Source organism: Lactobacillus bombicola (assembly GCF_900112665.1).
GTDB classification, from domain to species: Bacteria; Bacillota; Bacilli; order Lactobacillales; family Lactobacillaceae; genus Lactobacillus; species Lactobacillus bombicola.
Genome location: NZ_FOMN01000002.1, coordinates 1 through 57,671, shown reverse-complemented (window position 1 = coordinate 57,671; position 57,671 = coordinate 1). Strand labels below are relative to the sequence as shown.

The window sequence follows — 57,671 nt, the reverse complement described above, 5'->3', positions numbered from 1 at the left end:
TTACGGTGTTCCTCGAATTGTTTTCATTAACAAGATGGACAAGATTGGTGCAGACTTTGATAAGTCTGTAAAATCTTTACATGAACGTTTAAACGCCAATGCTTTAGCTGTCCAGATGCCGATTGGCTCTGCTGAAACATTTGAAGGCGTCATTGATTTAATCAATATGGTAGCTGATGTTTATGATGAAGATAAGCTTGGGGCTAAATGGGAAACAATTCCAGTTCCAGATGAATACAAAGAAGAAGCAGAAAAGCGTCGTGCTGAATTAATTGAACAAGTAGCTGATGTTGATGACGACATCATGGATAAATACCTTAATGGTGAAGAAATTTCCATTGAAGAATTAAAAGCTGCTATTCGTAAGGCAACTCTAGATTTGAAAGCTTTCCCAGTATTTGCTGGTTCAGCATTTAAGAACAAGGGTGTACAAATGATGCTTGATGGTGTTGTTGATTACTTGCCATCACCACTAGATGTAAAACCTTATGTTGCTCATGATCCTAAATCTGGCGAAGAAGTCGAATTAATTGCTGGTGACGACAAGCCGTTTTCAGCATTAGCTTTCAAGATTGCAACTGATCCATTTGTTGGTCGTTTAACTTATATTCGTGTCTATACTGGTTCACTTGAATCTGGATCTTATGTTTTAAATGCTTCTAAGAACGGTCGCGAGCGTGTTGGTCGTTTATTACAAATGCATGCTAATTCAAGAAGTGAAATTTCTGAAGTCTTCTCTGGAGATATTGCGGGAGCAATTGGTTTAAAGAATACTACTACCGGTGATTCTCTGACTGATCCAGATCACCCATTGATTTTGGAAAGTCTAGAAGTTCCAGATCCAGTTATTCAAGTTTCAATCGAACCAGAATCAAAAGCAGACCGTGATAAGCTTGACGTTGCTTTGCAGAAGTTAACTGAAGAGGATCCAACCTTTAGAGCAGAAACTAATGCAGAAACTGGACAAACTTTAATTTCTGGGATGGGTGAATTGCACCTTCAAATTATGGTAGAACGAATGAAACGTGAATTTCACGTTGAAGCCAAAATTGGTGAGCCACAAGTTGCTTATCGCGAAACCTTTACTAAGGAAGCACAAGCACAAGGTAAATTTGTTCGTCAATCTGGTGGTAAAGGTCAATATGGTGACGTTTGGATTGAATTTACACCAAATGAAAGAGGTAAAGGATATGAGTTTGAAGATGCCATTGTCGGTGGTGTTGTTCCTCGTGAATTTATCCCTTCAGTTGATGCCGGGTTACAAGAATCAATGAAGAATGGTATTTTAGCAGGATATCCATTAATTGATGTCAAGGCTAAACTTTATGATGGTAGTTACCATGAAGTTGACTCTTCAGAAGCAGCCTTCAAAGTTGCCGCTTCAATTGCTTTGAAGAATGCAGCACCTAAGGCTGGTGCGGTAATTCTTGAGCCAATTATGAAAGTTCAAGTGATTACACCCGAAGAATACTTAGGAGATGTAATGGGTTCGATTACTGCTCGTCGTGGTACAATGGATAATATGGTAGACCGCTCGGGTGCTAAAGTATTGAATTCAATGGTTCCACTTGCTGAAATGTTTGGCTACGCAACTACTTTGCGGTCATCAACTCAAGGCCGTGGTACTTTCACAATGGTCTTTGATCACTATGCAGCTACTCCTAAGTCAATCCAGGAAGAAATTATTAAAAATCGTGGCGGTAACGCTGAATAGTAATTTTGTCCTAATATAAAGATCGAGTTGTTGATAAATTTAATAATTCTTTATTTTAATTAGGCTTAAAAGCATCAAACTACATGAGTAGTTTGATGCTTTTGCTTTGAACCCAATAAAATTCAATCAGCTTAAAAATTGATTTTTACTTTTATTAATAGATTTTTATAATAATAGCTATTTTTTATCAAATAAATTTCGTCTAAATTAATGCTTTAATTTAAATAAAACTAACCCTAACCCTTGATATTTAAGCGTAAAGTAGGTACAATAGTCTTTGTGCATTTAGGGCTTATTCTGCTTTAAAGCATATCTTTGTTGTAGAGCGTTGATGCAAAAGGTTGCGGCACACCAGGCTGCATTGCCACAGAAGTGTGCTGGGAATTTTTGCGGAAGCTAGTCATCTTTTAAAGAGGACGTTAAGGAGGTAATTTAATGGCAAGTCAATCAATTCGTATTCGACTAAAGTCATACGAACATGGTATTCTCGATGAATCAGCTGCTAAAATCGTAGCTACTGCAAAGAGAACTGGCGCTGAAATTTCAGGTCCAGTTCCTTTGCCAACAGAAAGGGTTTTATTCACAGTTTTACGTTCACCGCATAAGAACAAAGATTCTCGTGAACAGTTTGAAATGCGGACGCATAAACGTTTAATTGATATTTTAAATCCAACACCTAAAACTGTTGATTCTTTAATGAAGCTTGATTTACCAAGCGGTGTTGACATCGAAATCAAACTATAAATTTTAAAAAGAAAGAGGTGTAAACATGACCAAAGGAATCTTAGGAAGAAAAGTTGGTATGACTCAAATATTCACTAAAGATGGTATCCTTGTTCCTGTAACTGTTGTTGAAGCAACACCTAATGTTGTTATGCAAGTTAAGACTGTTGAATCAGACGGTTACGAAGCAGTTCAATTGGGCTATCAAGATAAGCGTGAAGTTTTGAGCAACAAACCAGAAAAAGGTCATGCTGCAAAAGCAAAGACGTCGCCTAAGCGCTTCATTCGTGAAATCCGCGGAGTAGAGCTTAAGGACTACGAAGTCGGCTCAGAAATTACTGTGGACACATTTAAGGAAGGCGACGTTGTTGACGTTACCGGAATTACAAGAGGTCATGGATACCAAGGTAACATTAAACGTTGGGGTCAATCACGTGGACCTGAAACTCATGGTTCAAGATACCATCGAATTCCTGGTTCAATGGGTTCCATCATTAACCGTGTACCTAAAGGCAAGCGCTTGCCAGGTCACATGGGTGTGAAAAAAGTTACCATTGAAAACCTAGTAATTGAAAAAGTTGTGGCAGATAAGAATGTTTTATTAATTAAAGGCAACGTGCCTGGTGCTAAAAATTCATTAATTACTGTCAAATCTGCTGTTAAAAATAACGATTAGGAAGGAGGACTAGAATGGCTAATTTAAAAGTTATCGATCAAAAAGGTAAAGATGCTGGTGAAGTTTCTTTAAAAGATGAAGTTTTTGGTATTGAACCAAATGAAAGCGTAGTTTTTGATGCAATCATCAGACAAAGAGCTGGCAAGCGTCAAGGCACTTCAAAAGTGAAGAATAGATCTGCTGTTCGTGGTGGTGGTAAGAAGCCATGGAAGCAAAAGGGTACTGGTCGTGCTCGTCAAGGTTCTATTAGATCACCTCAATGGCGTGGTGGTGGTGTAGTCTTTGGACCTACTCCACGTTCTTATGCATATTCAATGCCAAGAAAGCAACGTCGTTTGGCTATTAAGTCAGTTCTTTCCCAAAAATTAATTGATAATAATTTGATTGTTTTAGATCAGTTGACTATGTCAGCACCTAAGACAAAAGAATTCAAAGCAATACTGGACAGCTTAAATGTTGCAGGTAAAGTGTTGATTGTTTCAGAAGATAGAAACGTGCAACTTTCAGCTAAGAATTTGCCAAACGTTAAGGTAATCACTATTAATGGTGTTAATGTTGAAGATGTTGTCAATTATGACAAATTAATTTTGACTAAGGATGCTATTGAGAAGATTGAAAAGAATGTTGAGGGGGCTGCAAAAGAATGAGTGCACACGATATCATTTTAAGACCTGTCATTACTGAAAAGTCTACGAATTTAATGGATGATAAGAAGTACACTTTCAATGTGCTTTTAACTGCAACCAAGACTCAAGTTCGTAACGCTGTTGAAGAAATTTTTGACGTTAAAGTTAAAAAAGTTAACATTATGAATGTTCGTGGTAAGGATAAACGAGTTGGGCGCTATACTGGTAAAACTGCTCGCACACGTAAAGCAATTGTTACTTTAACTAACGATTCAAACGACATCAAAATTTTTAAAGACGAAAATACAGAAGAGAATAAGTAATAGGAGGTCAGTCAATTGGCTATTAAGATTTATAAGCCAACCACAAATGGTCGCCGTAATATGACTTCTTCCGACTTCGCTGAGATTACTACAAGCAAGCCAGAGCGTACTTTGCTTGAGTCACAATCACATACTGCGGGTCGTAACTCATATGGTCATATTACTAGTAGACACCGTGGCGGTGGACATAAACAAAAGTATCGTATCATTGATTTCAAACGTAACAAGGACAACACAAAGGCCGTTGTTAAAACTATTGAATATGATCCAAATAGAACTGCTAATATCGCACTTCTTCACTATACTGATGGTATTAAAACTTACATTTTAGCACCTAAAGGATTAAAAGTTGGTGATATAGTTGAATCAGGTTCTAATGCAGACATTAAGCCAGGTAACGCATTACCATTAAAAGATATCCCTACTGGTACTTCAATTCATAACATTGAGTTGAGACCTGGTAGAGGTGGTCAATTAGTAAGAAGTGCGGGTACTAGTGCTCAAGTTTTGGGTAGTGACGGTAAATATACGTTAGTTAGATTACAAAGTGGCGAAGTTCGTAAGATTTTGTCAGCTTGTCGTGCAACTATTGGTGTTGTTGGCAATGAACAACATTCATTAATTCAAATAGGTAAAGCTGGTCGTAGCCGTTGGCTAGGCAGACGTCCACAATCCCGTGGTTCTGTAATGAACCCTAACGATCACCCACATGGTGGTGGTGAAGGTAAGGCCCCAGTTGGTCGTCCACAACCTATGACTCCTTGGGGTAAGAAAGCTCGTGGTATTAAGACTAGAAATAGTAAGAGAGCCAGCGAGAAGTTAATTATTCGTCACCGTAAAGGTAGCAAGTAATAGAAGGAGGGTTAATTAATGAGCCGTAGTATTAAAAAAGGGCCTTTTGCAGATGCATCGTTGTTAAAGAAAGTTGATGCACAAGCTGATTCAGAAAAAAAACAGGTTATTAAGACTTGGTCACGTCGTTCAACTATTTTCCCTTCCTTTGTTGGGTTGACTATAGCTGTTTACGATGGTAGAAAACATGTTCCAGTTTATATTACTGAAGACATGGTTGGCCACAAATTAGGTGAATTTGTTCCAACGAGAACGTTCCATGGACACAAAGCATCTGACGACAAGGCTACAAGATAAAGAAAGGAGAAACACTTAAATGGCAGAACAAATTAGTTCAGCTAGGGCTGAAGCAAGAACTGTTCGGATTACTGCAAGAAAAGCACGTTTAGTCGTTGATTTGATTCGCGGTAAAGATGTTGCTGAAGCATTGGCAATCTTGCAATTTACGCCTAGAGCTGCTTCCCCAATCGTTGAAAAAGTTTTACGTTCAGCAATTGCAAACGCAGAACACAATTACGATCTCGAAAGTGCAAATTTATATGTATCAGAAGCATACGTTAATGAAGGAGCAACTTTAAAGAGATTTAGACCACGTGCCAAAGGTATGGCTTCTCCTATTAACAAGAGAACTAGTCATGTAGTTGTAGTAGTTTCAGAAAAGAACGATTAAGGGAGGTATATTAATGGGTCAAAAGATTAACCCAAATGGTTTTCGTCTCGGCGTGATTCGTGATTGGGAATCTAAATGGTATGCTGACAGAGGATACAAGGAAACCTTAAATGAAGACCTGCGCATCAGACAATTCATTTCTAAGAAATTAAAAGATGCCTCTGTTTCTACTATTGAAATTGAACGTGCAGCAAATAGAATCAATGTATCGATTAATACTGCTAAGCCAGGAATGGTAATCGGTAAAGGTGGTTCTGAAGTTGAAGCTTTAAGAAAAGAGTTAAATGCTTTAACTAAGAAGCAAGTTCAAGTAAATATTGTTGAAATTAAGAAGCCAGATTTAGATGCTAAATTAGTAGCTGAAAGTATCGCTAGTCAATTAGAAGCACGTATAGCATTTAGACGTGCAATGCGCCAAGCTACTCAAAGATCTATGCGTGCAGGAGCCAAAGGAATCAGAGTTCAAACTTCTGGTCGTTTAAATGGTGCTGACATGGCAAGAAGAGAGTGGCATACTGAAGGTCGTGTTCCATTACAGACATTGAGAGCTGACATTGACTATGCTTGGGTAAACGCATTTACCACTTATGGTGAAATTGGTGTTCAAGTATGGATTAACCGTGGTGAAATCTTACCTTCAAAGAGTAAGACACCTCGAAAAGCTGTGAAAGGAGGAAACAAATAATGCCTCTAGTACCAAAGCGAGTAAAACACCGTCGTGAATTCCGTGGAAAAATGCGCGGTGCTGCTAAAGGTGGAAAAACCATTGCTTTTGGTGAGTATGGTTTGGAAGCCCTTGAATCACATTGGATTACTAATCAACAAATCGAAGCTGCTCGTGTTGCGATGACTCGTTACATGAAGCGTGGTGGTAAAGTTTGGATTAGAATTTTCCCTCAAAAGTCATACACTGCTAAAGGTGTTGGTGTACGTATGGGTTCTGGTAAAGGTGCACCTGCTGGTTGGGTAGCTGTTGTTAAGAGAGAAAAAATAATGTTTGAAATTGGTGGTGTTAGTGAAGCAACCGCTCGTGAAGCTTTAAGACTTGCAGCAACTAAATTACCAATTAAGTGTAAATTTGTGACTAAAAGTTCGGAAGTAGGTGGCAATTCTAATGAAGGCTAAGGATATCAGAGCACTAACCAATGATCAGATGTTAGATAAGGAAAAGCAATATAAAGAAGAACTTTTTAATTTGCGTTTTCAACAAGCAACGGGTCAATTAGAAAATACCGCTCGCCTAAGTAAAGTCCGCAAAAATATCGCTAGAATTAAAACTATTCTTAGCGAAGAAGCATTAAAAAACGATTAGTGGAAGGGAGTTATTAACTTGAGCGAATCAATCGAAAGAAATCGTCGTCACGTATATCAAGGTCGAGTAATTTCTGATAAGAATGATAAAACTATTACTGTAGTAGTTGATACTTACAAGAATCACCCTGTATACAAAAAGCGTACAAGATATTCAAAGAAATATTACGCACAAGATGAAAATAATGAAGCTAAAGTTGGCGATACTGTTCGTATCATGGAAACTCGTCCATTATCTCGTACAAAACGCTTTCGTTTAGTTGAAATTGTTAAGAAATCTGTTTAACTTGCGGATTTAGTGAGGGGAGGATTATATAGTGATTCAAAATGAATCCCGTTTGAAGGTTGCTGATAACTCAGGTGCCAGAGAACTTTTAGTTATTAGAGTCTTAGGTGGTTCAAAGCGTAAGACTGGTAACATTGGCGATATCGTGGTAGCAACAGTTAAACAAGCAACACCAGGTGGCGTTGTCAAAAAAGGCGACGTTGTTAAAGCTGTTATTGTTAGAACAAAATCAGGCGCACGTCGTGAAGATGGTTCATACATCAAGTTTGATGAAAATGCCGGCGTTGTAATTAATGCAGATAAGAGCCCACGTGGTACTCGTATCTTTGGGCCTGTTGCACGTGAGTTACGTGAGCACGACTTTATGAAGATCGTCTCTCTTGCTCCAGAAGTCTTATAATTAAGTGAGGTGCACTGATGTTTGTTAAAACTGGTGACAAAGTAAAAGTTATTGCCGGAAAAGATAAGGGTAAAGAAGGTATTGTTCTTTCAGTTAACGTTAAAAAGAACCGTGTAGTTGTTAAGGGCGTTAATACAATAAAGAAACACCAAAAGCCTTCGCAAACCAATGCAAATGGTGGTGTAGTTGAATCAGAAGGTTCAATTCATGCATCTAATGTTAAGGTTATTGCTAAATCTGAAAGCAAAAAAGAAACTAAAAAGTAGAAGGGAGGACACAAATGGCAAATTATTTAGCTAAAGAATATAAAGAAAAGATTGTTCCTGCATTGCAAGAAAAGTTTGATTACAGTTCAGTTATGCAAGTACCTAAGATTGAAAAAATCGTTTTAAACATGGGTGTTGGTGATGCTGTTTCCAATGCTAAAACTTTGGATGAGGCTGTTGATGAGTTAACTTTGATTTCTGGTCAAAAACCATTAGTTACCAAAGCTAAGAAATCAATTGCGAACTTCCGCTTGCGTGAAGGTATGTCTATTGGTGCTAAGGTAACACTTAGAGGAGATAGAATGTATGACTTCTTATACAAGTTGATTAGTGTTTCACTTCCTCGTGTTCGTGACTTCCGCGGTGTTTCAAGTCGTTCATTTGATGGTCGAGGCAACTATACTTTAGGTATTAAGGAACAATTGATTTTCCCAGAAATTGACTTTGATAAAGTTAATCGGACTAGGGGTTTGGATGTTGTTATCGTAACTACTGCCAACACTGATGAAGAAGCGCGTGAGCTTTTAAGTCAATTTGGTATGCCGTTTGCAAAATAATGGAGGACACTAATGGCTAAAACGTCACAAAAAATTAGAAATCATCGTCCTGCTAAGTTTTCTTCACGTGAATATACTCGTTGCGAGAGATGTGGTCGCCCACACTCTGTGTATCGTAAATTTGGCTTATGCCGTATTTGCTTGAAGGATTTAGCTCACAAGGGTCAGATCCCAGGTCTTAAAAAGGCTAGTTGGTAATACGGTTAGGAGGATAGCATAAATGGTCATGACAGATCCGATCGCAGATTACTTGACAAGAATTAGAAATGCTAATATGGCAAAGCATAGTTCTGTTGAAATTCCTGCATCAAACATAAAAAAATCTATTTCAGAAATTTTGAAACGCGAAGGCTTCATCCGTGATTACGAAGTTACTGATGACAATAAGCAAGGTATTATCAAGATTTTCTTGAAATATGGTCCAGACGGTGAACGTGTCATTTCAGGCTTAAAGCGTATTTCTAAGCCAGGTCTTAGAAACTATGTTAGTGCTGAAAATTTACCTAAGGTTCTTAATGGATTAGGTATCGCCATCGTTTCAACTTCTGCTGGTGTAATTACCGATAAAGAAGCAAGACAAAAAGATGTTGGTGGCGAAGTTATCGCTTACGTTTGGTAATTCTGACAGAAAGGAGAACAATCAATGAGCCGGATAGGTTTAAAAATAATTGAAGTCCCAGATAGTGTCACTGTTACCAAAGAAGGTGACAATATCACTGTCAAAGGTCCTAAGGGTGAATTAACTAGATATTTTGATCCAAAAATTACCTTTAACCAAGAAGATGGCAAAATCACTTTTTCACGTTCAAGTGAAAGTGATAAGGCACTTCATGGTACTGAAAGAGCTAACTTAGCTTCAATGGTTGAAGGTGTAGTTAATGGTTACAAGAAGACTTTGAAGTTAATCGGTGTTGGTTATCGAGCAACTACTCAAGGTGATAAATTAACTTTAAACGTTGGTTATTCACACCCAGTTGAAATGACTGCACCAGAAGGTGTTTCTGTAAAAGCTACTTCAGCAACTGAAATTGAAGTAGAAGGAATTTCAAAGCAAAATGTTGGACAATTTGCGGCTGAAATTCGTGATGTACGTCCACCAGAGCCTTATAAGGGTAAAGGTATTCGTTATGTTGATGAATATGTACGTCGCAAAGAAGGTAAAACAGGTAAATAATAGATAAATTTTGAGGTGAAATTGTGATTTCTAAACCAGATAAGAATAAATTGCGCTTAAAGCGTCATAAACGTATTCGTAGCAAGATTTCTGGTACTGCTGAGCGCCCACGCTTAAGTGTTTTCCGTTCAAACAAAAACATCTACGCTCAATTAATTGATGACGTAGCGGGTGTCACGCTAGCAAGTGCCTCAACTTTAGATGCTTCCATTGCCAAGGATTCAACTAAAGTAGAACAGGCTCAAGCTGTTGGTAAAGCAATTGCTGAAGCAGCTAAAAGTAAAAATATTTCAAATATTGTATTTGATAGAAGTGGTTACTTATACCACGGCCGTATTTCTGCTTTGGCAGATGCCGCTCGTGAAAATGGATTAGATTTCTAAGGAAGGAGAATAATACATGGCAAACCGCAACGATTCTCGTAATAATCGCAGAAATAAAGACGACATCGAAGATCAGTTAGTAGCAATTAATCGTGTTACCAAGGTTGTCAAAGGTGGACAACGAATGAGATTTGCCGCCTTGGTAATCGTTGGCGACAAAAAAGGTCGTGTCGGCTTTGGTACTGGTAAGGCTCAAGAAGTCCCAGAAGCAATCCGTAAGGCCGTTGAAGCTGGTAAGAAGAATATGATTACTGTTCCAACAGTTGGAACAACTATTCCCCATGAAGTAATTGGCCACTATGGCTCAGGAAGCATTTTATTTAAACCTGCTCCGGCCGGATCTGGAGTTGCTGCTGGTGGTGCTGTTCGTATCGTTATGGATATGGCTGGTATTGCAGACGTTACTTCTAAGTCATTAGGTTCAAATACTCCAATTAATGTTGTGCGTGCAGCAATTGATGGATTAAAGAAACTTAGAACTAGTGAAGATGTTGAAAAGCTTCGTCACGCAGATTTAGATTAGGGAGACTTATAAATGACTGAATTAAAAGTTACTTTAATTAGAAGTGCTGCGCACCGTCTACCTGACCAAAGAAAAATCGTTAAAGCTCTTGGTTTGGGTAGAATCAATAGTACAGTAACTTTACCAGATAACGCTACTACACGTGGTGCGTTAATGAAAATTGCTCATTTGATCTCTGTTGAAGAGACAACTAAATAATTAAATAAGGAGGTGCCGAATTAATGAAGCTTCATGAATTACATGCTGCTGAAGGTTCACGTAATACTAGAAAACGTGTTGGACGTGGTACTTCAAGTGGTTACGGAAAAACTTCTGGCCGTGGACAAAAGGGACAATTATCCCGTCAAGGTGGTCATACACGTTTAGGTTTTGAAGGTGGGCAAATGCCACTTTTCAGAACCATGCCTAAACGTGGTTTTAAGAATGTTAACCGTAAAGAATACGCAATTATTAATTTAGACGACTTAAACAAATTTAAAGATAATAGTGAAGTAACTGTTGCTAGTCTTAAAGAAGTTGGCTTGGTAAAGAAAGAATTATCAGGTGTCAAGTTACTTGCTAAAGGTGAGTTAAAAGTCAAGTTAAATGTAAAGGTTAATAAAGTTTCCGCAGCTGCGAAAAAGGCAGTTGAAGCTGCCGGCGGATCTGTTGAGGTGATCTAATGTTTTCGACTTTGAAGAACGCCTTTAAGGATAAAGAAATAAGGAATAAAATTTATTTTACACTCTTTATTCTTTTGCTATATCGCATTGGAGCTAACATTACTGTTCCAGGTGTTAATGCAAAAGCGATCACTCAGGTTGCACAAACTGGCCTAGTTCCAATGCTAGATACTGTTTCAGGTGGTGGATTAGATACTTACTCTATTTTTTCTCTAGGAGTTTCCCCGTATATTACAGCACAAATTGTTATTCAATTATTACAAATGGATATTATTCCAACTTTAGTTGAATGGGGAAAACAAGGTGAAGTTGGACGGCGTAAGACTAATCAAGTCACTCGATGGCTTTCATTATTTGTGGCATTCGTTCAAAGTGTTGGAATTACTCTTGGCTTTAACGCTTTGACACAAATGGGGCTTGTCAAGTCACAAACGCCACAAACTTATGCTGAAATTGCAATAATCATGACAGCAGGAACAATGCTGTTAACTTGGCTTGGTGATGAAATTACTGATAAAGGTCTGGGAAATGGTGTTTCAGTTATAATTTTTGCTGGTATTATAGCTCGACTTCCACGTGGTCTTTGGCAGTTATATAAAGATGAAATTATCAATAATAGTGCAGCTGATCGTTGGCAAGGTGTTGTGTTCTTCATTGCGATTATCATTGCAGTACTTGTCGTAACACAAATAGTTACGTGGGTTGAACAAGCAGATCGTCGTATTCCAATACAATACACTAAACGTGCGACTGTAAGTGGCTCTGAAAGTTTCTTGCCATTAAAAGTTAATGTTTCAGGTGTTATCCCTGTAATTTTTGCTAGTTCATTCATCATCACTCCAGCAACAATTTTAATGGCCTTTCAAAGATCTCAAGGTGACCAGCAATGGTACAAAATAATGACTAATATTTTTAGTATGCAAACTACGACTGGCGTAATAATTTATACACTCTTAATAGTATTGTTTACATTCTTCTATGCTTTTGTTCAGGTTAATCCTGAAAAGCTATCAAAGAATTTACAAAAACAAGGAGCTTATATCCCAAGTGTTTGGCCAGGTAAAGATACACAGGATTATGTTTCTAAACTTTTAATAAAGTTGTCAACAGTTGGTTCTGTTTTCTTGGGCTTAGTTGCCTTACTACCCCAGCTTGCTACTAACTTTTGGGACTTACCAAGTTCAATAGGTCTAGGAGGTACTAGTCTTTTAATTGTAATTGGGGTTGTTTTGGAATTATCTCGCCAAATTAACGGATTGTTAATGAAGAGAGAGTACGTTGGATTCATTAGATAGGAACAAATAAATGATTAACTTATTTCTTTTAGGATTACCAGGTGCTGGCAAGGGTACAGTATCAGAACAAATTGTCGATAAATATCATCTAACTCATATTTCAACTGGGGATATGTTTAGAGAAGCAATGGCTAATGAGACCAAAGTTGGTCTTGAAGCTAAAAGTTATATTGATAAAGGTGATCTAGTACCTGATGAAGTTACTGCTAGGTTAGTAGAGGAACGTTTAAATCAGCCTGACATCAAAGAAGGCTATATTTTAGATGGTTTCCCAAGGACAATTGTTCAGGCAGAAGCTTTAGAAGGCATAACTAAGCGACTTAACAAGCCTTTGACTAAAGTTATTTCATTAGAAGTTAAAGAAGAAACCTTGGTTAGTCGGTTATCAGCACGCTTTATGTGTAAAAAATGTGGCGCAACTTATAATAAAATTACTAAGATGCCTAAAGTTGAAGGTAGTTGTGATCGTTGTGGTAGCCATGAATTTTATCAACGTGAAGATGATAAGCCTGAAGTAGTAAAGAATCGTTTACAAGTTAATGAAAAAATGAATACACCTTTGAAAGACTATTATCAAAAGAATGGTTTGCTGACTATTGTTAATGGTGAACAAACTCCAGAAAAAGTCTTTGAACAAGTTGACACGGTATTAAGTAAAAAGGAATAATTTGTATATTTATTTATCCGTGTTATAATTTCAAAGAATGACTGTTTAAATGCGGAGGAACAGCTTTGGCAAAAGATGATGTCATTGAAGTAAAGGGTAAAGTGGTTGATACTTTACCTAATGCTATGTTTAAAGTTGAATTGGAAAATGGGGCTGAAATTTTAGCACACGTTTCCGGTAAGATTAGAATGCATTATATTCGTATCTTACCAGGAGATCGTGTGACTGTAGAACTTTCTCCTTACGATTTAACAAAAGGTAGAATTACTTATCGGTTTATAAAATAATAACGGAGGGAAACATGAAGGTTAGACCATCTGTTAAACCAATGTGTGAACATTGTAAGATTATTAAAAGACATGGTCGTGTAATGGTTATTTGCCCTGCAAATCCAAAACACAAGCAGCGTCAAGGTTAAAAATAAAATAGGAGGTGCAATTTATGGCACGTATTGCTGGTGTTGACTTACCAAGAGATAAAAGAATAGTTGTTGCATTAACATATATTTATGGTATTGGTGAACCAACAGCTCAGAAAATTTGTGCGGATGCTGGTGTTTCTGAAGACATACGTTCAAAAGATTTGACTCCAGATGATCAAGAAAAGCTTCGCGCAGAAGTTGATAAATACCGTGTTGAAGGTGACTTACGTAGAGAAGTCAGTATGAATATCAAACGGTTAATTGATATCGGTTCTTACCGTGGTATGCGTCACCGCCGTGGACTCCCAGTTCGTGGTCAAAATACCAAGAATAACGCACGTACTCGTAAGGGTAGTAAGAAGAATAAATAAAATAAGGAGGTTTATTGATGCCTAAAACAGCACGTAAGCGTCGTGTGAAGAAGCACGTTGAAAAAGGCGTTGCTCACATTCATTCTACGTTTAATAATACTTTAGTCATGATTACCGATGTTCAAGGTAATGCAATTGCTTGGTCATCAGCCGGAGCTTTGGGCTTTAAAGGTAGTCGTAAGTCTACACCATTTGCAGCACAAATGGCTGGCGAAGCAGCTGCTAAGAGTGCCATGGATCAAGGTATGAAGCATGTAGAAGTTTCAGTTAAAGGTCCTGGTGCTGGTCGTGAATCTGCTATTAGATCACTGCAAGCTGCTGGGTTGGAGATTACTGCAATTCGTGATGTTACCCCAGTTCCTCACAATGGTTCTAGACCACCAAAACGTCGTCGTGTTTAATTTTTTTCTTAATAAAAGACGTTGCGTTTTGAAAGGGGTCTAGTAATGATTGAATTTGAAAAGCCAAATATTACCGTCGTGGACCAAGAGAAGTCTTATGGTAAATTTGTTATTGAACCACTTGAACGAGGCTTTGGTACTACTTTAGGTAACTCATTACGTAGAGTTTTACTAACATCTATTCCAGGTACAGGATTAGTATATGTTCAAATTGATGATGTCCTGCACGAATTTTCAACCGTTCCTGGTGTAAAAGAAGACGTTACCAAAATAATTCTGAACCTGAAGAAGCTTGAATTAAAGTCTTTTTCAGATGAACAAAAAATTATTGAAATTGACGTTGAAGGTCCAGCAGTTGTAACTGCTGATGACTTTAAGATTGACGCTGATATTCAAATATTAAATCCTGGCCAATATATCTGTACCATTGCAGACGGCGGACATTTACATATGCAAGTTGCCGTTAAGAATGGTCGTGGTTATGTTGCAGCAAGCGACAATAAGAGTGAAGACATGCCAATTGGTGTTATTCCGGTTGATTCTCTTTTTTCACCAATCGAAAAAGTTAATTACCAAGTTGAATCAACTCGTGTTGGTAAGAGAGACGATTTTGACAAGCTCACTTTAGAGATTTGGACTGATGGTTCAATCAAGCCTAATGACGCCCTAAGTTTTGCTGCCAAAATTTTGGCAGAGCACTTTAAAGTGTTTGAAAATGCTGATACAAGTACTAAATTTAACGATGTAATGGTTGAAAAAGAAGACGATACAGCAGAGAAAAAGCTTGAAATGACGATTGAAGAGCTTGATCTTTCTGTTCGTTCTTATAACTGTCTTAAGCGAGCAGGCATTAATACTCTGCAAGAATTAACCGACAAAACAGAAGCAGACATGATGCGTGTACGTAACTTAGGTCGAAAATCATTAGAAGAAGTTAAAAATAAATTAGTTGACCTAGGACTTTCACTTCGTCAAGAAGATTAACTGAAAAATAAAAGGAGGTAAACTGAATGGCATACCGTAAATTAGGTTGGGATAGTGCACATAGAAAAGCAATGCTTAGAGAGATGACCACCCAATTAATTATGAATGAACGCATTGTTACTACTGAAACTCGTGCTAAAGAAGTACGCAGAACTGCCGAAAAGATGATTACTTTAGGTAAGCGTGGTGACTTAGCAGCTAGAAGAAAAGCTGCTGCCTTTGTTCGTAATGAAGTTGCTGACATCCATGAAGAAAAAGATGCAGTTGTTGTTAAATCAGCTTTGCAAAAACTTTTCAGTGATATCGCACCTCGTTACAAAGATCGTAATGGTGGTTATACCAGAATTATGAAGTTAGCCACTGCTCGTAAGGGTGATGGTGCTCCAATGGTTATTTTGGAATTAGTTTAATTTGAGAGTAACCAAAACTTAATAGCTATTAAGAATTATCCATGAGAGTGAGAATAAGCGTTAGGATGATGACGAAAGTTTAGTCTAGCTTAGATAATGCATATTATCCCTCCTCATGGGTGATTTTTTTTGCCTTTTTTTGGTACAATTAACTCATACCTTAGGAGGCCAAAAGCATGACGATAGATAATATTATTAAAATTAGAAATGTGAGTTTTACTTATCCTGATGCGAAAGAGCCCGCAATTAATAATGTGACTTTTGATATTGAAAGAGGTTCATGGACTTCTATAATTGGACATAATGGAAGTGGTAAGTCGACTATTATTCGTTTAATAAATGGGTTACTTGATGCGGGCGAAAATGCTAATTCTAAAATTGAAGTTGATGGAATCAGGCTCACCCAAAAAACTGTTTGGGATATACGGGACCGTGTTGGGGTTGTTTTTCAAAATCCTGATAATCAATTCGTTGGCGCTACAGTAGCAGATGATGTGGCTTTTGGATTAGAAAATCGAGGAGTTTCTCGCCTAGAAATGATGAAAATTGTTCCTAAAGCAATTGCAGCTGTTGGAATGAGTGAATATGCAGATTCAGAACCAGGTTCTCTTTCCGGCGGGCAAAAGCAAAGAGTGGCGATTGCAGGTATTATTGCTATTAAGCCTAAAATTATTATTTTAGATGAGGCCACATCTATGTTAGATCCCGATGGAAGAAGTCAGGTGTTGCAAATTGTACAGCAAATGAAAGACAAATATGGACTAACTGTGATTGCAATTACACATGATATTGATGAAACAGCTTTAGCCGATCAAGTACTGGTAATGAATGATGGTCAGATAGTAACTCAGGGAAAACCTGAGTCTGTTTTTAAAAAAACTAAGTTATTAAATGAACTAGGACTGACTGTACCATTTGTTCAACAAGTAAAGAAAGATTTGCAGAGTAATGCGATAAATATACCGGATACTATAAATTCAGAAAAAGAGTTGATTAATTACTTATGTCAATTAAATTCCAAAAAGTGAGTTATGTTTATTCACAAGGTTCTCCACTTGAAAAAAAAGGACTAGATAATGTTAGTTTTGAGTTAAAAGATAATTCTTTTACAGCAATTATTGGTCATACTGGCAGTGGTAAGTCGACTTTAATGCAACATTTCAATGCACTATTAAAGCCCACTAGTGGACAAATCAAAATTGCGGGTAGTCTTATAACACCAGAAACTACTGATAAGCATTTAAAAAAATTACGGCGGCATGTCAGTTTAGTTTTTCAATTTCCAGAAACACAGTTATTTGAAAATACAGTTCTTGATGATATTGCTTTTGGACCCAAAAACTTTGGCTATGATTCAGAAAAAGCAAAAGCTAGTGCGCAAATGTGGTTAGACCGAGTTGGATTACCAAAAGATATTGCTAATAGGTCACCCTTTGAATTATCAGGTGGGCAAATGAGACGGGTAGCAATTGCAGGAGTATTGGCCTATGAACCAGAAATTCTTTGCTTGGATGAACCAGGGGTTGGTCTTGATCCACGTGCCAGAGCAAAAATGATGCAACTTTTCTTTGAATATCAAAAAGCTGGCCATACTATTATTTTAGTTACGCACAATATGGATGATGTTGCAGAGTATGCCGATGATGTCCTAGTGATGGAAAAGGGACGCTTGATTAAGCATGATGTACCGCAGAAAATATTTAACGATCGTAGCTGGTTAAAAAAGCATTACTTGGATGAACCCAGGGCATCATTGTTTGCTTCGCAACTAACGAATTACACATTTACTGATTTACCGCTAACAAAAAAAGAATTGATAGCCGGAATCAAGTATAATTTAAGGAAGTGAGCTTGTGAATAAAATTTTGATTGGCCGCTATATTGCTGGTGACTCGATAGTTTACAAAATGGATCCGCGCGGAAAGTTAGTTGCGACTATTCTTTTTATTTTTGTGATTTTTTTAGCTAATAATCCAGCTACTTATGCAATCCTGACAATTTTTAGTTTAGTAGCAGTTGCTGCTACAAAATTAAAAGGTAAAGTATTTTGGGATGGAGTAAAACCAATCATTTGGCTAATCCTCTTCACGTCATTGTTACAATTATTCTTTACCGTAGGTGGCAAAGTATATTGGCAATGGATGATGCTAGCAGTTTCAAGTTATGGTATTATCAATGCAATTTATATTTTTATCCGTTTTACGCTTATTGTCTTAATTTCAACAGTTATGACGGTGACAACTATGCCCTTAGAAATTGCTGATGCGATTGAATGGCTCTTAACACCGCTGAAATTGTTTAAGGTTCCAGTTGATAAAATTGCTTTGGTAATGTCAATTGCCTTAAGATTCGTGCCAACTTTATTTGACCAAACTTTTAAAATTATGAATGCCCAACGTGCACGGGGTGCAGATTTTAATAATGGCGGTTTGATAACTCGGGCTAAGGCAATTACGCCTCTTTTGGTTCCTCTTTTTATTAGTTCTCTTGAAACGGCAATTGATTTAGCAACTGCAATGGAATCGCGCGGCTATCGCGGTGATCAAGGGCGCACTAGATATCGAATATTGCAGTGGTCATTATATGATTTAATTAATTTGGTTTATTTTATAATTTTAGTTATTTTATTATTAATATTTAGGACACATTAATGAAAACAAGATATAAGATGACTTTAGCCTATGATGGGCATTTATTTCATGGCTTTCAATCCCAGCCACACCAGCGCACTATTCAAAAGACAATTGAAGCAGCGCTTATTAAAATGACTAAGGGAGAAATAGTTCCAATTGAAGGATCTGGTAGAACTGATGCTGGCGTCCATGCTTATGACCAAGTTATTCATTTTGATTATCCTGGCAATAAAATTGCAACCGAGCGAATGATTTATGCCCTCAATTCAATGATGCCATTAGACATTATTTTTAAAAAATGTGAAATTGTTGATCCAAGTTTTCACGTTCGCTATAGCGCTAAAGGTAAGTGGTATCGCTATCGAATGAGTTTAGATCGCTTTGTTGATCCATTTAAGCGCTTTTATACGGGTCACTATCCTTACCCCATTGACGTAGAAAAAATAAAAATTGCTGCTCAAGATTTAGTTGGGACACATGATTTTACGAGTTTTACTGCTAGTGGTGGTCAAATTAAGAATAAAGTTCGTACAATGTATTATACTGATGTTAATTTTGACCAGGAGGCCAATGAGTTAATATTTGATTTTATTTGTTCTGGATTTTTATATAATATGGTTCGGATTTTAGTAGCAACGTTATTAGAAATAGGTAATGGCAAACGACCAGTTAATGATATACCGCGGATAATAAAAGCTAAAGATCGTAATCAGGTTCGAGAAACGGCACAAGCAAATGGTCTCTATCTATACCACGTTTTCTATGAGGATGTTCCAATAAAATATCGGCAAGACAGTAAATAATATTGACTTTTTTTATAAAAGGACGTATTCTAATATGGTATGTTTGTCCACGATAGGCCCCGGAATCTTATTGTTTTCAAACAACGTATAAACGGAGGAAATTAAATTGCGTACTACACAATTAGCAAAACCTAATGAAATTGAACGTAAGTGGTATGTTATTGACGCAACAGATGTCTCTCTAGGACGTCTGTCTACAGCAGTAGCAACTATTTTGAGAGGCAAAAATAAGCCTCAATATACACCTAATGTTGACACTGGTGATAACGTTATTATTATTAACGCTGCCAAGATTAAGTTGACAGGTAAGAAAGCTACTGACAAAATTTACTACCACCACTCTGGTTATCTTGGTGGCATTAAGGCCACTCCAGCTGGTGAATTACTTGCTAATAACCCAGTTAGATTAGTTGAATTGTCAGTTAAGGGGATGCTTCCAAAGAATACTCTTGGTCATCAAGAATTTATGAAGATGCATGTTTATGCTGATGCTGAACACAAGCATGAAGCACAAAAACCTGAAGCATTAGACATTAACAAGTTAATCTAGGAGGTTACATAAATGGCACAACAAGTTGCATATGCAGGTACTGGTCGCCGTAAAAATTCAGTTGCGCGTGTACGCTTAGTACCAGGCACTGGTAAGATCACTGTTAATAATAAAGATATTGATCAATATATTCCATTCCCTAACTTAGTTAAGGATTTGAAGCAACCATTGACTTTGACTGAAACTGAAAATCAATATGATGTTAAAGTTAACGTTAATGGTGGGGGTTTTTCAGGTCAAGCTGGTGCAATTCGTTTGGGAATTGCACGTGCTTTACTTGAAGTTGATCCAGATTTCCGTAGCCCATTAAAGAAGGCTGGCTTCTTAACTCGTGATCCGAGAATGGTTGAAAGAAAGAAACCAGGCTTGAAGAAAGCCCGTAAAGCTTCACAATTTAGTAAGCGTTAATTCTTTATTGAATTTATACTGGTTAATTACTAGTAATTTTAAAAGCATCAATCAGAGATTGATGCTTTTTTATACGAGGAAATATAAATTGATCAATGTTCAGATAGAGCTCACAAGATTTAGAATAAAAAAGGGTAAAGAAAAAAAAGCACAAGAGTGGATGGATTTTCTTAATCAGCATCATAAAGATACCGTTGCAACTATGGCTGGGGAAAAAATGTACATTGAAACTGTATTTAAAGAAGATAATCAAGATGGCTATACATATTTCTACTGGTATTCAATTCAAGGTATTGGGGGGAATGCAGTGGAAGAGTCTGGGAGCTATATTGATAAAAAACATTTAGAATACTGGGATGAATGTATTGATGAAAAATATCATCCAGTTGACATGATATTAGAACAAAGCCTATTAGCTCCTAGACTTGAGCAAATAATAAAAAAAGCAGAAAACTAAAAAGTAAAAAAAAAAACGAAAGTTTACTTTCGTCTTTTTTTTATTCATATCTTAAAGCGGTAATCGGATCGAGCTTAGCTGCTCGTCTAGCTGGCAGTGTTCCCGCTAAAAATGTAATTAAGCAAATAATTCCAATAATTAGTAAACTATTAGGCCAATTAAATTGAATTAGGGTAAAGCCATCGATTCCCTTTAAGAAAGTCTTCCTGGCAACTGAATTTAAGGCCTGACCTATCCCCATAGCTCCAAGTAACCCTAGAAGTGATCCAAATAAACCAATTAAAATTGCTTCACAACTAAAAATAGAAAAAACTTTGCCTTGGCTTAATCCTAAAGCCTTCATTAGACCAATTTCCCGTGTTCGATCACGAACTGACATGTAAAGAGTATTAACAACCCCAAAGCTGGCGGCTACAAGAGCGATTGCTCCAAAAATAATCAATACACCTGTTGCAATATTAAAGGTTTGAAAGAGTTGCTTAACCGCATCCTTTAAAGTTTGGGCAGTGTAACCTTTTTTAGCTAATTTCTTTTCGATTGTTACGATTTTGTCAGGATTTTTACTGGTTGGTGTTGCTACAATTTCAACATAGCGATCTTTAAGTGCCGTAGGCATGCCATCTTGATTGGCCTTAATTATTTTTTGACTTAAGCCATGACTGTAGACGTTTTGTCCGCTACTGACCATACTATCGTTACGAACACCTACAATTGTTGCTGAGATCTTCTCCTTCTTTTTGGTAACGGGTGAATTAGTCACAAGTGTGATTGATTTTCCTAAAGCTTGCTGAGCATTGTGATAACCAAAGGCTTTCATCATTTGTTTAGTTAAAAGAATTTCTGATGAATTACCTGAAATTGCAACTTGTCGCCCGGCTTTTAAGTCATAAGCAATTCCCAAGGTTGGCTGAGCATCGATAACATATTTGACTTTATTAAGTCCTTGGACATAAGTAACGTTGCTATCCTTTAATGCTTTAATATCTTTTATACCTTTAACTGTTTTGATTTTCTTGAGGTCATTTTTAGTCAACATTCCGTCCGCATTATTGCTGCTTTTATTAGCATTGTATCTTTCTGGTGCACCATTACTATTGCTACTGGAAAAACTAGGAGCGATAATCATTTGCTCAGTATTACCAACGTTTCCAATTTGTTTGGTTAAGTAATTATTGACACCAGAATTAATCCCCATTGTAATGCTCAGGGTTAAAGCCCCGATTAGCACAGCGATAATTGTTAAAAATGTTCGCCCTTTGTTGTGCCATAAATTACTGGCAGCCGAGTTTAAAATATCGCGATACTTCATTATGCTCCTCCTTCAACTACTAGACCATCTTTAATTTGAATTTGTCTTTGACATTTTTGAGCCAGATCAGGATCGTGAGTAACGATGATTAAGGTAATTCCTTTTTCACGATGTAACTTAAACAAAATATTTTCTACCATTTCTCCGGTAGTTGAGTCTAAGTTACCAGTTGGCTCATCAGCAAAAATAATTTGTGGCTCATTAACTAGTGCGCGAGCAATACAGACACGCTGCTTTTGACCACCAGAAAGGTTATTTGCTTTATTTTGAGCTTTACTTTCAAGATCAACTGCTTTGATTGCAGTTAAAGCCAATTCACGGCGCCTTTTTCCCGTTACACCAGCAATTTTTAATGGCAACATTACATTTTCAAGAACGGTATCTTGAGCATTTAAGAAAAATTGTTGAAAAACAAAACCAAAAGTTTGATTACGTAATTTATTTAAAGCTCGCCCTTTAATTTTGTTGGTTGGTTGGTTATCTAATAAAATACTCCCGGAAGTTGGTTGATCAAGAAGCGCCATAATATGCATTAAAGTTGATTTTCCAGATCCACTTTTACCAATAATGGCAACTGATTCACCTTTATCTATTGCTAAACTAACTCCGCGTAATGCATCAAACTTGGTTGTGCCTTTACCATAAGTTCTGACCACATTACGAGTTTCTAATAAGCTCATTTTTTCTCTCCTTTAGTGTGATATATAAATAATACACCAAAATTAGTTAAATTCAAGCTTTTTATTAAATATATATAAAAAATATATGCCAAATGATAGAATATTTTGCTTTATTCATATTATTTGCCAGTTTGCAAAGAGAAAAATACTTGCTAACATGCGCTGAACCATTTCAGGGACGGAAGCAATGCTACTATAAAATAACAAAGGTAGGTAAAGTGGAATTACAAGTTATTAAAAATGAATAGAATTAGTTTAAAATTAAGGTGGTTCAGATATATAGAAAAAAAGGCTAATTATTAAAAAGGTAGCAATTTTAAAAAGCGTTATTCAATGTTTTGGATAACGCTTTTAAGTTAAGAAAAATATGGTTCTAAAATTTTTAAAGAAGACTGATCAAGGTTAATTTGCGCAAGAGCGCCGTAAGGAAGCGCGGTGTGGGGATAGGCATGACCAATATTAACGTTTGCCAAAATGGGTGTTTGATATTTTGCAGTGGTTGCTAAAAGCTTGGTCTGATATTCGTTAACATAGCAATTGTTCTGCGGCTTTCCCATTAAGATTCCTCGAACAGATTTTAAAAGACCTGCTTGATCTAGTTGATCAAGCATTTGGGCATATAAATCTGGAGAGGGACATTCTTCACTAGTTTCAATGAATAAAATGATGTTTTGAGCTTCTTGGGGAGATAAAATTAATCGGTAATGCCGAATAATTTCGGCTTGATCAGGATAACGATATTGGGTCAAGTCATCATAGAGACTGTCTAAGCAGCCACCCCAAAGTCGCCCTTGAATAATTCCATTTCCTCGAAGCACTTGATAACCAGTATCGCGATGGCTAATTCGAGGATGATTGATTGCTTTAGGCGAAAAATCGGTTCGTTCTTCATACCAAGTTTGACTTGCAGGAATATTAGTTGTAGGTGGGTTAATAAAGAAATGATTCCAAGTGTTTAGGGTGTATTCTAGCATACTAACATCTAATTCTGCGAGATCATTTAAAAAATTAGGTCCATAAAAGCTCTGCATCCCTAATCGATAAAACATTAGGTGATTATTTGTCGTGTCCGAAAATCCTGTAAATAGTTTGGGGCTTGTTTGTACTGCTTTAATAAAATCTGAATCTTCCATTAAATATGGTAACAAGCGATAAGTATCATCACCGCCAATGGCCGCGATAATTGCTTTAATTTCAGGATTCATAAAAGCTTCTTTTAAATCATTAGCCCGTTCATTGGGATGCTTTTTTAGGTAAGTAGTTCCTTTTAAAGAATTAGGCATATAAATAAATTTAAGACCTAGTTCTTTTAAGCGCTTTTCCCCTAATTTTCGTTCATGAAGAACCTGCTTTTCGCCTAAGACACCACTAGACAAACTAATTAGTGCTACTTGATCACCTTTTTGTAATTGATGTGGTTTTACTAACAAAATTTAACCTCCTTTTTATTATAAAATAATTAAACATCAGTATATCATAGGTTAAGTAAATACAATAGATGTTGAAAAATCAAAAACAATTTAATAATTTCTGTTTTCTTGACCTAAAATAGTAATAATAATAAAGTAAATATAAAAGAATTAGGTGTCCATGAATGGAATAAGATAAGGAGGAAACTAATAATGAGTCATAGATCTTTTTCTGACTTAGCCCAAGATGACTATTTTACTTCAGGAAATTGGCATTTAAAGATAAGGCAAACAATAATTGCCGTAATTGGCTGGCTGGGTGTTATTTCACCGTTTATTGGCGTTTATATAATTTTACATTTTCCGCAAATTGCTCAAAAAGCGCATATTAAATATTATTCGGATATTATTTTACCTATGAAATTTTTAATTGAATTTTTTATAATTATCTTCATTATCATTATAATAACCTATTTATTTTTGACTGTTCATAATAACCGTCATTTTGCTTTTGTTTGGACCAAGCATAGAGTAGTTGATCAAAAGCGCCGTATGAGACATGAAAAATTAATTGAGCAAGGTTGGACCGAAAAATTTGGTAATTTAAAACAGCGCCAGCAATATAATTTCTATAGTGTTAAACCAGAACAAAATCTTGAAAATGATTTTGCGCAACGTTTGTTTAAGAAATGAGGTTAATTGATGGATATAACTTGGTCAACAATTAAACCGTTACTAAATGGATTATTCTTAATCTTAATTTCTTATCCTATTCTAGGTGGATTGGGTTGGTTTGTCGGAGGATTATGTTATAGATATGTATTTCGCAATAAGAAGAAATTTTTTACTACTATTGCTGAAAATAAGGCGCCCTTTATTACGATTATGATTCCAGCCCATAATGAACAAGCAAGTTTAAAAGAAACTGTTACTTATTTACTTAATGAATTAAATTATAATAATTATGAAGTTTTAGTAATTGATGATTGTTCCACAGATCGAACACCACAAATTTTACAATCCCTTCAAAAACATTATTCCAATTTGCGTGTTATTCGAGTTGAAAAAAATAAGGGTAAAGCCCATGCTTTTAACGTCGGGGTAGCTTTTGCTAAGGGAGAACTTGTACTTAGCAACGATGCTGACACCATCCCAGAACCGGATGCGTTAAACCGATATGTTAATTACTTTAATAGTCCAGAAGGACAAAATATTGCAGCCGTAACTTCTAATGTTGAGGTTAGGAATCGGACTAAACTGATTACTAAATCAATCACTGTTGAATTTTCTAGTATTGTTGGAATCATTAAGCGGGCTGAAATGGGTGTTTTTGGTAGTATCTTTGCGTACAGTGGCGCAAATACGATGTATCGTAAAAGCGCCTTAATGGATGTAGGCTTATTTCGTCAAGATCGTGCTACTGAAGATATTAGTATTGCGTGGGACCATCAATTAAATAATTGGCTGTCAGTTTTTGCCCCTAATATTATTTCTTATACATTAGTGCCGGAAACACTAAAAGATTTATACCATCAGCGTAAACGTTGGGCTAAGGGTGGTACGGAAGTTTGGTTGACTAACTTATTAAAAGTTTTACGCCATCCCATTAAAAATTTAGGCGAATCGTTATTATTATTTGACCAAACATTTAGTATTCTGTGGTCGTTCTTTTTTGCTATCTCGTCAATAATTTTTATTTTTTTAGTAATCAATTATTGTGCTACGCAAAATTGGCCACAGCTGTTATATTTAATATTTTCAACTTTATTACTTATTTGCTTTGAAATGATTGCCGGAACTTTACAGCTGACTACGGCTTTATTGATTGATACTCGTGGGAATAAATTAAGTTATATTTTATTCGCCCCTATTTATTTATTATGCTTATGGGTAATTAATACTATTACAATAATTACTACTTTTATTCCCGCAGTAAAAACGATCTTGGGCTATGGATCCGGTACTTGGGTCAGTCCGACAAGATAGTCTTTAGGTAATTTTGTTTTAATTAATTTAAAAGCGTTTTTCTAATTAGAAGAACGCTTTTTATGTTTCTTAAAAAAGCAAAATAAAGTAAAAATATTTAAATTATATTTTTTCCAACTTAAATGGAAATTGTTACTAATTACAAAATAATCAATTTAAGTTAGGCTTAATTTCAGTAAAGCCTTTTAGGAATTGGAAGTGATAATAAAAATGAATTTTTCACAGGAAAACGTTTTTCTAAATGTAAGTGAATCAAGCATTAATTCTTTGTTAAAGTACATTTCAGAAGTCGCTGTTATAACAGGTTACACCACGGATGCTAAAGCTTTAAATAAGAGCTTTATTGATAGGGAAAAGGAATTTTCTACTGGTTTAGAAGATGGTTTTGCTATTCCACATGCTAAAACTGCTGCTGTTAAAAAGGCTGGCTTTTTATACTTTAGATTGGCAAATCCTTTAAAGTGGCAAACATATGATGATCAACCAGTAACGGATGTTTTTGCTTTGATGGTTCCACCTCAAAATGTAGGCAATGAGCATTTAAAAATGTTGGCTAATTTATCGACAGCCTTATTGGAACACGATTTTAAAAAAGAATTACGGCGAATGACTAATAGAAATGAAATAGCAAATTTTATTAATGAAAGAATAGGAGAGTAACAATTATGAATGTAGTCGGAGTATCAGCTTGTCCAGCAGGTTTAGCACATACACCAATGGCAGCTAAAGCCTTAGAGAAGGCAGGTAAAGAATTAGGTTGGAATGTTAAGATTGAACAACAGGGGATGATGGGGCCAGTTAATGCAATTACTCAAGAAGAAGCAAAAATAGCAGATTTTGTACTCATTGCTTCTGACCAAAAAATTACCAGTATGGAAAGATTTGAAGGCAAGCCTGTAATTAGGGTAGATATTAATACTTGTATTAAAGCACCAAAAGCTGTTTTGAAGAAGTGTGCTGCCGCGATTAAAAAGGAGGACTAAAAAATGAAACGGTTGCTAAAAGAATGGGAAGGAGCCGTGATGAGTGGGATTTCGTATATGATTCCTACTGTAATTGGTGGTGCCTTAGTAGTCGGAGTGCCACAGTTGATTGGCATGTGCTTTGGCTATGGTGACTTATCAAAATTCGCAAAATCTAGTGGATTTTTTCATATGTTGTATCAAATCAATCAGGTTGGTTGGATTGGAATTGGGTTAGTTAATTTAGTTATTGGCGGTTACATCGCTTATGCACTAGGAGATAAACCTGCATTAGGTGCAGGATTTATTGGTGGTCAGCTTGCTACTAACAATCAATTAGGATTTATCGGAGCAATTGTTGCGGGACTGATTGCTGGGTATGTTGCACGGTGGTGCCGAAAGATTAACGTTCCAGATAAATGGAATTCAGCAATTGAACTAATTATTATGCCGCTTTTAACAGTGGGCTCAGTTGCCTTATTTGTAGGTGTGGTGCTTACACCACCATTAGCTTGGATTAATAAGGGTTTAACTTCATGGGTAAAATTCATGGTTGAACAAAAGACGAATGCAATTTTACTCGCAGCTATTATGGGAGGCATGATTGGTGTTGATCTTGGTGGCCCCGTTAATAAAGCAGCCTGGGGAGTTGGAAATTTCTTCTTTATCGAGGGAATTTATCAACCATGTCTATATACTAATATTGCTATTTGTGCAATTCCCATGGGTTACGCCATTATGAGTTTTATTTGGCCTAGAAATCGTTTTTCTTCTGAACTTTTAGAAATGGGTCATAATAATTTGATTATGGGTACATTTGGAATTACAGAAGGTGCAATTCCGTTTATGATGAAGGCTCCACAACTGATTATTGTGAATATCATTGGTGGTGCTTTAGGCTCAGCTACTGGAGCTTTTTTAGGAGTAAAATCACATATTCCCCCTTTAGGAGGACTGCCTGGTATTTTAACGGCTGATAATATTATTGCATATCTGGCTGGAATTTTAGTTTGTGCTATATTTATTGCAATTGTAGCACCATTAATTGCAGACTTTACTGATCAAAACTCAACTGGTAAAGAATCGATGAGCGATGATGATATAGAATTAAACATTCAATAATAATTACGGTAAAAACTATAGTTGAAAATTAAATCATCGTTATTTTCAAACTATAGTTTTTAACTTTAGGAGAAATAATGGTTAAAAAAGTTTTTATTGTTCCGCATACGCATTGGGATAGAGAATGGTTTTTTACTTCTTCTACTGCAAAAATTTATCTTTTAAAAGATTTAAAAGATGTAATCGATTGTTTAGCAAATGATATAAAATATCACTCTTTTTTATTAGATGGACAAGCTTCACTTATAGAAGATTATTTAAAATGGCGACCACAAGATATGGATCGGGTAAAAAAGTTAGTAAAGAATAAAAGGTTGATTTTAGGTCCATGGTACACGCAAACCGACCAATTCATGGTTTCAGCAGAAAGTATTGTTAATAATTTACGCATTGGAATGCAAGAATGCGATAAATTGGGTGGCTACATGAATATTGCTTATGTTCCTGATTCCTTTGGTCAGGAATCAAGTATGCCACAGATATACCGAGAATTTGACATTCATGATGCTGTTTTATATCGAGGATTCTCATTAAGTAGCGCTTCTAAATCTGAATTTATTTGGCAGGGCGAAGATGGCTCAGAAGTTACAGTTTACCGGATGGCTTGTGGCTATTTTATTGGTGGTGTAATTGATGAAACTAAATTAGCAGAATTAATGACAGAAGAACCATTTAAAACGGTTACTCTGACAGCAACCACTAATAATTTGCTTTTTCCTAACGGCTCTGATATGGCTCCAATTAGATTTGATTTGCCAAAGTTTACTAGTAAATTAAATCATGCTAATGCTGGCAAATTTACTTTTAAAGTTGCTTCGCTTGAAGAATATATCAAGGCAGTTCGTCAACAAAATCCACTATTGAAACGGATAAGTGGTGAGCAAGATTGTGGAAAAGACATGCGTGTGCATAAATCAATTTATTCCTCTAGGGCGGATATTAAACAGCTCAATACAAAGTTACAATTTTATTTGAGTAATATTATGGAACCTATACTTACATTAGGTAATCACTTTGGTTTTGAATATCCAGAGCAAGCAGTTAATGATATTTGGAAAAAAATGTTTAAAAATGCTGCTCATGATTCAATGGGAAATTGTGTTTCTGATCGTGTAAACGAAGATATTGAAATGCGGTATAAAGAAGTTCAAGATCTTGCAACCGGTCTAGTTGAACTTACCATGCGAGAAATTTCTACTAGGATAGAAAATGCTAATCATCCAATAACTCTTACAGTATTTAATTCAATGCCAGTTATTCGTAATGAGGTCTTACATTATACCCTATATTCACCAAGCCGAGCCTTTTCAATTCGAGATATGCAGGGTAGCAATATTCAATTCGAAATTACAAATATTAAAGATGTAACAAAAAAAATAACTGATGCAACTATTCAATTAGATCCAGGTAAGCAAATTTATCACCCACAGAAAGTTTATCAAATTGATTTAGATATCGAATGTACACAAATTCCATCATTTGGATATAAGCAACTATACTTGTCAGTTTTACCTGATCAAGAGCGTCACCTTAAGCGAATTGTTGAAGGTAAGATGATTGAAAATGAATTTTACCGTATTGAAGTTAACGACGATGGTAGTTTAAATATTTTGGATAAAAGTAATCAATATCTTTATCAAAATCAAGCTATTCTAGAAGAAAATGGAGACGATGGGGACTCCTATAATTATTCACCACCACGAAAAGATATGCATATCTTTTCAACTCAGCAATCTTATAAAGTTTATCAATATTTAGGAAAGTTAAAAAATCAGTTAATCATTAATTTTAATTTTAAAATACCAAGTAACTTAACTAAACGTGCGCAAAAAGTTGTTGATACTACCATGCCAGTTAGTTTGGAGGTTACTTTAACTAAAAATAGCAAAATTATTGCTTTTAAAATTAATGTTGATAATAGAAAGTCTAAAAGTCATCGATTGTGTATTAATTTTGATAGTGAAATAGTGACTAAGACAAGTATTGCAGATATGCAATTTGGAACGGTTAAAAGACAAGTAGTTAAAGAAAAAGAACTGACTTTATGGCGGCAAGAAACTGATAAATGGCAGGAAATGCCTATTTCAATCAATACGATGCAAAGTTTTGTTGCCATATCTAATAATACAAGATGTATGGCTGTAATACCTCAAGGTGTAAGAGAGTATGAATGTATTGGGAAAAACCATTCTATTATGAGGTTAACAATTTTTCGTACTTATGGGATGTTGGGCAAAAAAAATTTGTTATATCGACCTGGTAGAGCTTCTGGTGATGAGACGGTGGTTACACCACAGGCTCAATTGCAAAAAAAGTTATCTTTTGAATTTGCTTTAAAAACATTGGCTACAACTTATGATCAAAGTAGCTTGGCAAATGAAGTAAAGCAGTGGGATACTCCTTTACAAATTTATGAGTACGCAGAGTTCTTAAATGGCCGATTAACTTTTCCATTTAACCCAGTGAAAAGAAAATACCAAGAGGAATTGAGCTTATTTAAACTTGAAAGTAATTTGGTAACAAGCACAATTAAAACAGTTCCTGGTACTAAGTCCTATGAAATCCGATTATATAATCCACTATTCCATGAAGTAGGCGGGAAAATTGTATTCACCCAGACTCCTAAGCTTGTTAAATTGGTTAATTTAAAAGGAGTCGGTCAATCAGAATTATTAATTGAAAATAATCAAGTAGTTTTACCCAAATTAAAACATGCAAAATTTATAACAGTTTATTGTCAATTTTAGGAGGGATTATGGTTAAAGCATATTTTGTCAATCATACTCATTGGGATCGAGAATGGTATTTTACATCACAAGATGCACAAGTACTGAGTGATCAATTATTTACAGAAGTTTTAGATGAATTAGAGAATCATCCAGAAGCAAATTTTACTTTAGATGGTCAGATGTCTATCATTGATGAATATGTTGAAATTCATCCTGAGGGCAAGAAAAGAATTCATCGTTTAGTAGAGCGTAAACAGCTCTTTATTGGCCCGTGGTACACACAAACGGATGCGATGGTTCCAAGCGCTGAATCGCTACTTAGAAATTTAATTATTGGCATTATTGATGCTAAAGAAAACTATGGTAATCCAATGATGTTAGGCTATTTGCCTGATACATTTGGTTTTAATGCCAATTTGCCAATGATCCTACATCAAGTTGATATTCATGATTTTTTATCTTGGCGTGGTACAAACTTTCAAAGGCAAACTAATTCAGTTTATTTCAAGTGGAAAGCACTGGGCGGGAAGGCAGTTTTTGCAGCAAATTTTCCTTTGGGTTACTATACCGGTCAAATTGATTTAGTCTCAAAACAAAATTTGCAAAAATTTGTTAAAGAGCGTTTAGATAAAGGAATAGAATTTGAAGTCGCAAATGGTCATCATGATGAAGTTTTAATACCATCTGGTATCGATCAAATGAATATTATTCATAATATTTCAGCAACATTGAAGGAGGTGAACAAATATTCGCGTTATGAAGTTATCAACAGTACTTATCCCAAGTTTATGGCTAAATTACATAGTAAAAAACTACCTACATATCAGGGAGAATTGCGCTACCCTACCTACTCGCGCGTTCACCGTACAATTACTTCAGTTAGGTCAAGAAATAAAAGACAAAATTTCAACTTAGAGCAAGTAATTACTCGAAGATTGGAACCATTAATGGTTATTGCACGTTACGCGAATATTTCAATTTCTAACGGAATTGTTATTAAACTCTGGAAATTATTATTTGAATTACAGCCCCACGATACTCTTGGTGGTAGTGTGACTGATAATGTAGCCATTGATATAGACCACCGTTTTAAGCAGGCTTTTGAAATCGCGGCAGGAGTTGAAAATTATATCAAAAAAAGATTGGCTCAACGGTTATCTTTAACTGATCATGATGTTATTGTATTTAATACCGATCCTTATAATTTTGATGGACGTAAGACAATTGAAATTATTAGTTCAAGTAAAAAAATTAAATTTCCTAATCAAAATCAGGCGGTTATTTTAGCCAGTGAGAAGATACTATCGCGTCCTAATATTATGCAATTAACTCCTAATGGTTATGAATTTAAAGATGAACCTGGATATTACAAAATAAAGGTAAGCTTAAAAATTAAGATGCAAGGATTAGGCTATCAAGTAGTTCATTTTGAAGATTGCGAAACACCGTGTGAAGAATTAAGGCAAGATGTGGGGACGAAAATCACTAATCAAGATATTGATTTATCTTTTTTAGATGGTAAATTCACAATGAAAACGGCTAATAAAATTTTTCCTGATGTGATTCGTATTTATGATCAAGGAAATGATGGTGATACTTATGACTTTTCACCACTAAAAGGTGATCAAGAAATTCATCTTCCATGGAATGGTAATGTTAAAAAATATAGTGCTTCAGGCATTGAACGTATGACTTTAACAGGAACTTGGGAGCTGCCAAGAACTTTAAAAGATCGTTTAAAGCAAAAACAAACTGCTGAAATAAAATACAAATTAATCCTAGAATTAAGAAAAGATTCACCTGTGTTAGGTGCTAAATTGGAGATTGATAATCAAGCTCTATCTCATCGTTTGCGGCTAAAGATAAAAACAGGAATTACCACTAATTTTGCACATGCTCAGATTCAAGGTGGCTTTAGCAAGACCATTAATGAAAGAATTGCAGATAATTGGAATGATGAGTTTGTTGAAAAACCGGTAAATATTTATGTATTCGATCGCTGTGTTGGCCTGTGCGATAAAATTAATGGCTTATACTTCTTTGGTACGGGTCAAAAAGAGTATGAGAAAGTTGTAGATTCCCTTTTAATTACGTTAATGGCAACTACAGGGCAATTGGGTAAATCTGATTTACTATGGCGTCCTGGCCGAGCTTCTGGTGATACTACTTCAGTGGGGCATGTAATGATGCCCACCCCATTAGCGCAAGAATTAGGACAAAATGAATTCGTTTTTGGGTTATGCGCTTATAATGGTTCAAAATTAAATGAAAAACAGATAGCTCAGGACTTAACTAAGTGGTATACCCCATCTGTTAGTTATCAAATGCAAACACATAATCTATTTGTGAATCGTTTAGATAATAAATTATGGGATATAGAATATCCTACTGGGCTTCATGAACTTAAAAAAGAGCAATCTTGGTTGACAATTGAACCAGGAGTTGAGGTTTCAGCATTATATCTTGCCTATACGGTAGAAAATAGTTTGATTTTGCGATTATCTAATCTTACTAATGAGACACAGGATGTGTCATATCTTGAAAAATTGGGTTATAAAGTTATTAATGGCCTTGAAGAAATTGGAAAACAAAGTTTTCAAATTGCTCCCTATGACATGATTACTTTAATCAAACAGATATAGGAATATGTAAGTAAAAGTGGATTACAAAAAGGGGAACGGTATGAAACTATCCTATAAACGATTGGGCAATATTTTGACAGATTTATTAAATAACTCTGCCAATTGTTATGTTTCCTCCGCTTTTCTAGCTAAAAAATATAATGTTAGTACGAGAACGATTAGGTCCGATATTCAGGAATTAAATAAGGAATTGGATTATTACAAAGTAAAAATAAAAAATAAAAGAGGAAGTGGCTTTTATCTTGCTTATTTAGATCAAAATTTACGTAAACAATTAATGAAGATTGCGCAAAGTAATTTACCAGCTTCAAGTTCTAGTGAACGGATTATTGAAATTGAGCAATACTTGTTAGTTAATAATCAAATTAAACTGTCTGAACTAACTGATCGCTTTTTTATTAGTGACAATACTTTTTTTACTTATTTAGTAACAATAAAAAAAGATTTTAATGAAGTTGGACTAAAAATTATTAAATCAAAAGATTATTATTACTTAAAAGGAACAGAAACTGTTAAAAGAAAATTCATTATTACCAAATTAATTAATAAAAGTTCAAATGCTTATATTGTGGGGTTTACTGAACAGGAAAAAATTATTTTTGCTAATATTAGACTTGATAGATTAAAACAGATAGTCCATAGTTTTTTACATCAATATAATTATTCTTTATCAGATATTAATACAAAAAATATAATCTTGCATATTGCCCTAGCAATCTCACGGGTAAAGCTAGGTTATTCACTAGAGAAATCTCATAAGCTAAAAATCAAAGATAATGTTTCAGCTGCTATTAGCAAATTATTCATTAATTTGGAAAAAGAATTTTGTATTAAGCTAAATGAATGTGAACGTAATGATTTAATTTATCATTTTGCCATGAATTATCCTGAATGTGTTACTGATAAAATTAGGGCTAAAACTAATAAAGATATTAATAAGGCGGTCAGGATTTTTTTAAAAAATATAAAAAAAGAGTTTGCATTAGACTTAGTAAATGATCCAGAATTATGTATTAACTTAACTCAACATTTAAATAATTTAGTCAAAATAAAAAAAGTTAATGGCAATAGAAAAAATCCACTATTGAGTGTGATTTTATCTACATTTCCTTATGCCTATGAAATTACAGCTTATTCGGCACCATATTTGGAACATATGCTTAATTTAAAACTTGATGATGATGAATTGTCCTTCATCACATTACATGTGGGTGCTGCAATTGAACGGCAGGGGATGAAATCAACCAAAAAAAATACAGCTTTAATTTGTGGCAATGGTATATCAACTGCTGCTTTAGTTAGAGCAAAATTGCAGTCACAGTTTACAGCTTTTTTAAATATTACTGGAACTTATACCTACGAGGAATATTTAGCAGGAAAAGCTACTGATAATGATTTTTTAATTACAATGGTTCCGATTACTGATGCACCTATTCCAGTCATTCAAATTGATTTGGTGAATTTAAATAATGATATTATTCAGCTTTCGGAATATTTGAAGTCACTTAATAATCCATACCAAAAAATTGATAAATTGTTTGATACGGAAAATATTTACTTAGTCAAGCAAAATATGACTAAAAAGCAATTATTAAATATGTTAATAAAAAATTTGGAGAGCAAAGCAATTGTAAATAAGGACTTTATGCAAAAAGTGAATGAAAGAGAACAAATGTATTCAACGGCTATTGGTGGGAAAATTGCTATTCCGCATTCTTTAGGCTATGCAACTAAAAAATCTAAAGTTTCATTTGCACGTTTAAGTAAAGCAATTAAGTGGGATGAAAAGAATGAAGTAAAGTATGTCTTTCTCCTGGCGATTTCCCGTGATGATTATTTAAGTATCCAAAAATTATTTGATTTTATTGTGGACTTGCAAACCAATCCCACCTTTAGGAAAATAATAGATAAGAGTTCTAATGCACAGGAAGTGAAGAACGCTATTAGTATGTTAATTAAAAAAAGTTATTAGGGAGATAAAAATGCTAGGTTCAATTGAAGCAGGTGGAACAAAGTTTGTTTGTGCAATAGGTAATGAAAATTATCAAATCCAAGATCAAATTACTATACCAACAACTACACCACAAGAAACAATAAAAAAAGTTATAGACTATTTTAAGGGGTATCCAGTTGATGCAATCAGCATTGCATCTTTTGGACCAATCGAAATTCGAAAAACGGCTCATAATTATGGTTATATCACGACGACGCCCAAAAAAGGCTGGCAAGATACTAACATTGTGGGTATGCTAAAACAGGAAATCAATGTACCCATTTTTTTTACTACTGATGTGAATGGTTCAGCCTATGGTGAATATGTAATGACTTTACTTGCTAACGAAGACATTAATTCTCTTCTATATTACACAATTGGAACTGGAGTTGGTGGCGGTGCAATTATTGCGGGTAAGCTGGTGGGCAGTTTAGGGCATCCAGAAATGGGCCATGTTAAGGTTAAACGCCACCCAAATGACTTGAAATTTAAAGGTATTTGTCCTTTTCATGCTGATTGTTTAGAAGGACTTGTTGCAGGGCCAACGTTTGAAGCACGTCTTGGTAAAAAAGGAGCCGAAGTTCCAATTTCACATCCAGTTTGGGATATAATGAGCTATTATGTTGCTCAGGCTGCATTGCAGGCAACTTTATTATTCCGTCCTGATAAAATTGTTTTCGGTGGCGGTGTAACTAGTGAAGCGTTTTTACAAAAAGTGCGCCGTGATTTTGCGCAAATGTTAAACGGCTATCTTCAAGTACCAGATCTAAACAGATATATCACAATGCCAGAAATTCTTGATAATGGTTCAGCGACAGTAGGAAATTTTGCTTTGGCCAAAAGAATCCTTAAGGCCATTGATTAGTTAAAAAATAAAAAGACAAAATGAGTTTTATCATTTTGTCTTTTTTTATACATGATTTAAAGTTACTTCGCCTTGATCATAGCGATTTCTAGTTTGGGAATATTCAAAAGGTAGCCCATTGGTTAAAAAACAGACTTGTTCAATTTCAAAAATTGGATCATTTTTTTGACAGTTTAGGTATAACTGATCATAAGCATCGGCTTTATCTGCTCGAAAAGTGCGATTTGCCTTGCCAATTTTCAAATTAAGATCGTGCTCAATATAATGATAAATAGATTTTTTTAATATTTTAGGCGTAACATGGGGGATCAGTTTGACGGGCATAATTGTATATTCTAGTCTAACTGGACTATTGTGTAAAAGACGTGAGCGGATAATATCATAAACTAATTCCTGTTTATTCAGCTTTAATAAAGAAATTTCTTGGTGAGTAGGTTTTCGCACATCAAAAGAAATTACATGGCTTGTTAAAAATTGGCTATTTTTTATTCGTTCAGTAAAACCTACGTGTTCAATGGCATTATCCTTTTTGGAGATTTCTTGTTCTTCTGCTGTCAGAATCATAGTTCCATGACCACGGATTGGCTCTACGATACTTTTATATTGTAAAAAATGTAGGGCATTAATAATTGTTACCTTACTAGTATGATAAGTTTTTGCCAATTGATCAATATGGGGCAGTTGACATTGGTATTTGTGCAAAAGAATATCTTGTTCAATTTGATTGGCAATTAAAACATATTTGGGTTGCTTATGCATAATAGTTATTCCTTTCATCTTTCATAAGTAGACAATTTACTTTACTTACATTTTGGCAAATATTTACTTGGAAAGTAAAGTGCAATAATATTATTTTTGAAAGCGCTTTTAAAATTTGAGAAAGAAGAAATATGATGGCTAAATTTTTTTGGGGAAATTCAACTTCAAGTATGCAAACAGAAGGTGGCTGGAATGAAGGGGGAAAAACTTTATCTGTTTATGATATTAGAAAGGCCGGGAATCACATAAGTGATTGGCATTTTGCTAACGATAACTACCACCACTTAACTGAAGATTTAGATTATATGCAAGATTTAGGAATGAATATGTATCGTTTTCAAGTATCCTGGTCGCGCATAATTAAGAATGGAGATGGTACTATCAATAAGGAGGGCTTTGACTACTACGACAAGTTGGTTGATGAACTAAGCAAACGCAATATTGAACCGATGATATGTCTTTATCACTTTGATATGCCGTTACATTTAGCTCAGGACTACAATGGCTTTATTAGTAAAAAAGTTTGTCGTGATTTTATTCGCTACAGCAAAATCGTGATTGACCATTTTGCAGGTAAAGTTAAATATTGGATTACTTTTAACGAACAAAATTTGTACCATACGATGGAAGTTTTTAAAATTTCAGGTTATTTAAAAGGCAAGAAAACAATTTCAGAACTATATCAAATTGCGCATAATGTAATGTTTTGTCATGCGACAATTGCAAATTATTTACACAATAAAACTAAGGCAAAAATTGGTGGCATGTTAGCTTATAGTCAGGTCTATCCAGCAACAGCCAATCCGCAAGATGTATTTATGGCTAATCAAATCGATGAGTTTTTAAATTTTAATTTACTCGATGCTTTTGCCTTGGGACAATATTCGACTGCTGTTACGCAATATATTAAAAAGCAGAGTATTAATATTCAGGTCAATCAAGCTGAATTGGCAGAAATTGCAAAATTAAAAAGTGATTTTTTAAGTTTTAGTTATTATGCTTCTAGTACAATTGATGCTAGTAAAATTCCTGAAAATACGTCTCCTAACCAGTATTTGAATTTTGGTAAAAAGGATAATCCTTATTTAAAGTCAACTGAGTGGGGTTGGCACATAGATCCCCTAGGATTTAGAGACGTTTTAAATAAAATATATCAACGTTATCATTTGCCCGTTTTCCCTATTGAAAATGGAATTGGGGTACGAGAAAGGTGGGATGGTAAGCATCAAATTGCTGATGATTATCGTATTAGTTACCATCGCGATCATATTAAAGCAATGCAACAAGCCATAAATCAAGATGGAGTAAATGTAATGGGGTACCTTGGTTGGGGCCTAATTGATATTATGAGTTCACAAGGTGATATGGAAAAAAGATATGGTGTCGTCTATGTTAATCGTACAAATCATGATTTGCGTGATATGAAACGCGTTCCTAAAAAAAGTTATGCATGGTTGAAAAAAGTTATTCATTCAAATGGTCAAGATTTAACTTAAGTTTAGAGGTGATTAAAATGAATAATTCAGCTAAGAATCAGGCTCATCCACAATTACAAAAATTTTTAGATAAATTTACAGAAGTTTCAGTCCAAATTGGTAACCAGGTTCATTTAAGATCATTGCGGGATGCTTTTGCCACATTAATGCCAATGTTTATTTTAGCTGGTGTTGCTGTTTTGTTTAATAATGTCATTTTTACTTGGTTAATGAAGGGAGCAATTTTAGCAAGATTTCAAGTTTTTGGCACAGCCTTAACAAATGGCACTTTAAATATAGCTAGTATCTTAATTGCACCTATGATTGGGTATTATTTAGCTAAAAATAAGGTTTACGAAAATCCAATTTCTGCCGCTGCAGTCTCTTTGGCAGCAGTTTTTATTATGTTAGCGATTAAAGTCAATGTTGTGCCGCTTTCAGGGAAAAAACCAGTTGAAATAACTGGTGCAGCTTTATATTCACAAATTGGCACGACAGGCATGTTTGCCGGTATCATTATTGGTTTACTGGCGACCGAAATTTATACTAGATTGACTAAAGTTAAGGTGCTGAAAATCAATTTAGGAGATCAGGTACCGCCTGCCGTAGGACAAAGCTTTAGCTCTTTAATCCCATCACTTTTAACTTTAAGTGTATTTGGCATTTTGGCAGCTATTTTTGCTTATTTTAAAACAGATTTGGTAACTTTAATTTCGCGCTTAATTCAAAATCCCTTACGGTCAGTTAATACTTCTCTTCCAGGCTTTTTATTAATATACTCTACAGGTAATTTTCTTTATACTCTTGGGATTCATCAAACCGTTATTAACGGCTCACTTCTTGACCCATTGAATCTGGTTAACATGAACGAAAATATGGCAGCTGTTGCAGCTGGTAAACAGCCAATTCATATTATCAATACAGACTTTGTAACAGTATATTCACAAATGGGTGGAACCGGCTTGACCTTATCCTTGATTATTGCGGTTTTATTGGTTTCGCGCTATAAGCCTTATAAAGATGTAGTTAGATTGGCAACTGTTCCGGGAATATTTGAAATTAATGAACCAATCATTTTTGGTTTTCCCATAGTTTTTAATATTCCAATGATTATTCCTTTTGTATTAAGTCCAGTAATTGGGTCATTAATTGGATATTTTGCAACGGCAATTGGTTTTGTTAAGCCACTTAGTGTACTAATTCCTTGGACAACTCCCCCGCTTTTAAGTGGACTTTTGGCCAGCGCTGGAGATTGGAAGGTTGTATTAGTTCAACTTATCATTTTAATAATTTGTACGTTATTCTATATTCCGTTCATTAAAATTTCTGAGCGAGTAGCTTTAAAGCAAGCAGAACCACTATAATTTAAATGATAATTTCAATAAACCTGGTTAAAAAGGCCATATTAGTCTGCATTATAATTTGAATTGAATAAAAACCATATTAAGGAGCTAATTTCACTATTTAAGTGGGAATTAGCTTTTTTGCTTAGATTTATTGTTGAAAAAGAACGACTAAATTTTAATGTGGTTAGTCTTTATGATTTTAAACAAATTAAACGCTTAATTACTAAGCATAATGTTGAAATAAAAGTTATTAAATATTATCTTCAGTTAAATAACTTATTAAACAGATAATTAGCAATTACTTTAATTAAATTCAGCAAATAATACTAAATAAAACTAGTAATATTGTTATGTAAATATATAATTTAAAAAGCTATTATTTTTAAAATTATATAGATATAGATAATAAAAATAAAGCAAAAATCTAATTATTTTGGCAAAAAATATCAGTTTGACATATTTTGTTAATAAAATGTTAATTGTGTATACTTTTATATTTTAGCAAAAACTATTTTTCCCAAAAAAATCTAAAAATATCTTTTGCTAAAACGTTATTTTATATCGCTAAAAATATTATATATTAAATAGTACAAATAAATTATAAAATATATTTTAATGGAATCAAATAACTAATATTGATAATTTTAATTATAAATGCAATGCCTTAATAGCGAATTAATATCAAGGTTTAGCTAAAAATAAACTAGATTAACAAATTGAAGTAAATAATATTAAAATTATATATAGCTTAAAATAAATAAATTATAAATAGTATTTTTAAAGAATGCGAATAGTAAGCTTTACTTTTGGAAAAACAATTTGTTATTTATTTAAATTGATTAGTAATTTTTTCGTAATTTTATTGTATATAAATATAAGAAAATAATATGCAAAAAAATTGCATAACTATGGAAACACTATAATAACTATGATAAAATTTTATCTATATTGAATTACAACTGTATATATTCATGCATAAAAAGGAGAGTATATTTTGAACAGATTTGAATTAATCGAAGAAATAAAAAATACGAACTATAAAATGCATAAAAGTAAAAAAGGATGGGTAGTTAGCTATTCATTATTAACTTTTATGCTAGGGGGAGTATTTTATGGCACAACAAATGTGCAGGAGGTAAAGGCTGCTGACATTGAAAGCCAAACTAGTCAATCTGGAGGTAGCAAGGCTGCTCTAGAAGAGGCCAGTGCGAAAGCACTCAGCGATGCAATCGAAGATGCAACAAACACCTTAGAAACTAAAGCGGCAGAAGTTAAACAAAAAATCAATGCAGATCAAAGCATGACTGCTAACGAAAAAGAAGCACAACTTAATAGTATTGATGATTTGTTTAATAAAGCTAAAGCTGAGGTGACAGTAGCAACTGATTTAGATTCTATTAAAAACATTGTGGATGATACTGTCTTAAAGATAGATGCAAGTTATAAAATTGATAATACAAAAAATAGCATTGTAACAAATGATCAAAATAAGGATAATACTAAAAAGGTAAGTAAAAATTCTACAGGTAATAAAAAGAATTTAAAAACTTATTCGGGTCTTAATTCATTCTTAGATTCAAAGCCAAGTGCTAAAAAATCAAAGACGGTGAGTTCAAAACCTAATAAAATAAATGGTGCTGATAAAAACATTGCTGATCCAAATTCAATTCCAAATGATGCTAAGTCAACAATTAATAATACGAAATCGTCCACGGGAAAATCTATAGAACTAGTTCAAGCGCCTGCTAATAGTTCTGAAAATATTCCCAAAAGTGATGTTGCAACAAAAGTAACAGCGAGTGATGTACCAAATGACAAGGTCTCGGATAAAAAAGATTTGAGTGAATATACAGCACAAGCTGAGGCAACACCTAGAATTGAAACTGCGGCAGATACTGATGCCAGTAAAGATGTAACGGTTTCATCTGATGCTGATGTAAATCGTGATGATTTTATTAATGGAATCGGTAAGACTGCAAGTAAGGCACCGACTGCTGTAAATATTGCTAATCCTGACCAAGTTACTAATCCAGATAAATATAAGCAAAAAGTAGTAAATGTTGCTGATTTGCGGGGGTTAGCGAATGCTTGGGCCGATGCATCGGTTACATACATAAATATAACTGGTGATATTTTTTATACTGGTGGAATTATTGGTAACCGTGCGGCAGGAGCTAGTGTGGTTATTAATGGTAACGGTCATAAGATTGATTTAGGAACACAGACACTAAGTTATGTTAATGTTCCTTTTAATAATCTCACGACGTTAACTTTAACGAATGCTAATTTTCTCCAAGGTTTTAATGCTAATGATGGTGATGCGTCTTCATTAGTATATTGTGCAAATGGTAGTGGTTTAAGTATTAATTTTGATAATATTACTTTATCAAGTAGTAACTTTAATGGTTTGAATCCTATTCATGCTGCTACTGCATATTTCTCAAAAGTTAAGTTTTCTGGAAAAAATACCTTTAATATTTCAAATGAGGTAACTCGTGGCGTGGGAAATATTGAATTTGCCAATAATGGTGGTGTTATAATGCAAAGAACAAGTAATGATATTGGATTCTCCGAATTCTACTTTTCTAATGCTGCTCCAGTAAATAGTGTTGGTTATGGTAATACTTTAACTATGGGGGATGGCTCCTACAATGAGGCCTATACTTATAACGATAGTTCAGCTAACTATCCGGCTATGTACCGTTTCATCTATAATGTAAAAGTTGGTGATAATGTTAAATGGACACAAACTGGATTTCAGTACTTCTTAAATGGTAGTCAGGCTAATAATAATAATCTTGATGGTCAATTCAAGTTTGGTCAAAATTTCAACTTGAAGGCGCCAATTACCACGCAGCCAGGTGCAATAACACTCGTTGGTAGACAGAGAGCTGAATTTAATGCAGGAACTACTTTTGATATTAGTCAAAGGGCCAATGCTGCTGTTATCCAAGTTAATGCTACTTCTAGTGTAGTCTTTATTTCACCTAAAAAATTACATTTAGCAATTCAAGGTGCTAATGGTGAACCAATAGCAACCGGTGCAGGTATTATTGCAGGAACAGGGTCAGTAACTCTTAATAATTCAAATATTAAGACTTGGACTGGCAGTAATTCCGAGACTAACACTGCTAATGGAGATAATACTGCAAAATTTGCTAGGATGGTTGTTACAAATGGTCAAGCTGTAATTACTGATGTTAATGGCGTCACTTCTAATTCCAATATTGTTACACCGACAACTCGTGAGTTACAGACCATTGCCATTCCAGTAGGAAAAATCAAGATTCAATATGTTGATCAAAATGGTAAAAATCTTGGTTCACCAGTAGAGATGACTTTGCCACCTGATCCGTATATTGGTGAATATATATCACTGATTAATAATGAAACTGCTATTAAAAATATACCTAAAGGGTATATGTGGGCTTTAGGTAAGCAAGTCTATGCTGGTGCCGTAAAAGATGCTCAAAGTGGTGGTGACTTAACTACAACTGACGATAATGGTGATGAATTTGGACAAGCCTCTATTGGTATCGCACCAATGGAAGGTGATAATTATATATATAAAGTTTATGTATACGGGTTAAAGAAGAACGTGACATATAGATATGTTGATGTTAATCATCCTGAACGTATTTTGACTTCACCAATGTCAGGTAAAACAGGTACTGAATCTGTTGAAAACTTAGTGCCAGCTAACTATGGTAATACTATTGATTGGACTAATAAATACTATACTCAAGACAATGTTCCAGCAGGTTATCATTATGCCGCAAAGGCACAAAATCAAGCTACAACAACTTTGGTATCTGATGATAATCCAGTAGTTAATATCTACGTTGAAGGTAATAAGCAGATTGTAAATCCAACTTATGTAGATACCAACGGTAACAAGATTACTCCAAATAACAAAGTAGTAATTGAAGGCATTACAGGTGAAACTGTAAAATTACCACCAGCCCCTGATGCAAATAATTGGGCCCCAGATCACGTTATTGTAAATGGGCAAAAAGTTGCATTTGATGCATCGTTTGAATTAGCTAACGGAACAGATTCGGTAACTTATGTATATCATTCACTAGATATTGAAAAGCAATCCGCTAATAAATCTATCGATGATGAAGCAACTAAGATTAAGGGAGAAATCGATAATGATCCTACCCTTGACGATCTTGCTAAGAAAACACAAAAAGATGCGGTTGATAAAGCTGCTAGTGATGCCAAAAGTAAAATAGATCAAGCTATCATCCCTAGCGAAGTAAGTAAGGCAGAGAAAAATGGTAAAGCTGCAATTGATGCAGCACATCAATCTGGTACGGCTTTAAATGAACAAAAGCAGGTTTCTACTGATGCAATTGATCGAGAAGCAACTAAAATCAAGGCCGAAATTGATGCCGATGTAACTTTAGACAATGCAGAAAAAGATACTCAAAAAGCTAATGTTGATGCTGATGCTACAGCTGCTAAAAACAAAATTAACGCTGCGCCTAACGCACAAGCAGTTAAAAATGCTCAAGTAGAAGGTATAGCTAAGATTGACGCCGATCATATTCCTAACAAAACTTCATTGCCTGATCAAAAACGAGTTGCACAAAATGCAATTGATCAAGAAGCAACTAAGATTAAGGCTGAAATTGATGCCGATGTAACTTTAGATAATACAGAAAAAGCCAAGCAAAAGGCCAATGTTGATACAGATGCTACAGCAGCTAAAAATAAGATTAATGCGGCTACCAATGCACAAGCAGTTAAAGATGAACAGGCAGCAGGGATTGCGAAGATTGATTCAGATCATATTCCAAATAAAATGTCATTGATTGATCAAAAACAAGCTGCTAAAGCTGCTATCGATCAAGAAGCTACTAAAATCAAAGCAGAAATTGATGCCGATGTAACTTTGGATGATGTAACTAAAGCCAAACAAAAATCTAATGTTGATACTGATGCTGCAGCAGCTAAAGATAAGATTGATCAAGCCCTTGATGCCCAAGGTGTGAAGGACGCTCAAGCTGCAGGAATAGCTAAAATTGATTCAGATCATATTCCAGGCACCACTTCTTTGGCGGACCAAAAACAAGCTGCTAAAGGAATAATTGATCAAGAAGCAGTAAAAATAAAAGCTGAAATTGATGCTGACGATACTTTAGATGATGCAACTAAGGCGAAGCAAAAGTCTAATGTTGATATTGATGCTGCAGCTGCTAAAGTTAAAATAGACCAAGCAACTAATGCTCAGGGCGTTAAGGATGCAAAAGATGCAGGCATTATTAAGATTGACAGTGATCATGTTAGAAATAATATTTCTTTAGATGAAATTAAGCAAAATGATAAAAGTGCTATTGATCGTGAAGCAACTAAGATTAAAGCCGAAATTGATGCTGATGAGACCTTAGATAATGCCGAAAAAGCCACTCAAAAAGCGAATGTTGATGCTGATGCCGATGCTGCTAAGAGAAAGATTGATCAAGCAACTAATGCTCAAGGTGTGAAAGAAGCAACTGAAGCTGGAATTGCAAAAATTGACGCGGATCACATTCCAAACAAGGTTTCTTTAACTGATCAAAAGAAGGCAGCTCAGGATGCAATTGATCAAGAAGCAAAGAAGATTAAGGCTGAAATTGATGCGGATACTAGTTTAGACAGTGCTGAAAAAGCAGTTCAAAAGGGTAATGTTGATGCTGATGCGACAAATGCTAAGAAAAAGATAGATCAAGCAACAAGCTCACAAGGAGTCAAGGACGCTAAAGCAGAAGGAATTGCCAAAATTGATGCTGATTATATTCCTAATTCAACCTCACTAACTGGTCAAAAGAAAATTGCTAAAGATGCCATTGATGCGGAAGCAGCTAAGGTTAAAGCCGAAATTGATGCTGATGTAACTTTAGATGATGCGGCTAAGGCTAAGCAAAAAGCTAATGTGGATACTGATGCTGATGCAGCTAAAGCAAAAATTGATCAAGCAACAGGTTCACAGGGAGTTAAGGATGCTAAAGCAGAAGGAATTGCCAAGATTGATAGTGATCATATTCCAGGTTCTACTTCATTAGCTGATCAAAAGAAGGCAGCTAAAGATGCAATTGATCAAGAAGCAACTAAGATTAAGGCTGAAATCGATGCCGATCCAACTTTGGATGATGCTACTAAGGCAAAACAAAAAACAAATGTAGACAGTGATGCGGCAGCAGCTAAGACTCAAATAGATCAAGTAGCAAATGCTCAAGGTGTTAAAAACGCTAAAAATCAGGGAATAATTAATATTGACAGTGATCATATTCCAGGTTCTACTTCACTAGCTGATCAAAAGAAAAATGCTAAGGCAATAATTGATGCAGAAGCAACTAAGATTAAGGCTGAAATCGATGCTGATAATAGTTTAGATAATAATGAGAAAGTAGCGCAGAAAAATAATGTTGATATTGATGCTGCTGCTGCCAAAGTGAAGATTGACCAAGCAACTAATGCTCAAGGTGTGAAGGATGCGCAAAATGCTGGAATTATTAAAATCGATAGCGATCATGTTCCAAATAACATCTCATTAGCTGATCAAAAGAAGACAGCCAAAGATGCCATTGATCAAGAAGCAACTAAGATTAAGGCCGAGATTGATGCCGATGCGACCTTAGATGACGTTGAAAAGGCAAAACAAAAGGCCAACGTTGACAAAGATGCTTTAGCTGCTAAATCTAATATTGATCAGGCAGCAACGGCTCAAGCTGTTAAGGATGCGCAAGCAGCTGGAATTATTAAAATTGATGCTGATTACATTCCAAACACTGTGTCATTGGCCGATCAAAAGAAAAATGCCCAAGATGCCATTGATCAAGAAGCAACTAAGGTTAAAGCTGAAATAGATGCTGATGCGACTTTAGATAGTGCCGAAAAGGCTACGCAAAAGAGTAACGTTAATAAAGATGCTCAAGCAGCCAAGAATAAGATTGATCAAGCAACAAGTGCTCAAGGTATCAAAGATGCTAAAAATGAAGGTATCAGAAAGATAGATAGCGATCATATTCCAAATAGTATTTCATTAGCTGATCAAAAGAAGGCAGCTCAAGATGCAATTGACCGAGAAGCAGAGAAGATTAAGGGTGAAATTGATGCTGACAAGAGCTTAGATGATGCTACTAAAACCAAGCAAAAAGCTAATGTGGATGTTGATGCAGTCGCAGCTAAGAGTAAGATTAGTCAAGCTACTGATGCACAGAGCATTAAAGATGCCAAAAATGATGGAATTGTGAAAATAGATGCAGATCACATCCCTAATACATTGTCTTTAGACGATCAAAAACAATCAGCTAAATTAACAATTGATTCTGAAGCAAGAAGAGTCAAGAGTATGATTGATGCTGATGTAACTTTAGATGACGCAACTAAGACAAAACAAAAGGCCAATGTTGATACTGAAGCAACTAAAGCTAAAGTAGCTATCGATAACTCAAAGAATGCTCAAGAGGTTAAAACTTCACTACACGATGGAATAGTAGCTATCGATGCGCAATATGTACCAGGTGAAAATGGAAGTTTGGACAGTCAAAAAGCAAAGGCAAAATCAGCAATAGATGCGGAAGCAACTAAGATTAAGGCCGAAATTGATGCTGATGTAACCCTAAATGATGTAGAAAAAGCAAAACAAAAAGCTGATGTTGATACTGATGTAACTAATGCTAAAACTAAGATTGACCAAGCAACTAATGCCCAAATAGTTAAAGATGAGCAAATAGCTGGAATCGCTAAAATAGATGCTGATCATATTTCAGGTTCTACTTCATTAGCTGATCAAAAGAAGGCGGCTAAAGATGCTATTGATCAAGAAGTTACCAAAGTAAAGGGTGAAATAGATGCTGATGTAACTTTAGATGACGCAGCTAAGACAAAACAAAAGGCCAATGTTGATACTGATGCAACTAATGCTAAAACTAAAATAGATCAAGCAACTGGAGCTCAAGCTGTGAAAGATGCACGTGATAATGGGATTTCTAAGATTGATAGTGACCATGTACCAAATAGTACATCACTAGCTGATCAAAAGAAAAATGCTCAGAGTATAATTGATCAAGAGGCGGCTAAAGTAAAAGCCGAAATTGAAGCTGATGTAACTTTAGATGCGGCTGCTAAAGCAGCTCAAAAAGGCAATGTCGATATTGATGCTGCTGCAGCTAAGGTAAAAATAGATCAGGCAGTTAGTGCTCAAGGTGTTAAGGATGCAACTAATGCGGGAATTGCTAAAATTGATAGCGATCATATTCCAAATAAAATTTCATTAGCCGATCAAAAGAAAGCAGCCCAAGATGCAATCGATGCCGAAGCTACTAAAATTAAGGCTGAAATTGAAGCTGATGATAGCCTAGATAGAGCTCAAAAAGCAACACAAAAAGGCAATGTCGATAAAGATGCTGCTGACGCCAAGAGTAAAATAGATCAAGCAATTAATGCCCAGGGTGTAAAAGATGCCCAAGCAGTTGGTATTACTAAGATTGATGCTGATCATATTTCTAATAGCACTTCACTTGAAGATCAAAAGAAGAATGCCGCCCTATTAATCGACCAAGAAGCCGCTAAGATTAAGGCTGAAATTGAAGCTGATTCAACTTTGGATAGTGCTACTAAGGCTATACAAAAAGGAAACGTTGATAAGGATGCTGCTGATGCCAAAAACAAGATAAATCAAGCAACTAACTCTCAAACTGTCAAAGATGCCCAAGCAGTTGGTATTATCAAAATTGATGGTGACCACATTACTAATAGTGTTTCTTTAGCAGAACAAAAGCGAAGTGCTCAAAGTGCAATTGATCAAGAAGCAGCTAAAGTAAAAGCTGAAATTGATAACGATCCAACGTTAGATAATGCTACTAAAGCAACACAAAAGGGTAATGTTGATATTGATGCTGCTGCTGCTAAGAGTAAAATAGATCAAGCAACTAATGCTCAAGAAGTTAAAGATGCCCAAGCAGCTGGTATTATTAAAATTGATAGTGATCATGTTCCTAACAGTACGTCACTTGCCGATCAAAAGAAGAGTGCTCAAAATGCTATTGACCAAGAAGCAGTTAAGATTAAAGCTGAAATCGATGCTGATCCAACTTTGGATAGTGAACAAAAAGCTTCACAAAAGAATAATGTTGATGCTGATGCCGCGGCTGCTAAAACTCAAATAGATCAAGCAACTAATGCACAAGGCGTTAAGGATGCTCAAATAGCTGGAATTAATAAGATTGATGGCGATCACATTCCAAATAATGTTACTCTGACTGATCAAAAGAAGAGTGCTCAAAATGCAATTGATCAAGAAGCCGCTAAAATTAAAGCTGAGATAGATAAAGATGTGACATTAGATGCTGCAACTAAAGCTAAGCAAAAAGCTGATGTCGATGTCGATGCAGCCAATGCTAAAAAGAATATTGATGCTGCAACTAATGCTCAAGGTGTAAAAGATACGCAAGCAGCTGGAATTGCCAAAATTGATAGCGACCATATTCCAAATAATGTATCTTTAGACAATCAAAAGAAAAATGCCCAAAGTGCGATTGATCAAGAAGCCGCTAAGATTAAAGCTGAAATAGACAATGATTCGACTTTAGACAATGCGACTAAACTTAAGCAAAAAGCAAATGTCGATAGTGATGCGGTTGCAGCCAAAAATAAGATTGATCAAGCACTTGATGCTCAAGGTGTGAAAGATGCGCAAGCAGCCGGAATTATTAAGATTGACAGTGATCATGTACCAAACAACTTATCATTAGCCGATCAAAAGAAAAATGCTCAAGACGCAATTGACCAAGAAGCCGCTAAAATCAAATTTGATATTGATAATGATTCAACTTTAGATAATGCGGCTAAGGCCAAGCAAAAAGCGAATGTTGATAATGATGCAACTGTTGCTAAGAATAAGATTAATCAAGCTCCTGATGCTCAAGGTATCAAAGATGCGCAAGCAGCCGGAATTACTAAGATTGATGGTGATCATATTCCAAGTATTACAACATTAGCCGATCAGAAGAAGAATGCGCAATCTGCAATTGATCAAGAAGCGGCTAAGATTAAAGCTGAAATTGACAATGATTCTACTTTAGATAACGCAGCTAAGACTAAACAAAAAGCCAATGTCGATACTGATGCAGCTGTAGCTAAAAACAAGATTGATCAAGCAGTTAATGCGCAGGAAGTAAAGGATGCCCAAGCCGCTGGAATTATTAAGATTGATAGTGATCATATTCCAAGCAGTACGTCACTTGCTGATCAAAAGAAGAATGCCCAAGATGCAATTGATCAAGAAGCAACTAAGATTAAGGCAAATATTGATGCTGATACTAGTTTAGATAATACTGAAAAGGCAGCGCAAAAGGGTAATGTTGATAAAGATGCAGTTGTAGCTAAAAATAAGATTAATCAAGCTCTTGACGCGCAAGGTGTCAAAGATGCGCAAGCTGCTGGAATTATTAAAATTGATAATGACCATGTGCCAAATAACTCATCATTAGCTGATCAAAAGAAGAACGCTCAATCAGAGATTGATCAAGAAGCGGCTAAAATTAAAGCTGAAATTGACAATGATCCTAGTTTAGATAATGCTGAAAAAGCAGCACAAAAGAGTAATGTTGATAAAGATGCGCAAGCCGCTAAAAATAAGATTGATCAAGCTTCTGATGCTCAGAGTGTTAAAGATGCTAAGATAGCTGGAATTAGTAAGATTGACTCTGATCATGTACCAAACAACTTATCATTAGCCGATCAGAAGAAGAATGCACAATCTGCAATTGATCAAGAAGCGGCTAAGATTAAAGCTGAAATTGACAATGATCCAAGTTTAGATAATGCAACTAAGACAGCGCAAAAGAGTAATGTTGACAAGGATGCGCAGGCAGCCAAGAATAATATTGATCAGGCTACTAGTGCCCAAGGTGTAAAAGATGCTAAAACGTCCGGAATTAGTAAGATTGACTCTGATCATGTACCAAACAACTTATCATTAGCCGATCAGAAGAAGAATGCACAATCTGCAATTGATCAAGAAGCGGCTAAGATTAAAGCTGAGATTGATGCTGATGTAACTCTAGACGATGCTACCAAGATTAGTCAAAAAGGTAACGTAGATACTGATGCGCAAGCAGCTAAGAATAAGATTGATGCTGCAACTAATGCCCAAGAGGTAAATGATGCGCAAAATGCTGGAATTATTAAGATTGACTCAGATCATCAAAGTAATAATATCTCATTATCGGATCAAAGATTGGCAGCAAAAGCTGAAATTGATGCCGAAGCTAAAAAGGTTAAGGCAGAAATTGATGCTGATATAACATTAGATGATGCGACAAAAGATGTGCAAAAGAATAATGTTAATAATGAAGTAACAAAAGCCAAGAAAGCAATTGATGGTGCAAATAATGCTCAAGAAATCAAATCTTCTCTACATGATGGAATTTCAGCAATTGATGCCCAGCATGTATCCGGTCAAAATGGAAGTTTAGACGCACAAAAAGCTAAAGCACAAGCAACAATTGATCAGGAAGCGGCTAAGATTAAGGCCGAAATTGAATCTGATCCAACCCTAGACAGTGCTACAAAGGCAAAGCAAAAAGCTAACGTAGATACTGACGCGCAAGATGCTAAGAGCAAGATTAATCAAGCAACAAACGCTCAAAGCGTAAAAGATGCGCAAAATGCTGGAATTATTAAGATTGATGCCGATCATGTACCAAATAGCTTGTCATTAGCAGATCAGAAAAAGAATGCACAATCTGCAATTGATCAGGAAGCGGCTAAGATTAAGGCCGAAATTGAATCTGATCCAACCCTAGACAGTGCTACAAAGGCAAAGCAAAAAGCTAACGTAGATACTGATGCGCAAGCGGCTAAGAATAAGATTGATGCTGCAACTAATGCTCAAGATGTTAAGGATGCGCAAAATGCTGGAATCATTAAAATTGATGCCGATCATATATCAAATAGTACTTCTTTAGACGATCAAAAGAAGAATGCACAAGGTTTAATTGATCAAGAAGCAATAAAAATTAAAGCTGAAATTGATAATGATTCAACCCTAGATGATGTGGCTAAGGCAAAGCAAAAAGCTAATGTTGATGCTGATGCACAAGCAGCTAAGAATAAGATTGATGTTGCAACTAATGCCCAGGATGTTAAGGATGCGCAAAATGCTGGAATCATTAAGATTGATGCCGATCATATACCAAATAGTACTTCTCTTGCTGATCAAAAGAAGAATGCTCAAGATGCAATTGATCAAGAAGCGGCTAAGATTAAGGCCGAAATTGATACTGATGTAACTATAGATGCTGCAACTAAGGCCAAACAAAAAACTAATGTGGACAATGATGCAGCAGTAGCTAAAAATAAGGTTGCTCAAGCACCTAACGCGCAAGGCGTCAAAGATGCACAAGCAGCTGGAATTAGTAAGATTGACTCTGATCATGTACCAAATAGTGCATCACTTACCGATCAGAAAAAGGCCGCTCAAGGTTTAATTGATCAAGAAGCCGCTAAGATTAAGGCCGAAATTGATAATGATCTAACTTTAGATGATGCAACTAAGGCAAAACAAAAAGCTAATGTTGATGCTGATGCAAATGCAGCTAAGAACAATATTGATCAAGCTACAGATGCCCAAGGTGTCAAAGATGCGCAAGCCGCTGGAATTAACAAGATTGATTCAGATCATATACCAAATAGTGTATCTTTAGAAAATCAAAAGAAGAATGCACAAAATATAATTGACCAAGAAGCCGCTAAAATTAAGGCTGAAATCGATGCCGATTCTACTTTAGATAGTGCAACTAAAGCAGTTCAAAAAGGCAACGTTGATAAAGATGCACAAACTGCAAAAGCTAACATTGATGCTGCAATTAATGCCCAAGGTATTAAAGATGCTCAAGTTGCAGGAATTAGTAAAATTGATTCAGATCATCAAAGTAGCAAGATGTCATTAGCTGATCAAAAGGCTGCTGCTCAAGCGATAATTGATCAAGAAGCTGCTAAGATTAAAGCTGAAATTGATGCCGATGTAACTTTAGATTGTGATGCTAAGGATGCACAAAAAGCAAATGTAGATAAGGATGCAACAGATGCGAAGGCTAAAATTAGTCAATCCGCTGATGCCCAAGGTGTCAAAGATGCGCAAGCTGCGGGAGTTACTAAGATTGATGCTGATCATGTACCAAGTGGCATTTCATTAAATGATCAGAAGAAAAATGCGCAAAGTACAATTGATCAAGAAGCCGCTAAGATTAAAGCGGAAATTGATGCCGATGTAACTTTAGATGATGCAACTAAGGCCGCGCAAAAGGCCAACGTAAATAAAGACGCACAAGCCGCTAAGGCTAAGATTGATCAGGCTGCAGATGCGCAAGCAGTTAAAGATGCTGCTAAAGCCGGCATTAACAAGATTGATAGCGATTATGTACCAAATAGTGCTTCATTAGCCGATCAAAAGTCATCAGCACAAGCTGCTATTGATCAAGAAGCCACTAAGATTAAGGCTGAAATTGATGCTGACCCATCTCTGGATACCAACGAAAAGACAAAACAAAAGGCTAACGTTGATAAAGATGTGCAAGCCGCTAAGAATAGCATTGATCAAGCACCTAATGCGCAAAGTGTCAAAGATGCTAAAGCAGCTGGAATTAGTAAGATTGATAGTGACCATGTGCCAAGTGGTATCTCATTAGAAGATCAAAAGAAGGTTGCTCAAGGTGTAATTGACCAAGAAACCGCTAAGATTAAAGCGGAAATTGATACTGATCCAACTTTGGATGATGCAACTAAGGCTAAGCAAAAAGCTAATGTTGATGCTCATGCCAATGCGGCTAAGAACAATATTGATCAAGCTATAGATGCGCAAGGCGTCAAAGATGCCAAAGCAGCTGGAATTAGTAAGATTGATGGTGACCACGTACCAAATAGTATGTCACTGGAAGATCAAAAGAAGGCTGCTCAAGGTATAATTGATCAAGAAGCTGCCAAGATTAAGGCTGAAATTGATGCAGATGAAACCTTAGATGATGCAACTAAAGCTGCCCAAAAAGCTAACGTTAATAAAGATGCGCAAGCTGCTAAAAATAGTATTGATCAAGCACCTAATGCTCAAAGCGTGAAGGATGCTAAAGCAACTGGAATTGCCAAAATTGATGGTGATCACATTCCAAATAGTACTTCACTAGCGGATCAAAAAGTTGCTGCTCAAGCGACAATTGACCAAGAAGCCACTAAAATTAAGGCTGAGATTGATGCCGATCCAGCCTTAGACGATGCGACAAAGAATAAGCAAAAAGCTAATGTAGATAAGGATGCTGCTGCTGCTAAAGCTAAAATTGGTCAAGCAACGAATGCTCAAGGTGTCAAAGATGCCCAAGGTGCAGGAATTGCTAAAATTGATAGTGATTATGTACCAAGTAATACATCATTAGCTGAGCAAAAGACTAATGCTAAAGCCGCTATCGATCAAGAAGCTGCTAAAATTAAAGCTGATATTGATGCCGATCTAACACTAGACGATGCACTCAAGGCAGCGCAAAAGCTAACTGTAGATAGAGACGCGCAAGCCGCTAAGGCGAAAATTGATCAAGCACCTAATGCTCAAGGCATAAAAGATGCACAAGCAACTGGGACTGCTAAGATTGACAGTGATTATGTACCAAGTAATACATCATTAGCTGAGCAAAAAACTAATGCTAAAGCTGCTATTGATCAAGAAGCCGCTAAGATTAAGGCTGATATTGATGCAGATGAAACTTTAGATGATTCAGCTAAGAAATCACAAAAAGCTAATGTCGATAAAGATGTACAAGCTGCTAAAAGTAGTATTGATCAAGCACCTAATGCTCAAGGCGTAAAGAATGCACAAAGTGCAGGAATTGCTAAAATTGATAGTGATCACTTAGAAAACGGTGCTTCATTAGCCGATCAAAAGAGAAACGCGCAAGCAGAAATCACAAAAGAAGCTGCTAAGATTAAAGCCGAAATTGATGCCGATTCTACCTTAGATGATGCTACAAAATTGGCACAAAAGAATAGTGTTGATAGAGATGCACAAGCTGCTAAGGCAAAGATTTCTGAATCAACTAATGCTCAAGCAGTCAAAGATGCTAAAGCTGATGGAATTAGTAAGATTGATGATGATCATGTAACAAACAATATTCCATTAGCTGATCAAAAACGGAATGCGCAAAGTGCGATTGATCAAGAAGCCGCTAAAATTAAGGCTGAGATTGATGCTGATTCTACTTTAGATAATGCAATTAAAGCAGCTCAAAAAGCTAATGTTGATAAAGACGCACAAGTTGCTAAGAATAACATTGATCAAGCAACTAATGCTCAAGGTGTGAAGGATGCAAAATCTGCTGGTATCAGTAAGATTGACAGCGATCATGTGCCAAATAGTGCCTCATTAGCTGATCAAAAATCATCAGCTCAAGCAGCAATTGATCAAGAAGCCGCTAAAATTAAGGCTGAGATTGATGCCGACGAAACTTTAGATGATACTGCAAAGGCAAAACAAAAAGCTAATGTAGATAACGATGCAGCGAGCGCTAAAGGTAAGATTGATCAAGCAACTAATGCTCAAGAAGTAAAAGATGCAAAATCTGCTGGAATTAGTAAGATTGATAGTGATCATTTAGTAAATGGTATGTCATTAGCCGATCAAAAGCGGAATGCGCAAAATATAATTGATCAAGAAGCGGCTAAGATTAAAGCTGAAATTGATGCTGATCCTTCTTTAGACGACGCAACCAAACTAGCACAAAAAGATAATGTGGATAAGGATGCACAAGCTGCTAAGAATAACATTGATCAGGCTCTAGATGCTCAAGGTGTTAAAGATGCTAAAGCAGTAGGAATTAGTAAGATTGATGCCGATCACTTAAGTAGTAAAGTTTCATTAGCCGATCAAAAGTTAGCTGCTAAGGATGCTATTGACCAAGAAGCTAAGAAAGTCAAAACCGAAATTGATGCTGATCCTTCTTTAGATGACGCAACCAAAGCTAAGCAAAAAGTCAATGTTGATGCTGAAGCAACTAAGGCTAAAGGTGCAATTGACAATGCAACCAACGCTCAAGGTATAAAAGGTGCAGTTCGTGATGGAATTGTAGCAGTAGATGGGCAACATATAACTAATGAAAATGGAAGTTTAGAAAGTCAAAAATCTCAAGCTAAGGCAACAATTGATCAAGAAGCCGCTAAGATTAAGGCCGAAATTGATGCTGATTCTACATTAGACAATGCAACCAAAGCAACTCAAAAAGCTAATGTAGATAAAGATGCACAAGCTGCTAAGATTAATGTTGATCAAGCTCCAAATGTTCAAGGTGTCAAAGACGCTAAAATAGCTGGAATTAGTAAGATTGACAGTGATCATATTCCAAGTAGTATGTCATTAGCCGATCAAAAGAGAAATGCACAAATAGCAATTGATCAAGAAGCGGCTAAAGTTAAAGCTGCAATTGATGCTGATCCTACAATTGACAATGCTGCCAAAGCAGCACAAAAGGCTAATGTAGATAAAGATGCTGCTGATGCAAAAGACAAAATAGATCAAGCAACTAATGCTCAAAGTGTTAAGGATGCTCAATCTACTGGAATTAGTAAAATTGATAGTGACTATGTAACCAATAGCACATCATTAGCAGATCAAAAATTAGCAGCTAAAGCAACAATTGATCAAGAAGCTAAGAAAATTAGGGATGCAATTGAAGCTGATGTAACTTTAGATAATGCTACAAAGGCTAAAGAAAAAGCTAATGTAGATGCAGAAGCAGTTAAAGCTAAAGAAGCAATTGATAATGCGCCTAATGCTCAAGAACTTAAGAATACCGTTAATAAAGGAATTGCCGCAATTGATGCGCAATACATTCCTCAAGGAAACTTAGATAGTCAAAAGGCTAAGGCTAAGGCAGCAATTGATCAAGAAGCTTCTGTAATCAAAAATAAGATTGCAAATGATTTATCATTAGACGATAAAGCAAAGGCCGATCAGATGGCGGCAGTTGACCAAGAAGCGACTATAGCTAAGGAGAATATTCAAAAGGCTGAAAATTCCCAAAATATTAATGATGCTCTTAATCTTGGAATTACCAATATCGACGCTAAATATGTACCTTCAATTTCAATAGCAGATCAAAAATCTTATGCTAAGAAACTTATTATGGATGAGGCTGAAATTGTTAAGAACGCAATTAATAGTGATAATACCTTATCCCAAAAACTTAAGGCGCAACAAATTGAAGCTGTAGAAGCTCAGAAGCAAAAGGCTTTGGATAAGATTGACGAAGCTACGAATTCGCAAGCTATTAGAGATGAATATAAAAATGGTGTTCTTGCACTTCATGCTCAACATGAAGCATCTAATCAATTAGAAACTCAAAAGCAAGCAGCTAAAAATGCGCTTGTCAAAGAAGCAGATACAATTAAGAGTGCAATTAATGCCGATTCAACTTTGGACAGTATTGCTAAGAAAGCACAGATCGACAATGTTGAACTAGAATTGCAAAAAGCACAAAATTCAATTGATCGTGCAATAACTTCACAAGAAGTTGAAGATCAACAAGATAAAGGAATTGCAACAATTGATGCACAATACATTCCTGGGAAACCACTTAATGATCAAAAAGATATAGCAAATAAGGCAATTGAAGATGCTGTTGCTAAAGCTAAGGAAAAGATAAGCCAAGATTTAACCTTAACTAGTGCTGAAAAGGCAAAACAAAGTCAAGCAGTTGATGAAGCCCAAGCAAAGGCTAAGAGTGCAATCAGAAAAGCTAAGAATGCAGATGAAATTGCTCAGTTAGAAGAGGATGGAGTGGCTGAAATAAATGCTATTCCAAAATCAAATGGTACA

At 35.6% G+C, this 57,671-nt stretch carries 53 protein-coding genes (1 of these 53 running past the window's edge); 49 read left to right on the top strand and 4 right to left on the bottom strand.

Annotated elements, in window-relative coordinates; translation table 11 throughout:
- From fusA to BM203_RS01700, 37 genes are all read left to right on the top strand, one after another.
- On the top strand, positions 1-1,714 hold the 3' portion of the coding sequence (gene fusA, locus BM203_RS01880; protein WP_090092323.1) for an elongation factor G. 380 nt of this gene lie to the left of the window's left edge; only the last 1,714 of its 2,094 coding nucleotides appear in the window; the start codon falls outside the window, past its left edge; it ends in the stop codon at positions 1,712-1,714.
- Positions 1,715-2,149: 435 nt separating this feature from the next.
- Positions 2,150-2,458 carry a 30S ribosomal protein S10 gene (gene rpsJ / locus BM203_RS01875; RefSeq protein ID WP_046327486.1) on the top strand — a complete coding sequence of 103 codons (309 nt, stop codon included), beginning with the start codon at positions 2,150-2,152 and terminating at the stop codon, positions 2,456-2,458.
- Between the two features lie 25 nt (positions 2,459-2,483).
- Complete coding sequence (gene rplC / locus BM203_RS01870; RefSeq protein WP_090092322.1) at positions 2,484-3,113, top strand: 50S ribosomal protein L3; 630 nt, start codon at positions 2,484-2,486, stop codon at positions 3,111-3,113.
- A 14-nt stretch (positions 3,114-3,127) separates the two neighbouring features.
- Complete coding sequence (gene rplD, locus BM203_RS01865) at positions 3,128-3,760, top strand: 50S ribosomal protein L4 (protein WP_090092320.1); 633 nt, start codon at positions 3,128-3,130, stop codon at positions 3,758-3,760.
- Positions 3,757-4,062, top strand: a complete 306-nt coding sequence (gene rplW, locus BM203_RS01860; RefSeq protein WP_090092319.1) for a 50S ribosomal protein L23 — start codon at positions 3,757-3,759, stop codon at positions 4,060-4,062. The genes rplD and rplW overlap by 4 nt, the downstream gene beginning before the upstream one ends.
- A gap of 15 nt (positions 4,063-4,077) precedes the next feature.
- Positions 4,078-4,914 carry a 50S ribosomal protein L2 gene (gene rplB / locus BM203_RS01855; protein ID WP_090092317.1) on the top strand — a complete coding sequence of 279 codons (837 nt, stop codon included), beginning with the start codon at positions 4,078-4,080 and terminating at the stop codon, positions 4,912-4,914.
- Positions 4,915-4,932: 18 nt separating this feature from the next.
- Entirely contained in the window at positions 4,933-5,211 is a 279-nt protein-coding gene (rpsS, locus tag BM203_RS01850; protein ID WP_090092316.1) for a 30S ribosomal protein S19, read from the top strand.
- A gap of 19 nt (positions 5,212-5,230) precedes the next feature.
- Positions 5,231-5,584 carry a 50S ribosomal protein L22 gene (gene rplV / locus BM203_RS01845; protein WP_090092314.1) on the top strand — a complete coding sequence of 118 codons (354 nt, stop codon included), beginning with the start codon at positions 5,231-5,233 and terminating at the stop codon, positions 5,582-5,584.
- Positions 5,585-5,597: 13 nt separating this feature from the next.
- Entirely contained in the window at positions 5,598-6,269 is a 672-nt protein-coding gene (gene rpsC / locus BM203_RS01840; protein ID WP_090092312.1) for a 30S ribosomal protein S3, read from the top strand.
- A complete protein-coding gene (gene rplP / locus BM203_RS01835) occupies positions 6,269-6,709 on the top strand; it encodes a 50S ribosomal protein L16 (RefSeq protein ID WP_090092311.1) in 441 nt (146 codons plus the stop codon). Before rpsC ends, rplP begins: the two co-directional genes overlap by 1 nt.
- Positions 6,699-6,896, top strand: a complete 198-nt coding sequence (rpmC, locus tag BM203_RS01830; protein WP_090092309.1) for a 50S ribosomal protein L29 — start codon at positions 6,699-6,701, stop codon at positions 6,894-6,896. The genes rplP and rpmC overlap by 11 nt, the downstream gene beginning before the upstream one ends.
- Before the next feature lie 18 nt (positions 6,897-6,914).
- A complete protein-coding gene (rpsQ, locus tag BM203_RS01825) occupies positions 6,915-7,181 on the top strand; it encodes a 30S ribosomal protein S17 (protein ID WP_090092308.1) in 267 nt (88 codons plus the stop codon).
- 31 nt (positions 7,182-7,212) lie between these two features.
- Complete coding sequence (gene rplN, locus BM203_RS01820; protein WP_090092306.1) at positions 7,213-7,581, top strand: 50S ribosomal protein L14; 369 nt, start codon at positions 7,213-7,215, stop codon at positions 7,579-7,581.
- Positions 7,582-7,598: 17 nt separating this feature from the next.
- The gene (gene rplX / locus BM203_RS01815; protein ID WP_090092305.1) at positions 7,599-7,847 is read left to right on the top strand and encodes a 50S ribosomal protein L24; all 249 of its coding nucleotides are present in this window, start codon (positions 7,599-7,601) and stop codon (positions 7,845-7,847) included.
- 14 nt (positions 7,848-7,861) lie between these two features.
- Positions 7,862-8,404, top strand: coding sequence for a 50S ribosomal protein L5 (gene rplE, locus BM203_RS01810; RefSeq protein WP_090092303.1), 543 nt, complete (start codon positions 7,862-7,864; stop codon positions 8,402-8,404).
- 12 nt (positions 8,405-8,416) lie between these two features.
- Positions 8,417-8,602, top strand: a complete 186-nt coding sequence (locus BM203_RS01805; protein ID WP_046307561.1) for a type Z 30S ribosomal protein S14 — start codon at positions 8,417-8,419, stop codon at positions 8,600-8,602.
- A 22-nt stretch (positions 8,603-8,624) separates the two neighbouring features.
- Positions 8,625-9,023 carry a 30S ribosomal protein S8 gene (gene rpsH, locus BM203_RS01800; protein ID WP_090092302.1) on the top strand — a complete coding sequence of 133 codons (399 nt, stop codon included), beginning with the start codon at positions 8,625-8,627 and terminating at the stop codon, positions 9,021-9,023.
- Positions 9,024-9,047: 24 nt separating this feature from the next.
- Positions 9,048-9,578: a 50S ribosomal protein L6 gene (gene rplF / locus BM203_RS01795; protein ID WP_090092300.1), complete on the top strand. Its 531-nt coding sequence runs from the start codon at positions 9,048-9,050 to the stop codon at positions 9,576-9,578.
- A 23-nt stretch (positions 9,579-9,601) separates the two neighbouring features.
- Positions 9,602-9,961: a 50S ribosomal protein L18 gene (gene rplR, locus BM203_RS01790; RefSeq protein WP_090092299.1), complete on the top strand. Its 360-nt coding sequence runs from the start codon at positions 9,602-9,604 to the stop codon at positions 9,959-9,961.
- Between the two features lie 16 nt (positions 9,962-9,977).
- The gene (rpsE, locus tag BM203_RS01785) at positions 9,978-10,484 is read left to right on the top strand and encodes a 30S ribosomal protein S5 (RefSeq protein ID WP_090092297.1); all 507 of its coding nucleotides are present in this window, start codon (positions 9,978-9,980) and stop codon (positions 10,482-10,484) included.
- A 12-nt stretch (positions 10,485-10,496) separates the two neighbouring features.
- Positions 10,497-10,682 carry a 50S ribosomal protein L30 gene (gene rpmD, locus BM203_RS01780; RefSeq protein ID WP_090092296.1) on the top strand — a complete coding sequence of 62 codons (186 nt, stop codon included), beginning with the start codon at positions 10,497-10,499 and terminating at the stop codon, positions 10,680-10,682.
- Positions 10,683-10,705: 23 nt separating this feature from the next.
- Positions 10,706-11,146, top strand: coding sequence for a 50S ribosomal protein L15 (gene rplO, locus BM203_RS01775; protein WP_090092294.1), 441 nt, complete (start codon positions 10,706-10,708; stop codon positions 11,144-11,146).
- Complete coding sequence (secY, locus tag BM203_RS01770) at positions 11,146-12,441, top strand: preprotein translocase subunit SecY (RefSeq protein ID WP_090092293.1); 1,296 nt, start codon at positions 11,146-11,148, stop codon at positions 12,439-12,441. Before rplO ends, secY begins: the two co-directional genes overlap by 1 nt.
- Positions 12,442-12,451: 10 nt before the next feature.
- Positions 12,452-13,108: an adenylate kinase gene (locus tag BM203_RS01765; protein ID WP_090092291.1), complete on the top strand. Its 657-nt coding sequence runs from the start codon at positions 12,452-12,454 to the stop codon at positions 13,106-13,108.
- A 65-nt stretch (positions 13,109-13,173) separates the two neighbouring features.
- Positions 13,174-13,395 (top strand): translation initiation factor IF-1, encoded by a 222-nt coding sequence (gene infA / locus BM203_RS01760; protein ID WP_090092290.1) that lies wholly within the window; start codon positions 13,174-13,176, stop codon positions 13,393-13,395.
- A gap of 14 nt (positions 13,396-13,409) precedes the next feature.
- Positions 13,410-13,526 carry a 50S ribosomal protein L36 gene (gene rpmJ / locus BM203_RS01755; RefSeq protein ID WP_046307548.1) on the top strand — a complete coding sequence of 39 codons (117 nt, stop codon included), beginning with the start codon at positions 13,410-13,412 and terminating at the stop codon, positions 13,524-13,526.
- A gap of 23 nt (positions 13,527-13,549) precedes the next feature.
- The gene (rpsM, locus tag BM203_RS01750; RefSeq protein ID WP_090092288.1) at positions 13,550-13,900 is read left to right on the top strand and encodes a 30S ribosomal protein S13; all 351 of its coding nucleotides are present in this window, start codon (positions 13,550-13,552) and stop codon (positions 13,898-13,900) included.
- Between the two features lie 17 nt (positions 13,901-13,917).
- Complete coding sequence (gene rpsK, locus BM203_RS01745) at positions 13,918-14,301, top strand: 30S ribosomal protein S11 (RefSeq protein WP_090092287.1); 384 nt, start codon at positions 13,918-13,920, stop codon at positions 14,299-14,301.
- A 45-nt stretch (positions 14,302-14,346) separates the two neighbouring features.
- Positions 14,347-15,285: a DNA-directed RNA polymerase subunit alpha gene (locus tag BM203_RS01740; protein ID WP_090092285.1), complete on the top strand. Its 939-nt coding sequence runs from the start codon at positions 14,347-14,349 to the stop codon at positions 15,283-15,285.
- A 26-nt stretch (positions 15,286-15,311) separates the two neighbouring features.
- A complete protein-coding gene (gene rplQ / locus BM203_RS01735) occupies positions 15,312-15,695 on the top strand; it encodes a 50S ribosomal protein L17 (protein WP_090092283.1) in 384 nt (127 codons plus the stop codon).
- A gap of 176 nt (positions 15,696-15,871) precedes the next feature.
- Complete coding sequence (locus BM203_RS01730; protein WP_090092282.1) at positions 15,872-16,723, top strand: energy-coupling factor transporter ATPase; 852 nt, start codon at positions 15,872-15,874, stop codon at positions 16,721-16,723.
- Positions 16,699-17,544, top strand: a complete 846-nt coding sequence (locus BM203_RS01725) for an energy-coupling factor transporter ATPase (RefSeq protein WP_090092281.1) — start codon at positions 16,699-16,701, stop codon at positions 17,542-17,544. Before BM203_RS01730 ends, BM203_RS01725 begins: the two co-directional genes overlap by 25 nt.
- A gap of 4 nt (positions 17,545-17,548) precedes the next feature.
- Positions 17,549-18,346, top strand: a complete 798-nt coding sequence (locus BM203_RS01720) for an energy-coupling factor transporter transmembrane component T family protein (RefSeq protein WP_090092280.1) — start codon at positions 17,549-17,551, stop codon at positions 18,344-18,346.
- Positions 18,346-19,131, top strand: coding sequence for a tRNA pseudouridine(38-40) synthase TruA (gene truA, locus BM203_RS01715; protein ID WP_090092278.1), 786 nt, complete (start codon positions 18,346-18,348; stop codon positions 19,129-19,131). Before BM203_RS01720 ends, truA begins: the two co-directional genes overlap by 1 nt.
- A 106-nt stretch (positions 19,132-19,237) precedes the next feature.
- On the top strand, positions 19,238-19,681 hold the full coding sequence (gene rplM / locus BM203_RS01710) for a 50S ribosomal protein L13 (protein WP_090092276.1): 444 nt from the start codon (positions 19,238-19,240) through the stop codon (positions 19,679-19,681).
- A 12-nt stretch (positions 19,682-19,693) separates the two neighbouring features.
- Positions 19,694-20,089, top strand: a complete 396-nt coding sequence (rpsI, locus tag BM203_RS01705; RefSeq protein ID WP_090092275.1) for a 30S ribosomal protein S9 — start codon at positions 19,694-19,696, stop codon at positions 20,087-20,089.
- Positions 20,090-20,177: 88 nt separating this feature from the next.
- On the top strand, positions 20,178-20,546 hold the full coding sequence (locus BM203_RS01700) for a DUF6176 family protein (protein WP_228150092.1): 369 nt from the start codon (positions 20,178-20,180) through the stop codon (positions 20,544-20,546).
- A 40-nt stretch (positions 20,547-20,586) separates the two neighbouring features.
- Here BM203_RS01700 and BM203_RS01695 read toward each other — a convergent pair whose 3' ends face one another.
- The 3 genes from BM203_RS01695 to BM203_RS01685 all read right to left on the bottom strand — a co-directional run bounded on the left by BM203_RS01695 (position 20,587) and on the right by BM203_RS01685 (position 23,965).
- Positions 20,587-21,855, bottom strand: coding sequence for an ABC transporter permease (locus BM203_RS01695; RefSeq protein WP_090092272.1), 1,269 nt, complete (start codon positions 21,853-21,855; stop codon positions 20,587-20,589).
- Positions 21,855-22,535 carry an ABC transporter ATP-binding protein gene (locus BM203_RS01690; RefSeq protein WP_090092270.1) on the bottom strand — a complete coding sequence of 227 codons (681 nt, stop codon included), beginning with the start codon at positions 22,533-22,535 and terminating at the stop codon, positions 21,855-21,857. The genes BM203_RS01695 and BM203_RS01690 overlap by 1 nt, the downstream gene beginning before the upstream one ends.
- Before the next feature lie 356 nt (positions 22,536-22,891).
- Positions 22,892-23,965, bottom strand: a complete 1,074-nt coding sequence (locus BM203_RS01685) for a S66 family peptidase (protein ID WP_090092269.1) — start codon at positions 23,963-23,965, stop codon at positions 22,892-22,894.
- A gap of 192 nt (positions 23,966-24,157) precedes the next feature.
- On the opposite strand from BM203_RS01685, the gene BM203_RS01680 reads away from it, so the two are divergent.
- The 9 genes from BM203_RS01680 (at position 24,158) to scrK (ending at position 36,243) form a co-directional block, all read left to right on the top strand.
- Positions 24,158-24,637, top strand: coding sequence for a hypothetical protein (locus BM203_RS01680; protein ID WP_090092267.1), 480 nt, complete (start codon positions 24,158-24,160; stop codon positions 24,635-24,637).
- A 9-nt stretch (positions 24,638-24,646) separates the two neighbouring features.
- Complete coding sequence (locus tag BM203_RS01675) at positions 24,647-25,930, top strand: glycosyltransferase family 2 protein (protein ID WP_090092266.1); 1,284 nt, start codon at positions 24,647-24,649, stop codon at positions 25,928-25,930.
- 210 nt (positions 25,931-26,140) lie between these two features.
- Positions 26,141-26,590 carry a PTS sugar transporter subunit IIA gene (locus BM203_RS01670; protein ID WP_090092264.1) on the top strand — a complete coding sequence of 150 codons (450 nt, stop codon included), beginning with the start codon at positions 26,141-26,143 and terminating at the stop codon, positions 26,588-26,590.
- 5 nt (positions 26,591-26,595) lie between these two features.
- Positions 26,596-26,913 carry a PTS fructose transporter subunit IIB gene (locus tag BM203_RS01665; protein WP_090092262.1) on the top strand — a complete coding sequence of 106 codons (318 nt, stop codon included), beginning with the start codon at positions 26,596-26,598 and terminating at the stop codon, positions 26,911-26,913.
- Positions 26,914-26,916: 3 nt separating this feature from the next.
- A complete protein-coding gene (locus BM203_RS01660; RefSeq protein WP_090092261.1) occupies positions 26,917-28,014 on the top strand; it encodes a PTS fructose transporter subunit IIC in 1,098 nt (365 codons plus the stop codon).
- A 77-nt stretch (positions 28,015-28,091) separates the two neighbouring features.
- Positions 28,092-30,761 carry a glycoside hydrolase family 38 N-terminal domain-containing protein gene (locus BM203_RS01655; protein WP_090092259.1) on the top strand — a complete coding sequence of 890 codons (2,670 nt, stop codon included), beginning with the start codon at positions 28,092-28,094 and terminating at the stop codon, positions 30,759-30,761.
- Between the two features lie 8 nt (positions 30,762-30,769).
- Entirely contained in the window at positions 30,770-33,385 is a 2,616-nt protein-coding gene (locus tag BM203_RS01650) for an alpha-mannosidase (RefSeq protein WP_090092258.1), read from the top strand.
- A gap of 40 nt (positions 33,386-33,425) precedes the next feature.
- On the top strand, positions 33,426-35,357 hold the full coding sequence (locus tag BM203_RS01645; protein WP_090092256.1) for a BglG family transcription antiterminator: 1,932 nt from the start codon (positions 33,426-33,428) through the stop codon (positions 35,355-35,357).
- 10 nt (positions 35,358-35,367) lie between these two features.
- A complete protein-coding gene (scrK, locus tag BM203_RS01640; RefSeq protein ID WP_090092255.1) occupies positions 35,368-36,243 on the top strand; it encodes a fructokinase ScrK in 876 nt (291 codons plus the stop codon).
- A 45-nt stretch (positions 36,244-36,288) separates the two neighbouring features.
- Here scrK and BM203_RS01635 read toward each other — a convergent pair whose 3' ends face one another.
- Positions 36,289-37,002 (bottom strand): GntR family transcriptional regulator, encoded by a 714-nt coding sequence (locus tag BM203_RS01635; RefSeq protein ID WP_122059336.1) that lies wholly within the window; start codon positions 37,000-37,002, stop codon positions 36,289-36,291.
- Positions 37,003-37,136: 134 nt separating this feature from the next.
- Here BM203_RS01635 and BM203_RS01630 point away from each other — a divergent pair, with 134 nt between their 5' ends.
- The 3 genes from BM203_RS01630 to BM203_RS01615 all read left to right on the top strand — a co-directional run.
- Positions 37,137-38,498: a glycoside hydrolase family 1 protein gene (locus BM203_RS01630; RefSeq protein WP_090092253.1), complete on the top strand. Its 1,362-nt coding sequence runs from the start codon at positions 37,137-37,139 to the stop codon at positions 38,496-38,498.
- A gap of 17 nt (positions 38,499-38,515) precedes the next feature.
- Complete coding sequence (locus BM203_RS01625) at positions 38,516-39,841, top strand: PTS sugar transporter subunit IIC (protein WP_090092670.1); 1,326 nt, start codon at positions 38,516-38,518, stop codon at positions 39,839-39,841.
- Between the two features lie 976 nt (positions 39,842-40,817).
- The coding region (locus BM203_RS01615; RefSeq protein ID WP_090092250.1) for a DUF1542 domain-containing protein at positions 40,818-57,671 on the top strand (16,854 nt) is incomplete at its 3' end.

Bases quoted from the DNA above. Each gene is read 5' to 3' on its own strand.
- rpsJ (WP_046327486.1), top strand. From the start codon at position 2,150: ATGGCAAGTCAATCAATTCGTATTCGACTAAAGTCATACGAACATGGT.
- rplC (WP_090092322.1), top strand. From the start codon at position 2,484: ATGACCAAAGGAATCTTAGGAAGAAAAGTTGGTATGACTCAAATATTC.
- rplD (WP_090092320.1), top strand. From the start codon at position 3,128: ATGGCTAATTTAAAAGTTATCGATCAAAAAGGTAAAGATGCTGGTGAA.
- rplW (WP_090092319.1), top strand. From the start codon at position 3,757: ATGAGTGCACACGATATCATTTTAAGACCTGTCATTACTGAAAAGTCT.
- rpsS (WP_090092316.1), top strand. From the start codon at position 4,933: ATGAGCCGTAGTATTAAAAAAGGGCCTTTTGCAGATGCATCGTTGTTA.
- rplV (WP_090092314.1), top strand. From the start codon at position 5,231: ATGGCAGAACAAATTAGTTCAGCTAGGGCTGAAGCAAGAACTGTTCGG.
- rpsC (WP_090092312.1), top strand. From the start codon at position 5,598: ATGGGTCAAAAGATTAACCCAAATGGTTTTCGTCTCGGCGTGATTCGT.
- rplP (WP_090092311.1), top strand. From the start codon at position 6,269: ATGCCTCTAGTACCAAAGCGAGTAAAACACCGTCGTGAATTCCGTGGA.
- rpmC (WP_090092309.1), top strand. From the start codon at position 6,699: ATGAAGGCTAAGGATATCAGAGCACTAACCAATGATCAGATGTTAGAT.
- rplX (WP_090092305.1), top strand. From the start codon at position 7,599: ATGTTTGTTAAAACTGGTGACAAAGTAAAAGTTATTGCCGGAAAAGAT.
- rplE (WP_090092303.1), top strand. From the start codon at position 7,862: ATGGCAAATTATTTAGCTAAAGAATATAAAGAAAAGATTGTTCCTGCA.
- BM203_RS01805 (WP_046307561.1), top strand. From the start codon at position 8,417: ATGGCTAAAACGTCACAAAAAATTAGAAATCATCGTCCTGCTAAGTTT.
- rpsH (WP_090092302.1), top strand. From the start codon at position 8,625: ATGGTCATGACAGATCCGATCGCAGATTACTTGACAAGAATTAGAAAT.
- rplF (WP_090092300.1), top strand. From the start codon at position 9,048: ATGAGCCGGATAGGTTTAAAAATAATTGAAGTCCCAGATAGTGTCACT.
- rpsE (WP_090092297.1), top strand. From the start codon at position 9,978: ATGGCAAACCGCAACGATTCTCGTAATAATCGCAGAAATAAAGACGAC.
- rpmD (WP_090092296.1), top strand. From the start codon at position 10,497: ATGACTGAATTAAAAGTTACTTTAATTAGAAGTGCTGCGCACCGTCTA.
- rplO (WP_090092294.1), top strand. From the start codon at position 10,706: ATGAAGCTTCATGAATTACATGCTGCTGAAGGTTCACGTAATACTAGA.
- secY (WP_090092293.1), top strand. From the start codon at position 11,146: ATGTTTTCGACTTTGAAGAACGCCTTTAAGGATAAAGAAATAAGGAAT.
- BM203_RS01765 (WP_090092291.1), top strand. From the start codon at position 12,452: ATGATTAACTTATTTCTTTTAGGATTACCAGGTGCTGGCAAGGGTACA.
- rpmJ (WP_046307548.1), top strand. From the start codon at position 13,410: ATGAAGGTTAGACCATCTGTTAAACCAATGTGTGAACATTGTAAGATT.
- rpsM (WP_090092288.1), top strand. From the start codon at position 13,550: ATGGCACGTATTGCTGGTGTTGACTTACCAAGAGATAAAAGAATAGTT.
- rpsK (WP_090092287.1), top strand. From the start codon at position 13,918: ATGCCTAAAACAGCACGTAAGCGTCGTGTGAAGAAGCACGTTGAAAAA.
- BM203_RS01740 (WP_090092285.1), top strand. From the start codon at position 14,347: ATGATTGAATTTGAAAAGCCAAATATTACCGTCGTGGACCAAGAGAAG.
- rplQ (WP_090092283.1), top strand. From the start codon at position 15,312: ATGGCATACCGTAAATTAGGTTGGGATAGTGCACATAGAAAAGCAATG.
- BM203_RS01730 (WP_090092282.1), top strand. From the start codon at position 15,872: ATGACGATAGATAATATTATTAAAATTAGAAATGTGAGTTTTACTTAT.
- BM203_RS01725 (WP_090092281.1), top strand. From the start codon at position 16,699: ATGTCAATTAAATTCCAAAAAGTGAGTTATGTTTATTCACAAGGTTCT.
- truA (WP_090092278.1), top strand. From the start codon at position 18,346: ATGAAAACAAGATATAAGATGACTTTAGCCTATGATGGGCATTTATTT.
- rpsI (WP_090092275.1), top strand. From the start codon at position 19,694: ATGGCACAACAAGTTGCATATGCAGGTACTGGTCGCCGTAAAAATTCA.
- BM203_RS01695 (WP_090092272.1), bottom strand. From the start codon at position 21,855: ATGAAGTATCGCGATATTTTAAACTCGGCTGCCAGTAATTTATGGCAC.
- BM203_RS01690 (WP_090092270.1), bottom strand. From the start codon at position 22,535: ATGAGCTTATTAGAAACTCGTAATGTGGTCAGAACTTATGGTAAAGGC.
- BM203_RS01680 (WP_090092267.1), top strand. From the start codon at position 24,158: ATGAGTCATAGATCTTTTTCTGACTTAGCCCAAGATGACTATTTTACT.
- BM203_RS01675 (WP_090092266.1), top strand. From the start codon at position 24,647: ATGGATATAACTTGGTCAACAATTAAACCGTTACTAAATGGATTATTC.
- BM203_RS01670 (WP_090092264.1), top strand. From the start codon at position 26,141: ATGAATTTTTCACAGGAAAACGTTTTTCTAAATGTAAGTGAATCAAGC.
- BM203_RS01665 (WP_090092262.1), top strand. From the start codon at position 26,596: ATGAATGTAGTCGGAGTATCAGCTTGTCCAGCAGGTTTAGCACATACA.
- BM203_RS01660 (WP_090092261.1), top strand. From the start codon at position 26,917: ATGAAACGGTTGCTAAAAGAATGGGAAGGAGCCGTGATGAGTGGGATT.
- BM203_RS01655 (WP_090092259.1), top strand. From the start codon at position 28,092: ATGGTTAAAAAAGTTTTTATTGTTCCGCATACGCATTGGGATAGAGAA.
- BM203_RS01650 (WP_090092258.1), top strand. From the start codon at position 30,770: ATGGTTAAAGCATATTTTGTCAATCATACTCATTGGGATCGAGAATGG.
- BM203_RS01645 (WP_090092256.1), top strand. From the start codon at position 33,426: ATGAAACTATCCTATAAACGATTGGGCAATATTTTGACAGATTTATTA.
- scrK (WP_090092255.1), top strand. From the start codon at position 35,368: ATGCTAGGTTCAATTGAAGCAGGTGGAACAAAGTTTGTTTGTGCAATA.
- BM203_RS01635 (WP_122059336.1), bottom strand. From the start codon at position 37,002: ATGCATAAGCAACCCAAATATGTTTTAATTGCCAATCAAATTGAACAA.
- BM203_RS01630 (WP_090092253.1), top strand. From the start codon at position 37,137: ATGGCTAAATTTTTTTGGGGAAATTCAACTTCAAGTATGCAAACAGAA.
- BM203_RS01625 (WP_090092670.1), top strand. From the start codon at position 38,516: ATGAATAATTCAGCTAAGAATCAGGCTCATCCACAATTACAAAAATTT.